Below are 50,824 nucleotides of genomic sequence, written 5' to 3' on the forward strand. Positions count from 1 at the left end.
CCAATAACTTCTTCCGTAACTGCCACTAAAAAATAAAGCAAAAGACTCGACAACAACGAAATGGGAGAAAACAAGACCCCTGCCACTTCCACAGCCCCCAACAATAAAGACAAGCCAAAACCAACTGCATACAAGAACACGACAAACAAAGCTCCGTTCAGCAGGCTTCTACCCCATCCCTTCAAAGACAAGCCCAAGCCCGAAAAAGGAAGCTTCCTGAAGCCCAGCACCATACAAGCGGCAATAAGCCCACTGGCCAACATCAAGACTTCATTCAACATCATTAAATAGACGCTCATCCCACCAGCTTGTGTCTTCAACTCAGGGAAAGCAATCGCAAAAGGTATGGCAAACAAAAACAGAAAAATCATAAAAAGTACAGTAAACAGTACTATATCAACGAATGCCAGCCAAATACGTTTTGTTTTACTCATAGCAACACACTCTTCCTTCACCGTTTCTTCCGTCTCCATTTGTATCTCATTTTGATTAATATCCGACAAAAATAATAATAAAAAGAAAAAACTTCATGTATTCCTGCCGGTTTCTTCTTATATTTGAAAAATCAATCTGGAATCGACAAACATGAAACTAAGAAAAATACTTTTAGCCGTTGCCGGACTGGCGTTAATGCTGAATGCCTCGGCACAAAAATCCAAAAGATACTACGTGGCCAAACCCGGCACCCTGGTGGAACTGATGACAGAAGCGGAAGCCAATGAAATCACCCAACTGACCCTGCAGGGCAAGCTGAATGCCGTAGATTTCAGGCATCTACGGGATGAATTCAAAAACCTGCAACTGCTGGACATTTCCAATGCCTCCATCAGCATGTATGCAGGCAAGAACGGGACTTATCCAAACCGTTTTTATGTATATCCTGCCAATTGCATTCCGGCATATGCCTTCTGCAAGCAAATGGACGACAGTACATTTGTAGGCAAGGAGACACTGACCAGGATTATCCTTTCCGACAAGACCAAGAACATCGAAGATGCTGCCTTTAAGGGATGTAAAAATCTCAAGATATGCCAGATACGGAAGAAAACGGCTCCCAATCTGTTGTCCGAAGCATTGGCCGATAGCGTTACAGCCATATTTGTTCCATTGGGATGCAGTGACTCCTATCGTACCAAAATGAAATGGGAGACCTTTGCATTCATTGAAGGAGAACCACTGACAGTCAATGTGCAGATTGGTAAAATGGGCAGCCTTGCCAGCGAACTGTTAAGAGCCGGATTTCAGCCCAAAGACGTTAACTTTCTGACCGTTGAAGGAAAAATGGACGAAGCCGACTTCACATTGATACGCGACTATATGCCCAATCTGGTTTCCATCGACATGACCAACAGTAATGCCACTGCAATTCCCGACTATACTTTCACCCAAAAGAAGTATCTGCTGAACGTACGGCTCCCGCAAGAGCTTAGAAGCATCGGACAGCGTGCATTCAGTGGCTGCGGCCGTTTGTGCGGCACGCTGGTGCTTCCTGCCAGTGTAACCGCCATTGAGTACGGAGCATTTATGGGATGCGACAACCTGCGCTATGTGCTTGCCACGGGGAATAAGATTACCACGCTAGGCGACAACCTTTTCGGAGAGAGTAAAGGTAAAATCATATACAAGGAGAAGCGGTAGTATTGTAATCCTTTTTCAACGTATCAACAAGAAAAAGCAATCCCCCTCCCAGAAGTAGTTCTGGGAGGGGGATTACGTTTTACTAAATCTTGTCCGACGATTTACTAAATCCTTCCCGGAGATTTAGTAAATCTCCATACGAGTTTTAGTAAAACATCCGAAGGCCTTCGGAAAGGATTCAAGAGTCTGTTCTGAAAATTTATCTTTTAAGCTCCGTACATACGTGCACGCAACTCCTTGATGTGGTCTGAAGTGATGTATTCGTCATACTCCATCATCTTGTCGATAATACCGTTCGGAGTCAATTCGATGATACGGTTGGCAACCGTCTGAATGAACTCGTGGTCGTGGGATGAGAAAAGGATATTGCCTTTATAGGTCTTTAGATTATTGTTGAATGCCTGGATAGACTCCAAGTCGAGGTGATTGGTAGGTGTATCCAGAATCAAGCAATTGGCATTGCGCAGCTGCATACGTGCAATCATGCAACGCATCTTCTCACCTCCCGACAATACGCTTGCTTTCTTCAGCACCTCCTCGCCGGAGAACAGCATACGTCCCAGAAAGCTCTTCATATAGACTTCATTGCCTTCACCGAACTGGCTCAACCAGTCCACCAGATTCAGGTCTGTATTAAAGAATGCAGTATTGTCCAGCGGCAGGTAAGCGGTGGTGATAGTCACACCCCAGTTGAAAGTACCTGCATCCGGTTTCATATTCTCGTTGATAATCTCGAACAGGGCGGTCATGGCACGCGGATCGTGCGAGAGGAATACAATCTTGTCTCCCTTCTCTACGTTGAAGTTGACGTCGCGGAACAGCACCGTACCATCTTCCAGCGTTTTCGTCAAACCGGAAACTTCCAGAATCTGATTACCCGGTTCGCGTTCGGGCGTAAAGATGATGCCCGGATACTTACGTGATGACGGCTTGATTTCTTCTACATTCAGTTTCTCCAACATCTTCTTGCGGCTGGTAGTCTGCTTGCTCTTTGCCACATTGGCACTGAATCGGCGGATAAACTCTTCCAGCTCTTTCTTCTTCTCCTCGGCCTTTGCCTTCTGGTTCTGCTGCTGACGGAGCGCCAGCTGGCTGGACTCATACCAGAAGCTATAGTTACCGGCAAAGAGGTTAATCTTTCCGTAGTCGATGTCCACCGTATGCGTACAAACGGAATCGAGGAAGTGACGGTCGTGGCTCACCACCAGCACCGTATGCTCAAAGTTTGACAAGTAATCTTCCAGCCAAGTCACGGTCTCCATATCCAAGTCATTGGTAGGCTCGTCCAGCAGCAAGTTATCAGGATTTCCATAGAGAGCCTGCGCCAGCATGACACGCACCTTTTCCTTGTTGTTCAACTCACCCATCAGCAGATAATGCTTGTCTTCCTTGATACCCAAGCCACTCAGCAAGGCGGCAGCATCGCTTTCGGCATTCCAGCCGTCCAGCTCGGCAAATTTCTCTTCCAATTCGGAAACCTTCAGTCCATCCTCGTCTGTGAAATCCTCTTTGGCATACAGCACTTCACGCTGCTTCATGATATCCCACAACACCGTGTGTCCCATCATCACCGTGTCCATCACCGTAAAAGCATCCCACTTAAAGTGGTCCTGGCTCAAAACGGAAAGACGCTCTCCCGGAGCCAGCATGATGGAGCCCGTCGTAGGGTCCAGCTCCCCGGAAATCGTTTTCAGGAAAGTAGATTTTCCGGCGCCGTTGGCACCGATGATACCATAACAGTTACCACTTGTAAACTTCAGGTTTACGTCATTGAACAACACTCTTTTACCAAACTGTACTGAGACATTAGAGACTGTAATCATCTTTATATTTACGATTTATTTATTTACAATTTACTATTTAATACCTATTAGTCTGCGAATTGCGAGTGCAAAGATAGTTATTTTTCCATGAATAGGCACAGAGAAGCGCTGTCAATCTGACATAAAAGTATTACCTTTGCAGCGTTTTCGGCAAAAATATCCGTTTTGGCAAAGTTTTTGCTGGAGCACCAATATCGTATTAACTTAAACCCTTAACAGCAATGAAAGCTAAATCATTTTACAAGAATAATAAGCATAACAATATGAATCCGAAAGAAAAAGAAAACAACCAGGAAGAGGAGCTGAAAACTCAAGCTACTCCTAACGAATGTGACGAAGAAACTGTCGGACAAGAAACTTCACAAGAAAACGAAGCTCCCCTGACAGAAGAAGAAAAGCTCGCCCAGGAACTGGAAAAGGCCAATGAACAGATTGAAGAGCAGAAGGACAAATACCTGCGCTTGTCTGCCGAGTTTGACAATTACCGCAAACGTACCATGAAGGAGAAAGCAGAACTCATCCTGAACGGTGGTGAAAAGAGTATCAGCAGTATCCTACCCATTGTGGATGACTTTGAACGCGCCCTCAAAAACATGGAAACAGCCACCGACGTAGCCGCCGTAAAAGAAGGCGTTGAACTTATCTACAACAAGTTCATGTCTGTATTGGGACAAAACGGCGTTAAGGTGATAGAAACAAAGGAACAACCGCTCGATACAGACTATCACGAAGCCATCGCCGTGATTCCGGCACCCAATGAAGCACTGAAAGGCAAAATTCTGGACTGTGTACAAACCGGTTACATCCTAAACGACAAAGTGATCCGTCATGCCAAAGTGGTAGTCGGAGAATAACATAAAACTGTATGGAAAAAAGAGATTACTACGAAGTATTGGAAGTCGAAAAGACAGCAACGGTAGAAGAAATAAAGAAAGCCTATCGCAAGAAAGCCATCCAATATCATCCGGACAAGAATCCGGGCGACAAAACAGCCGAAGAGAAATTCAAGGAAGCGGCAGAAGCATACGACGTACTAAGCAATCCGGACAAGCGTGCCCGCTACGATCAGTTCGGTCATGCCGGACTGGGTGGTGCCGCCGGTAATGGTGGTCCGTTCGGCGGCTTCAGTGGAGGCATGTCCATGGACGACATCTTCTCCATGTTCGGTGACATCTTTGGCGGACACAGTGGAGGTTTCGGCGGTTTTGGAGGTTTCGGCGGAGGCGGTGGAGCACAACAACAACGCCGTTACCGTGGTTCGGACCTGCGTGTCAAGGTGAAACTGAACCTCAAGGAAATCTCTACCGGCGTGGAAAAGAAATTCAAACTGAAGAAATACGTGCCTTGTACCCACTGTCATGGTACGGGAGCCGAAGGTGACGGTGGTTCAGAGACCTGCCCGACTTGTAACGGCAGCGGCACGGTAATCCGTAACCAGCAAACCATACTCGGCACCATGCAGACAAGAACCACCTGCCCGACGTGTGGCGGTGAGGGCAAAATCATCAAGAACAAGTGTAAGGAGTGTGCCGGTGAAGGCATTGTATACGGTGAAGAAGTAGTAACCGTAAAAATTCCGAAAGGCGTTGCAGAAGGTATGCAACTCTCTATGGGAGGAAAAGGAAACGCAGGCAAGCACAACGGCGTGCCGGGAGACCTGCTGATTCTTGTAGAGGAAGAACAAGACCCGAACCTGATACGCGATGAAAACGACTTGATTTACAATCTGCTCCTCAGCTTCCCGACAGCAGCCTTGGGTGGTGCGGTAGAAATTCCCACGATTGATGGAAAGGTGAAAGTAAAAATTGACTCAGGTACGCAACCGGGAAAAGTGCTCCGCCTGCGCGGCAAAGGTTTACCCAACGTGAACGGATACGGCACGGGAGATTTGCTGGTAAATGTCAGCGTATACGTACCCGAAACGCTGAACAAGGATGAGAAGAAGGCGCTGGAGGAGATGGAAGAATCGGATAACTTCAAGCCAAATACTTCGATTAAGGAGAAAATATTCAAGAAGTTCAAGAGTCTGTTCGACTGATAAAAAAATAGAGATAATAAAGAAGGCCTCCCAATATGCACTAAAATATCGGGAGGCTTTCCTATTATCTGATTACTGGATTAACAAATAATTCATCCATATACACCGGCGTATCTGCCTCAAAAGCAACTTTGAGATAGCGGGTATTGACATCTATACCTTCAAACAAGACTCCGTCAATCCAGGCATCATGCTTGGCATTCTGGAAGGAAGGAGTGTCTTTAATAGATAATAAACGATACGAGTCTCCATCTAGTGAAGCATATAAATAGACTTTCGAGGGCAGTCTAATACCTCCCGGCCTATAATTTAACATACGCAGTAAAACGTCATGGAGCTCCATTTCCTTTTGCAAATCAACCTGCAGCTCATGATATCCCTTATTAAAGATTATCCAACAACTGTCTCCGGTGTTTTCCTCAGCAATCAAGCCATCCAATAATGCCGATGGAGTCTTTTCGTCCCTTATCATCTCAGGTGTCGCACCATTAGCCAATTTATCAAGGAAAGAAGCTTCAAGCAATTTCCAATATCTCGTACCCCGCTTCCAATCCATATAGTTCTGAAAAGTACAATTGGACCAAATAGGTTGTCCTAACTGAAAAGATGACATCGGATTCTCAATGATGCCACAAAACATGAAAGAAACAATATTCTCCACTCCCGCTGCCGATGCTGCTGCTTGCTGAGAAAGTAAGCGTGAATAGGCAGCCGGAATCAAAGCAGAAGTGCGGTCGTTAAGCTCATCTTCCCACGTAAACGTTTCACAGTTCGCCCATAAGGCAATATTCAGTTTATCATGAATAGTCCGCAGCTTTTGCCAGTTTTCCTTCAAGCGGACCAAAGGAAACTTTTCCCTCACACATCCCACTTCATCTTGATAGGTTATGACATCTACCTTTAGCCTAGACAACCGCCTTTCATATTCCGGATCATCAAAATCAGAATTGACCATGCCATAAGGAGAAATCAGAATTTTCTTATTCGGAGTCAATCTACGCGCCTGCTCTGCCAAAGCATTGACCGCATTCACAGCATGCTCAGAAAGTATAGGACACAAGCAATCCTCAACCGGTAAATACCATCCATAAAGCGCTTTATGTGTCCTATATATGGACGCCAACTCCTTCATCATATCCAATTGCCTTTGCTGAATCACCGGATCGCGTAAATTATCATCCTGGTCTTTAGCCCAGCCAATACTCATAAAAACCTTCATGCCTAGTCGAGCTGCCGCATCCATAATGGCATCCACCGGGCTTTTTCTATTCTCAGAATACGCCCACGGCATTAGTTTTGAAGGATAATAGGCTTCCCCTTCATTAGCTACTGCCATAAAAACTAAATATTCCATCCCCATATCTGATAATTCCTTCACCTTCTGTTCCCACATTCCAGGGTCAGTATTGTCAAAATATTGCAGATTGGTATATTTATTACGTACATCCTGATAAGCTAGATTTATCCATGTACCGGTAATTGGCTTTACTTCGGAAACAATCTTGTCTTTACCTTCTTTTTTTTGTTCGTTCAAATAGTCCAAGTATCCGTTAAACAAATCAATTGTCTCTTTTTCACCTATACAGACAGACATTTCCGGATCATTAAATACACCAGGAAACTGATAACACAAAATAGTCTCAAAATTCTCAAATTGATTTAAGTCTTGAATGATTCCATCTATAGGCCGAGGATATAATGAATTATCCTGGTTGAATAAAAAAGCCTCCAAATCAAACCATAAATGAGCTTTCGCTTCATCACATACTTTTTGTAATAAATTTGCAGCTTCAAGTCCTTTTAAATCTTCTTTAGGCATTCTAGCAAATCCAAATGGACATAATATATCCAGATGCTTCAATAAGTCCGGATAAGTATCCATTCCATTAGGAATATCAAAACTATTGGTAGCCAGCATCATAGGTTTCCCTGGTGCAAAAGTATTACAGTAGGCCTTAAACTCTTTAAAGAAGGTTACAATATCCTCCTTCCTCTTCTTTCTCATCAACGGACTCTTTTCCCAATTATCTAGCCCTCCTCCACTCTCTTCCGAAATATAAAACCCATAAAAGGACTCGTGATGTCCATACTTTTCCCAAAGCTCTTTAGCCACTCGTTTATGCCATTCTAGAGATTCAGTAGTAAAATCAAACCAAGCAAACATGCCAATTCCTAGAAATACATTCATATTTCTCCTATCTGCCTCTGTCAATATAGCCTCAATAGGATCATCAGCCTTGATATCCATCCGTCCCGGATACAGATTTGAAGGATAAAAGGCTTTACCAGTATAATTTGTGACATTTACAGAATGTTTGCCTGCATATTCTTCATTGCGAAAAACCTCCTGAATAACGATAATATTCATATTCAACTTATCCATGGCTCTCACCATCTCGCCCCAATGGCTATCCGTCATTTCCTGAAGTTTTTTGTTCCAATATTTTCCCTCAGTCTCACTCCAGTGATAGATGCCAGTCCAAGCACCAGAAAGTCTCTGAGTAGAACGAATATCGGACTTACAAATTTCAATATCCTTAACTTTCCTATATAGCTTATTTTGACTTTTAACCTTAAAGATTACTCGATTTTGGCCTATCCTCTTTTCTGTATCTACAATAGAACAAACAGTCTTTGACTGACCGGGCAAAAGTTTGAAAGTAGAACGACATATCAGATGTTCATCATCTTCTTTATTCCAATACAATGAAACAATATACATTTGCTCTTGACTGCTCTTATTTACAACTCCTCCACGAATATCAAGATCAACTTGATTCGTTACAATAGCAGGAGGTATCAATGTCAGATGAATCTCATTATCTGCATATAAAGAAATAGGTATAAGCCAGAAAAAGAGCAAAAAACATATAGTTACGAAAATACACATTGCATTCTTATTATATAATAAACAAGGTTAGAATTTTATTTTTTCAATATACGACTCAATTTTCTTATCAATTTAAAGTTATAATCCCTATAACCAACATTCCATGGAGCAATTTCTTCCGTTTCTTCATACTTATTAAGTATCTCTGTTGCCTTTTTCTTTTCATTATTATAAACCAATATACACCACTGAGCTATTTCATTATGTACATGTTTAACTTTCCATTCATTCACAAGACTATCTGCCATGTCAACTTTTCCTAAGTTACGCAATGCCAGCACAACCAAAAGGTTATTTGAGTCAAAATAAGCTTCAGACATATTGCTACTTGCAATTTGAGAGAACAATTTATCTGCTTGCATACTTTGCCCTTGTTCTACATACGCAATAGCTGCCATATAGTCTTCCAAGCGAGTATCTATCAACTCCTCATCAGGCTTTCCTACCCCCAAGTTCTCCGGCCATTCTTGTGTTTTCTCTATCATTGTTAACATTTTGGCATACCTACCATCTTCCCATTCTTTCATAGCTTGATACAGACAAGCCCTGCGATAAATATCACGTCCAATATACGATCCCTCATAAGGAAGTACCTGTAACTTCTTCAGACAATTGAGACTAGCCATATACTGTCCACTCTCACAAAGAGCCATTGCATATTTTAATCCAATATAATAGTTATCTGGATATCTCTTATAAGCATTCCTTCCCACTTTTACAGCCTCTGCCCATTGCTCATGATCAACATAATAATTTAATAAATAGTACTGTGTTCTCCATGATTGATCAAGTTTTTGAGCCATGAGCAAATCGGGCAAACCAGACTTATCCTTTCGCAACTCAGCACGACTTAAATAAAAAGCAGCATAATCAGGAACATCTTTGCAACTATTCAATAAATTTAAAGCACAACATGTATTGCCAACACTCCATTGAATCAGCCCACGATAATAACTTATTTTCCAATTATCAGACAAACCTGCTGCCCATTCCAAAACTTTCAATGTATGGGCACGAAAAGGAAACACCATTTTAGGAGACTTCTTATTAGCCTCATCCAAAAATACCATTGCCCCCTTTTCATCCCCTTTCAAATGATATATATAGGCCTTCTGATACAAAGCTATTGGATAAGTATCTACAAATGATAGAAGTGTAATAGCTTCATCCAGACAGCCAATAGACTCATACCATACAGCCATTTCCATATAAGTCTCGAAAGAGAGCTCATTACAAATAAGAGAACTGAATTCTTCAGCAGTCGAGGCTTCCAATAAATACTCTTCAAATCGAACCCAATGTAGCAATGGCAACTGTTCTGTCATTTTTTCTATTTCACTCAACGCTTTTTCCGCATGATTACTTTTTCTGTAAAGGACAATCAGCAACTGCTTCGCATATAAGTTCATTTGATTATACTCCAAACTTTTTAATGCATATTGCTCAGCTTTTTCCCAATTTTCCTCTCTCATATAAAGTTCACCCAACTGCTCATAAGCAGCCGTACGAAAACCTGGAGAAAATGTTGCCACGGAAAAGCCATCTTTGGCATCTGCCAGATTTCCCATAGCACGACTACATAATCCATACAAATAGTTGGCCTCTCCATGATAAGTATCTAAACTCAACACTCGTTTTACCAATTCACAAGCATCAAGATACATCCCTTTCTTATAATACAATGAAGATAAGCTTACCAATGCCGGAATAAAATATACATCTTTCTCTAGAGCTGCTTTCAAATATTTTTCCGCATTTCCATACATTTTCTGATTTAGCCAGTCTTTACCCTGCATATAAAGCCCATATGTAGAATTCCAGTCAAAATCAGCTGGTAGTTCTTTCGGACGGTTCAGTTCATAATCATTTTTTATCTCTGAATAAACCAATTCCTTATTCCCTATTATAATTCTGAGCTTTCCTTCCGGAATATCAAAAGGCAAAGGTATATTAAAATACTCAGGAGTTAATATTTTAGCTTTTATAGGCATCTTCATCAATAATTGCCTGTCATTGTAAATTTCCATATCGGTACAAATATCTTTCAGAGCAGATAAATGAACTTCAATATTTTTTTCAGAGTGCTCTACATATATAGCGCCTAGCGGACTTGCTTGAGAAAGACCACCGATCTCGGCTATAGGAAACCAATATTCAGTCCATTGGTCTGTCATCTGTGCAGCAAACTCATTATGATTAAATGGTGTAAAACCGCTGGTCACACTTGGCTGATTATACATTCTACCAGATTGTAGTTCCGCATATTGCCCACTATCATCAGTCAATAGTTCTTCCCAGATGGCCCCTTCACGTGAAAAACTCCAAAGATAAAATTTCATCCCCAATTTCTCATCATAATTGGAGTAATGAGCTGAACCATGTTTTTCATTATGCCAATAAATCCCAAAATAATCATTATAATCACCTATTATATGTAAAGATTTAGAAGCACCAAAATTATTATTATCATACCACGAGACATCTCGCCCCTCCTCATCAATCGGATAAGGATGCAAATCTCCCGAATGTCCTATACTATAAGTACCTGGATAATAAAATCTTGTTCCAGTTTTAGTAGCATAACCAGCATTCATCCATTGGTAATAAGGTTGATCAATAGAAGACTGATTAAACCAAGTTGTGTGCGTTGTGAAATAAGCCTTGTCCTTAGGTAAACTAATTTCGACATTCCAGACTGTACGCGTAATCCACTCATAAGAAAATATATGACAACTAACACTACCATCCACATTCTTTTTTGTAAGATAATCTATAGGAGTACTACATGTAGGAGCATGACCAATAATACCAAAATTAAATTCTATACCTCCCGATGTCCAGGGTCCTCTCATTGCCACATCACGAAATTTCACGACTCCATTAGTGTAAACAAATTCTTTATTATTAACTTTGTCTATGGCTCCCCAAATTTTCCCTCCGATTTCTGGAGTTACAGTTAGTTTCACATAATCATTTTCCAAAACAACCATTTTCCACTGCTTCTCCTGCGCTTGCATAGAAAAACCATCAAAGCGGAAATAAGGATAATAAGAATTATTAGGTGTCGCAACTGGAGATGGGTCTGAAAAAGGATAAGTCTTTGCATCACAAGTCCTTTCATAAATTTGTGCATCACTTTGTGCACAAAGACTACCATTAAAACAACACGCAAGAAACATAACAGATAAAAAAGTATTTCTATACATAGCGATCAGTTTTTAAGATATAACTATTTTTTCATACAAGGAAATAAGATATTGGGGTTATGAAAATCTGGTTTAGGCTCATTTATACTCACAGATGAATACCAAATAACCGTATTAGGCGTTGTAAAATCTGCTCTGAAAACTCCCATATAAAACTCTTCTAAATCAATTCCCAATTCCAAAAGTTCTGAAACAGACAGTCTGCCTGCAACGATATACCCTTTTTCATCTTTTATGGAACATATTTCCAGACTCTTAAAATTCCATTCATAATCAAATTTTCTATAATAGCTAGCTGAATAATCCATAACATGCCCGCTAGGATCTATCTCCATACAATAATATTGTCCCATATCTTTTGAAGCCGAAAAAAAGATTTCCACACGATCCTCAGCTTCAACATCAGACTCTTGAACAAACTCACGACACATGATTGGAGTGGCATCTGCTACATTAAAACTAAAATAAAAATATTGTGAAGAAAAGAAACACCTAAATACCGTCTCATCCTCCAAATAATCCCAAGGAGCGAAAAATGGTTTTATAGCCTTAATGGTATACCATCCCTCCCAATTGATCAGAGTCTCTAGCGGAGGGTCTTCTTTCTTCGCGTCTATGGAATAAGGAATAATTGGAGAAGTACAACTATACAGGATCTGAACAAATAAAATTATTCCTAAAAATACAGAAAACTTTCTCATAGTTCTTTTTATGCTTCTTATTTATTGTAGAATTACAAGTAGCATACATTGCTACTCGTAATTCTATTCATTTATCTTATTCCGGTAAACGATAATTCTTCAGACCATCACCATACTCTTGTACAAAATTGACATTCTTATAGGTTTCATAGTATATAGCATCGACATAAACTGCATATGCAATAATATTACGAATACCATAATGTGCATATGTGTTGATATCCGAAAGAAATACATTTTTATTCCAAGGTAATTGTACCGCTGGCTTTTTCCAGTCACTAAATAAAGACACATCCATCCAATATTCCAAAACTTGTGCCGTTTCTTTAGGGAAGACTTTTAAATTAGCCTCTAATGCATCAATATATTCACCATGAGTAATTGTCATTCCATCCCGAATAGCATCACGTTCTCTCAAAGGCTTATCCCAACGACGATTAAAAGGAGCAAATTCCAAAAAAATATCATTCTCTGGTTTTACAATTTCCGGTGCAGGAATAGTACCTTGATAAGCAAGATGTGCCAACTTTGCTTGTGGATTAACTTCTTTCAAAGCCCTTATTATCTGATTCTCTATCAACAAAGCTTGATCACTATCATTGTATTTATCACATAATTTGCAATGGCATCTCTTTCCGCCATCATCTAACCAGTAATAATATTTATTATTACTAGAAGTACATTTTTGGGCGGCAACTTTTGCATTAGCCGCTATTATACTCAAAGCCTCTTCCGATGAAGGACAACAATTAAAATCTGCTGTACGTTGACCGTTCTCATCCATACGGAAATATGCTGGATGCTCCTTGAACAAGTCTCTTGGCAACAAAGTCGCCATCATATGTTCTTGGTATTCAATATCAATAGACTTTTCACGACATTTTGAGACGAACTCCTGGTATTCAGCAGAATATATGTCAGCACCAAAAACACTAAGAGTAGTAATACCTGCATTTTCTGAAAGTTTTAACCAATCCAGAACTTCTGGTTTCTTGACGTCATCCCATGAAAGAATAATCCCTCTTGTTTGAAAAAACACATCGCCTTGAGACTCAGAAGAAGCCTCCCCTTCTTTATCTACATTTGTTTCAGTCTTTGATGAACATGATACTTGACCTAATGCCATAATACCCATCACGAATACTACACTCATTTTAAATATAAAATTCTTTCTCATAATTATCTATTTCAAAATAAAGTCATTTTTATCTTATAATCTAATATTCAATCTCTGTTAATTCCATCCTGGATTCTGAACTAAGTTACGATTTTTATCTATTTCAGACTGAGGAATAGGAAATAAATAATGTTTAGCCTTATCAAATACACGGTTTTGAAATACTGGATAACTATATGTTCCATCTGCATTTACCGTTATCTTATGCACCTTTTTATTATCAACTATTTCTGCAATTTTCCAACGTCTAACATCCCAAAATCTGTGATTTTCAAATGCCAGTTCCACACGCCTTTCTTGTCTGATCTTATTCCTCATCTCATCTTTAGTCAGATTTGCCGGTAAATCAAGTAATTGAGCACGTCTACGAATCTTATTAACTGCATTATAGACTTCTGCTGTTGGGCCTTCTGCTTCATTCAGTGCTTCCGCATAATTAAGATAAAGCTCTGCCAATCGAATAATTGCAAATCTTCGATACGAATTCCCCGATCCAGTCGTCAAATTATGTTGCTCCCATAAATACTTTCTTGTAAAATAATTAACTCGTGGTACACCACCTATATTAATATTATCTAGTCCAGTTGGAGATACATCAACCGCTCTTCCCTGCCATTGAGCCCCATGATAGAGGATACTTACATAAAAACGTGGATCTCTACCTTCAAATGGATGTACTGGATCATATCCAGATTTCAGATTAATAATCTGGTTATCATTCTCATCATAACCTAATACTGGGATCTCGCCTGTTGCAGCCATCTCATAAGAATCTACCATTTCCTGCAAAGGGCCATCTACATACCATCCTCCATATCCTAAAGGAAAACCATACCAATTCCACCAAACACATTCACTTCCACCAGAGTTTTTGCACCAAATGACTTCCGGATTAACCGTTGCAGAAAAAATATCAGCGTAATTATCAGCCAAACGATAACCATTTTGTTCAGCATAATCAATAGCAGCTTTTGCAGTACTTGCAGCCGTTTGCCATTTTGTAATGTCATTTTCTGGATTCCAATACTGACTTGCATAATATAATGTCAGCCTTGAAGCCAAAGCTTTTGCTATCGTTTGAGTAAAACGTCCCAATTGGCTTTCATCATGATTCGCCGGTAACATACTAGCAGCCGTTTCAAGATCTTGAAGAATAAAATCCACTATTTCACTAGCAGAAGCTCGTGTCAAAGTCGTACCAGTAGTTTCTCCTAAATCAATAGGTTTATCAACTATAGGTACACCACCCCACATGGTAAACAGCTGAAAATAGTAAAATGCCCTCAGGCCATAAGCTTCTCCTAACAAACGTTGCTTTCTGTTACTTGTACCGCCGGTAGAAACTTCATCAGGAATCAAATCATAATTACTCATAAAAACATTAGCACGTCTGATACAAGCATAAAAATCAGTCCAAGAACGTTGCATAGGAAATTGAGCCGCATTCCAGTTCCCATTGTTAAAATCATAGGGGGTTTGCGTAACGCCAGCAGTCTGTTGATATCCGATTTCATCTGTACCGCCTCCTAACTTATAGCGTCCTCCCAAATCTTCTGTACAAGTTTGGAAGTCCGGTAAAAATGTATAAGCATTGTTTAAGTATTCTTCAGCAGTTTGTATTTTCTGAAAAACTTCCTCCTCAGTAATACGGTCACTAGGATCTCTATCAAGAAAATCATCACATGAAGCAAATGAAATTAAAATAGAAAATCCGCACATGCTTTTTATAATAAAATTAATAAGTTTCATAATTATACTTTATTTTAATTATAATAATTAGTAATTATAACTCTACGTGTATTCCGATATTAAATACACGCTGTAAAGGATATGCCAATGCAGCACCACCTGCAGACTCCGGATCGCGATCCTTCAACCACATCTTATCCCAAACCGCCAAATTTTGTCCATTCAAATAGATACGTGCTGTAGAAATCCGCAATGAACTCAAAAACTTTTTAGGCAATGTATATCCAATTTCTACATTTCTTAATTTTATATAATCAGTATTTTGTACAAAATGATCTGTTACAACAGTATTATTCGTTGTTGAATGTGCAGCAGGTATACGTGCATTCTTATTTTCAGCAGTCCATCTCTCCAAATTGATTTTGCTACTTGGATATGTATATAAATAAGCAGTTCCACCTGTCGATGCATTCATCAGCATACTAAAATCAAAATTCTTATAGGTCACTCCTAATGATAGTCCACTCATACTACGAGGCACATTATTCACTTTAATAGGTACTCTATCAAACGCATCAATAACTCCATCTTTATTTGTGTCTACATACTTAATATCTCCAGGAACTACTGTACCAAAACTTTGTGTTGGACTATTTCTGATATCCTCTTCATCTTGAAAAAGTCCCGCCGATTTATATCCAAGTACATAACCAATTTCATAACCTCTCAGATCTTGATAATCAAAAGCTGGTATCGGTTCATCATTCTCAAGAACTTTATTACGCGCATAAGTCATTTGCAAATTAGCGAAAATTGACAAATCTTTATTTATACGCTTATTAAAACGAAGCTCTGCCTCAATACCTTTATTCTCTACTTTACCAGAATTCCTAGGAGCAACATTAGTTATACCAACATAATCAGGAACATCTCCAGGAGTAGTCAAAATATTATTTCTTTTTTCCCAGAAGTAATCAAAAGTAAACTGCACAGCATTATCCTTAAATAAGGACAAATCAAAGCCTACGTTACCTTTCGCTGATTTCTCCCAAGTAACAAATTTATTACCAACTCTACTCTCATTATATCCAGCTACTGATTGTGGAGACACTCCAAATTGATAGGTTCCCATAGCAGTTCCACCAGGAGTAAATTCCGTAATATACAGCCAACGTTGTCCACCAATTTTATCATTACCCACAGTTCCATAAGATCCTCTTAATTTAATTAGTTGGATCCATGATGGTAAAGATATAAATTTTTCATCACTCAACACCCATCCTGCAGAAAATGAAGGAAAAAAACCATAACGCTTTTTAGGAGGGAAATTTTCTGAACCGTTATAACCAATATTGGCTTCTAAATAATAACGAGTATCAAAATTGTAAGCAATACGGCTACTGATTCCTTGATAAGCATATGGGAGTTCGGCATTTTGCGAACGTAAGGTTCTATTTCCTAAAAGTTGTGCGCTAATTTGATGTTTCTCCGCAAAAGTTCTATCATAATTAAGACGTACATCCAGATAAGTATAACGCTCCACCCAACGGCTGTCAGTAGTCGATAAGCGAGATTTTACACTATGTGGTTGATAAATAGCTTCACCAGTAGCATCCTTGCCTTTATACCAAAATGAATCAAATGATTGTAATCTTGTCGTATGCTGATAGTTATTGCTTTCAAAGCTAAAATAAACCTGAGCACTCAATCCTTTGGTTATAAAATCTAATTTATGTTTTGCCGACAATGTTCCTGACATCACATTTGTATGCCTGGTGTAATAACCACTCTGAGTAACAATGCCATAAGGGTTCTGCTGAAAAGGAATTTCAAGGGCGCTACCAGCTCCCAATGTTCCATCCGGATTAAATACCGGTTGAGAAGACGGAGAACGCGTTGTAATAACACTAAACACATTAGAAAAATCACTACCAGGTCCAACACGAGTTTCCAGTCGTCCGGCCAAATCAATACGTATATTCAGCATTGAAGTTGCGTCCAAATCAACATTGGAACGAAAATTATATCTATCAAACTTACTTTTTACACCATAATTCTTTTCAAAAATATCCTGATGTTTCAAAAGAGTCCCTTGATTTACATAGCTTCCGGAAATAAAATATCGCAGTTTTCCCAATGCACTTCCTGATATATTGATATTATATTGGCTCTGCATAGAGTTCTTCTTCAAAATTTCATCAAACCAGTTAACGTTAGGATATAAGTAAGGATCTGAACCATTTTTAATAATATCCAATACTTCCGGCGTATAGCGTTCAGTCTGTCCATCATTCATATCCATATCTCTATAATAAAGAGCTTGCTCATAAGAACTCATTGTTTCGGGCAGACGAATAGGTTGCTGAACCGCTTGTTGAACAGTAAAAGAAATAAGCGGTTTTTCACGATCAACTCCTCGTTTAGTAGTCACAACAATAACTCCATTAGCACCTTGTATACCATAAAGAGAGGATGAAGACGCATCCTTCAAAATTGTTACAGACTCAATTTCATTAGCATCTAACTGATTAAAATCTGTTTGAGAACGAGGTAAACCATCTATAACAACTAGCGGGTTTGATGTCCCATATGTACCGACACCACGGATAAATAGAGAAGACGCATCTTCGCCTGGCTGTCCAGAAGTCTGTACAGTAATCAATCCTGGCAATTTACCCGCCAAAGCATTACTAAGATTTGCAACAGGACTCTGTTTTAATTCTTTCGTTTGAATTGTAGATATAGCCCCTGTCACTGAGCGCCGAGTCTGTCTATTATTCATACCTACAACCACTACTTCATCTAGAAATTGCGAGGATTCTTCTAATATAATATCGAAAGAAGTTTGCTGTCCTATCTTTATTTTTTTCTCATCAAAACCAATAAATGAAATACTTATTTCTGCATTTTTCGAAACTGATAATGTGAACTTACCATCAATATCTGTAATAGTACCATTACCCTTTTTATTCAGTTCTACAATGTTGGCACCAATAATTGGTTCCCCTTTGTTATCCTTTACTACTCCAGTTATTTTAATACTTTCTTGCAGAGAGAAATATATACCTTCCGTTTCATTCGCATATGTTTCCCAAACAGAATACGCAAAAGCCTTTTCACCTATTATCCCCAATAATAGGAATATACACAAGGAGATATACTTCCTTGAAAAACAATGTCTAACGATTGTGTTTTTTTTCATGATCTTATAGAAATTAAGTTATACAAATTATATATTACTCTTTAATTGTTCTAAAATCTGCCAGCATTGATATAGCCCTCGTGGAACATGAAAACATCCCTTCCATTTGCCACCTTTCAAAGGCAATAGAACTTCACCTCTACGATTCAAATACCCAAACCACTCTGGATATTCAGTATCTTTGAAATGACTCCATGTATAGTCATGCACTCGCTCAAACCACTCCAAACAATTTTTATCACCCGTCAATTGATATCCCTTTAGCATTGATATCAATGTTTCAATATGAACCCACCATAATTTCTGATCCCATTCCAGTTGCTGTGGAGGACATTTATCACGATCCATGAAATAGACAATCCCACCATACTCCTTATCCCAACCATATTCAGCCATTGTTAAAGTAATATCTTTAGCTTTCTCTATTAATTCTGGACGATTCAATCGTTTACCTAAATCCATTATAAACCACATCGCTTCAATAGCATGTCCTGGAGTCACTTGCCGTCCTTCAAATGAATCAGAAAGTTCCCCACTAGCAAGTACATTTTCTACAATAATACCTCCCAACTCCGGGCGGTAAAAGACCTCCATTACTTCATGAATACAAGTATCAATTGTACTCATTAGAAATTTGTCATCCAGAAGATGCTCTATTTCTAAAGACAGATTACAAAGGATCATAGGCAAGGCAAATCCTTTTAAATTGCGGGTTCCTGGATAAAGTTTATTCCATTTACCTTTAGGATTATCCACCTTTGATAATACAATATCAAAAGTTCTTTTGGCAATATCTGCATACTCTTGATTACCTGTAGCTAAGCTAAGTTGCCCGAAGGCCATCGTAGCAAATGTATAAGAGAAGATATTATAGGGTTCCACCAAAGGAGCCCCCTTCCGGTCCAAAGAAAAATACCAGTTATAATTGCCATCATGACCATGCTTTTTCAAGAATTCACCACCTTGAACTGCACAATCCAGCCACTCTTTCTGCTTTTCCACTTTATTATAAAGCATGGAAAATAACCAAACTTCACGGCCTTGAAGCCAGACAAATTTATCCGTATCGAATACTTCACCTCTACGATTCAAACAAGTGTAATAACCACCCTGCTCAAAGTCTTGCGAGCGATGCAACCAGAAAGGAAGTACATTTTCAAAAAGTTCATTTTTGTACTGCGCTGCTAACTGTTTAAAGTCCATAATTCATATTTTTATAAGGTCGATTATTTTTTCATCCAATAGCGTTCTATTTCTTCCAAAGACTTACCGGTAGTCTCAGGAATCAATTTCCAGACAATCAGAAGATAAGGTATACACATCACAGCAAACAACAAGAATGTCCCAGCGGGGGTAAGATTCTGAAGCATCCATGGTGTCAGTTGTCCTACAAGATAAGTACCTACCCATAAGGAACATCCGGCTAGAGACATTGCCATCCCACGAATACGGATAGGATACATTTCCGAAAGCAGTACAAAAATGACTGCACAAATAGAAATAGCACAACAAAAAACATAAAACAAAAAGAAAAACAACAAGAAGTTATTTGGCAAATTGAGCGTTTCAGCAAAACTAAAATAAAATCCAATTAATAATAATGAAAGTATCATACCAGACACACCATAATACACAAGTTTCTTTCGTCCAACTTTATCTATAATGAAAACTGCAATAACTGTGGTCACAGCATTAACTACACCTACCAGCACTTGACTAAACAGAGCATCTCCACCTGACAGACCTGCTTCTTCAAAAATGGTAGGTCCATAATAAAGTACCGCATTTACTCCCATAAACTGTCCAAGGATAGCAATGGCCGCCCCTATTAATACTGCTTTGAGAATTCCTGGTTGCAACAAAAAACTCCAATCGGATTTAACTTCTGACCGAATGACGGATTTTATTTCTTGCAATTGCTCTGTAGTATCTTGTGGAACAAGATATATTTTCTGAAGAATACTCTTTGCTAAACCATCACGTCCTTTCAATATCAACCAACGTGGACTTTCTGGAATAAAGAAGAGTATAAAGAAAAAGAGTAATGATGGAATACAAGAAAAGCCCAACATGCCTCTCCATACCTCTGAAACAAAAATCAGGTTCAGCCAATCAACACTTAGCACAAGTCCACTCTGAGACAAATGGAGTAATTGTAAATTTGTCAAATATGCACCTAAAAAACCTATAGTAATAGCTAATTGATACAAAGCAACCAACCGTCCCCGATACTGAGCTATTGAAACTTCCGATATGTACAAAGGAGATACAACAGAAACAATTCCAATACCTATACCTCCCAACATACGTGCAAACACCAGTTGTTCCAAAGAGTCACTAAATGCACAGCCAATACCTGATACTGAAAAAAAGACCGCTGCTATCAACATTGTTACTTTCCTTCCCCACATATCGCTCAACTTACCAGCAAACAGTACACCTATAATAGAACCGATCAAGGCACAACCAACAAACCAACCAATCTGGATTTCATCCAATCCAAACTTCACAGTTACTTGAGATATAGTTCCTGAGATGACCGCAGCATCATACCCAAACAAAAAGCCTCCCAAAGCTGCCACGACAGACAAAAATATTAAATAAGAAAAATTTATATTTGACTTCATACCTATTATATATTATTTGATTCCAAAATATTCTTTATATCTGTCATATAAGTGTCCTGCCTGCAGATAAGCAGATTGTGGACTCATAAAATGAGAGAATTCAAAAGTAATAGCTTTATCATAACCTGCACGTTTAGCTGCTTCCAATTTCATACGAAGCTTATCAAACTTAATGGGCAAGAAACGGATAGGCATATCACGATCAAATGTCTCTGCATTAGTCCAGCACTGTATACCATATTTATCTGCTAATTTTTTATTTATAGTAAAGAACGTATCTAACTCATCATAATCTATATGTCCATCCTGAAAGGCACAAGCATCAATAACTTCATGGATACCATAAAAAATTTCGTTCCATTCTTTTTCATGTTCTTCCACAGATATCACATCCGCTTTTGTCAACTGCCCCCCATTTACCATAACAGCCTTTTTCCCATCAATCCAAGGAGATATAAAAGTAGGTAAGCCACCAGAGACATCTTTACACTGCTTACCCATAGTATAAAATGCATTAATAGCTCCCTTAGTTTTCCGGCTAATTTCACCACTTATATACCAACCACCAAAACTTTTATGATGTTTCCCATAACGCTTCCAAACCTCATCAATAACATATTTATTATCTTCCACCTCCCAACTTAACTCCCCCGTATCCCAATAACGCCCAGAATCATACAAACCAAAATAGAAGATCATATCATACTTATCAGCCAAATTCAAAAACATATCCACCAAATCTACAGAAGGCATATAGCAACCTTTCTTGAGCAGATATTCAGAAGGATAAGTAATAAACTTCCTATAACCTGAACGTATTAAAATAACAGTGTCAATCCCCATTCCCTTCATATATTGAAAATCTCGTTCCCATTCCCTTACCCCCCAATTCTGGTGAGGAATATCATGCGAAATCTCATCTAAAAACGTTCCAGTTATTTTCAACCCATTATTTAAGAGAGTATCAGACTTACTTTCCCAAGTATTTTCCAGTACTTGAGATAGCTCTATATTACTATTGGGAATAGCACTCAAAAATGAGGGGACTGTAAATAGTGAAGCTCCAGCTAATACTGACTTTTTTAGAAAATCTCTTCGATTATTTGCTCTCATTTGTTTTAGGTTTTTCTTAGTATTCTTTTATTTATCTGCTACAAATATAGATATATTTATTAAATATGCAATAATTAATAAAAGATTTTATTAATATAAATCCAATAATTAACTTATTTAATTAATATAAAATAAAATATTCTCTCAGAATGATAGAAATTATATCATTTCATAAGGAGATACAACAATTTACAAAATTATTTTAGTATATTTGGCAGAAATACATAAAAGTATCACTATGAACCAAGCGCTATTAAAAGAAATAGAAATGGGAAGCAAGAATGCTCTTCTCAAAAAGAGGATCATTACGCATTATATATACAATGGTAGTTCCACCATTACTGATTTATCCAAAGAGCTGGATTTAAGTGTGCCTACAGTAACCAAATTTATCAGCGAAATGTGCGATGATGGCTATATTAATGATTACGGAAAGTTAGAAACTAGTGGAGGACGTCATCCCAGCCTCTATGGACTCAATCCTGAATCAGGCTATTTTATAGGAGTAGACATCAAAAAGTTTGCCATTAATATTGGACTTATTAATTTCAAGGGTGATATGGTAGAACTGAAAATGAATATCCCATATAAGTTTGAAAATACCCAGGAAGCCTTGGAGAAACTATGTAAACTCATCAGTAATTTTACAAAGAAAGCAGGAATCAATCCAGAAAAGGTATTAAACATTTGTATCAATATATCAGGGCGAGTTAATCCTGAATCAGGTTACAGTTTCAGCATGTTTAACTTTTCCGAACTTCCGTTAGCAGAAGTATTAGCCAAGAAAATCGGATATTCCGTTTGTATAGATAATGACACTCGTGCCATGACTTATGGAGAATATATGCAAGGATGTGTCAAAGGAGAAAAGAATATCATCTTTGTAAATATAAGTTGGGGACTTGGCATTGGAATCATTATAGATGGAAAAGTTTATACCGGTAAATCTGGATTTTCTGGAGAATTCGGACATGTCAATGTATTCGACAATGAGATTCTATGCCACTGTGGCAAAAAAGGATGCTTGGAAACAGAAGCATCCGGTTCTGCTTTGCATCGTATTTTGTTGGAACGTATCAACAACGGAGAATGTTCCATATTATCCAGTCGTATAGCCACTAAAGAAGACCCACTCACACTGGACGAAATTATTGCAGCAGTAAACCAAGAAGATTTACTCTGTATTGAAATTGTGGAAGAAATTGGCCAAAAGTTAGGAAAACAAATTGCAGGATTAATCAATCTATTCAATCCTGAACTGGTAATTATAGGAGGAACACTGTCATTGACTGGGGATTACATTACACAGCCTATAAAAACCGCTGTGAGAAAATATTCTCTGAATCTAGTAAACAAAGATTCGGTTATTATAACTTCCAAACTAAAAGACAAGGCGGGTATTGTAGGGGCATGTATGCTTGCACGAAGCAGGATGTTTGAGAGCTAAAGTTCCAACATCCGCTTCATAAAAGCCTTTATTCCTTCTGCATCAGAAGTCTGAGGAGCCCACGAAGCCAAATCCTCTGAGGGTAGAGGCTGATATGGGCCTTTTTTAATTTCAAAAATAACGGTACCTGACTCCAAGGCAATAATACTATGCCATGTATTAGAAGGAATTTCCAGACCATATCTACCTTCCGAAGGATTGAGGCATACCTTATCTGTTACATTACCGGCATCATCATAAAAAAATGCCAGCAGACTTCCACGCAAAACCAGATAAGTTTCTTCCTTATCTGTATGACGGTGAGGAGGAAGATAAGTTCCCGGTTCCAAAGCATTCAGCAACCGATGAATAGGAGCATCCATAGACGCATGAAAATTATAATTCATACGTAAACGAGAATTCTCCTTAGCATGTGAGGTAACGGTATCCAGCAGTTCTTCTGTAATCAGCTTCATCATAACTTCAGCAATTGGGCAAACTTGGCAGGAAGTTCTGCTTTGCCCGCCTCAATAGACAAACTTTTTCCTTCATTATCTACTAATATAGCAGCCTTCTGCAAGGAAGCCAATGAGGCAACTTCCGACACATTACCGGCAACAAACAAACATCCGGAAAAAAGAGGAGTAATCACCTTCCGGGTATGCCCTTTCCATTTTACAAACACAGCCTGCATCGGGCAATATGTAGTATATCCCGCAGCATTCAAACGCTGCATCAACTTATGTTCAGACTTGGGTGCTGTGTACAATGCATGCCAGCACATCATATCATTATCCGTCATCATATTGTTTGCTTTTTCCATCCCTTTAATAAATCTTTTACAAATAATATCCATCCCACACTGCCGACACCTGCCAAGAACATGAAGCCGATCAAAATCATCAATTTATTGGGCTTTGCAGGCTTCAAAGGTACCGTAGCCGGCTGAACAACCGTATATACCGGTGTAATCTCCTGTACCTTAGCTCTTGCCATCTGCAATTGTTGAGACACTTGTGTATATACTTGATAGGCTAAATTCATTTCATTCTGTAAACGCTCTTGCTCTGCGCGATAACTCAGCAATATTATATTCTGGTTTGCATCTACAAAATTTGCGTATTTCTTCTGGGCAGACTCATAACTGGCCTTTGCTTCTCCATAAAGTTTTTCGGTAAATGCCAAATCATGACGAGCCTTATTAGTCCGATAATCTGTGATGTAGTTCTGCAGGCAATGCATCACGGTATCCGTCAGCGAAGCAGATATCAAAGGATCCTGCATAGTAACAGACAAGGTTGTCACACCTGTCTTTTTGTCTACGGAAACAGAGATACGTTTACTTAAAGCATCTGCAATGGCAGACTCATCTTTAGTAAGACGAAAAGGATCCAGCTTTGCATCCCCCTCTTCCGGTTCATCCTTAAACAAAGACAATGTCCATCCCAACACCTTAAAAGGAGCGGAGAAAATTGCACTCCACCAAGGAGAACGCTGTTCTTCTTTCAAATAAGCATATAAAGTCGTGTCTACTTTTGCTTTCTGATCCTTGACTTTAACATCGAACAGTTCAATCAGAAAAGGAGTAGAACTTACAATATCAGGATAAAGTTCGGGTGACAAAGCATCTTCACCAGAAGAAGTACCCAAATTGATACCCGCCATGGCTGCAAGGGCTCCCATACTTCCGCCACCAGATTTGCCACCACTCTCTGGAGCCAACGTCACACTTGTAGAGTACTCCTTAGGAATACTAAATGCAACAACCAGTCCAACAAGGGCAGCGATACCACACGCCTTAAAAACCAATTTGCGACTAGCCCATACTTTCTGGGCCAGTTCTATCAAATCTATTTCTTGTTCCTCTGGTTGTGGAGAAGTTATGTTTTGTATTCTTTCTTCGCTCATAATTCAAATTACTTAAAGAGATTAACCATAGTCGCAATCATCGCTGCAATAGAAGCTGTCGTACTTCCCATTCCCAGAATTTCAGCAGTAGTCATCTTCTTTTTCTGTTCTTTACTTGGAACAATTATTTCACAACCAGGTTCAATGGCTTTCTTGTTTCCTGCTCTTAAACGAGAAACTGTACCATTCATGTATATTACATAGACCTTGCGTTTCTTGGCGTCATTACCAAAGCCACCAGCCTGGTTGATGTAATATTTCAAGCTTTCACCCTTTTTATATAAAACTGTATTCGGATACATTACAGCACCGTTGATTTTCACTGTACTTACGTACTCCGGAACAAATAATACATCTCCCTCGCGAAGCACCATATCAGCATCTGAACCAGGATTTTTCAAGGCCTCTCCCAGATTTATACCTACAGAATAGGTATCGGACAAATCCAATCTTTTTACAGATATGGAATCTCCGCCTCCCGCTTGCGCCATACGCAGAGCATCTTCCTTACGGCGGAATTCTTCTTCGGTCATCCTACGTATAAGACGCGCTCCTTTTATATAAGCATCGGGAGTTACTCCACCAGCCTTAGCTATCAAGTCACTCAAACGTTCATTCTTTTTCGATAGTGCATAATTACCGCTAAAAAGGACTTCTCCGCCCACCATAACATTCTGTTGTTTAAAATAGGACGGACTCTTACGAACATAAATTTCATCAAAAGGCTCAAGATGGAAATCCTGGCTTCCTTCTCCCACCAATAAGCCATCTTTCAAATCAAAAGAGAAATTCTGGCCTACTGTAGTACTGAAAGATGTACTCTTCGGATCTTTCATGCGCCGTGCAACTTCAACCTTTGTTGTAGCCGCCGCCTCCAACAAGCCACCAGCCTGCAACACCAAATCCTCTACTGTCATTTTATCAGAATAAAGATATGTACCCGGATTGGCAACTTCACCATGAATGGTAAGTGTAGCTTCTTCCTTCAAGTCATGAATACTTGGAATATATAAAATGTCATTCTTCTGCAAAGGAATATCTGCAGCCGTCCCGTTCAGCAAACCTTTCACATCTACTTGTATAACCTCATGCGACAAGTCTTCAAGTTCACGATCGATTATAGCACGGTTTAAGAATGCATCTCCGCGAAGTCCTTCCGCTTTCTTAATCAGCTGCTTCACTGTATTCATCGTACCGTCCAACTGATACAAACCTTCACGATATACAGCACCGCGGATTTCCACACGATTCTCAAAACGCTGTAAAACGGAATCAACCGTTATCTTATCACCGTCATCTACGCGGAATACGGAATAATCCATCTCATCCACATTATAAATTTGATGCTCACGTCCACTTTTACGGATTATACGTAATGCTTTCTTATAAGCATCACCCGTAAAACCACCTGAATACTTCAATAATGTACCTACGGTTTCAGTGGGTTTCATTTCATAAAACATCGGACGTTTTACCTTACCTAATATCTGTACCAGTGACTGGTAAGGATCCACAAGAATTACATCACCATCCTGCAGACGGATGTCATCCTTCATTTTTCCTTTCATAAGTAAATCATAAACATCCAAATCCGCTATTGTATTTCCATTGCGAATCACTTTAATACTGCGCAAACTACCAATCGGGTTCACACCACCTGCACGATATAAAGCATGAAATACGGAAGCAAATGATGAGAGGGTATAAGTTCCGGGCACCACAACTTCACCCATAACGTTTACTTGAATAGAACGTATTTCTCCTAATGTCAGTTTAACTTGGGTAGACGGAACATTTCCGGTTACTCCAGAATATATTCTGGCAAATTCTTGTTTCAAATAATTATTGGCTTCCTTTACAGTTTTGCCACTCAGATAAACCGGTCCTAAATTATTCACAAGAATACTTCCTTCCGGAGAGATTGTTTGTCGAATCGTTGTTTCAGAAGCTCCCCACACATCAATAATCACCTCGTCACCAGGCCCCAGACGATAATTCTCGGGAGTAGCAACATTCACATTGGGTTCGAAAGTCAAATTATCGTTAGTAAAAATATTATGACCATAAATTTGCGAAGTCGGATCCTCTGTTTCCTTCTCTTGAGACAAGGAACGATTATCCATCATTTGTAAAGAATCCCCTGCAACATCCGTTTGTCTGGCAGAATAAGTTTCCGAAGTTGTACGCAGCCCTTTGACTACGCCACTCATTTCACCACGTTGACGAGAACGCTTCTCATCTTGGGTATTGCTCTGCGGACTTCCAGATTTAGAGTTTTCATACTTTTTCTGAATTCTTTCAACTTGTTCCTTTGTCACTCCCCGCCGCATTAATTCAGTAGTAATCTGCTTTTGATTTTTGCCCATCTGCTGAGCGCTTTTTACATACTGAACAACCTGATCATCTGACATCTGCTGAGCAAAAGCTACCCCTGACAAAGTAAATACCAAAAAGAATAGTGTTATTAATCTACGCATAAGATATTCTGATTAATCTTTTGAGTTCTTGTAATAAATATAAATCGGGCACAAAGGTAATATATTATTTTTATAATATACATTTATTCCACCTCTAAGTTTCAGAAAAAGCATTAAAAAACTGTCACTTTCACGTCTTTTCATCGGGTAGAAGAAAGCGGAAAAATTGGCACTATTTTTTTCATTAGTCCAATCAAAATAGCCTTTTTTTCAGTATAACTATGTTGCACCAAGGCCAGCACTTCTTCCCGCACATGTTCATAATCATCAACAGATGCCTTTTCACGCTTTATCTTTTCACCGATTACAGAATCCAAAAGTCCATCCCCAGGCCCTCCCACAATGTACACTTCTCCCCCATCCCCCATGACTCCCACTTCCAGGGTGAGCATACAAGCTTCAGACAAGGTAATCAAACAATGAGTATTCGTCGGATACACCTCACCCAAACGTACTATGAACATATCAGTTTCCCTTGTGTCGCGTTTCAACCTGCAATCAGATGATTGCACATATATTTCCGCCACACGCTTACTATATTCCATAGCATTCTCCGGATGACGTGCATTAGCAGCAGATATCATAACCATACGGGACACTCTATACTTTGCCGCCAGGTCCGCAATATTCACTGTCCCCGATATATTCGTTTGAATTGCCTCCGATACAAAATCATCCATCAGTTGTACATGCTTATACGCAGCAGAATGAAAAACAAGTTGAGGACGTGTTTCTTCAAATATAGCCTCCATACGCGTACGGTTAGCAACATCTGCAACCAATACACGGACCTCCAGATTCTTCCAATGATCAGACAATTCCAACTGTACATCATACAATGGGGATTCTGCCTGATCTACCAGAATCAACTGATAAGGATTCAGTGTAGCCAACTGGCGAACGATTTCCCTTCCTACAGCTCCCGCCGCTCCCGTAACCATTACTCTACGCCCCTCGATATGGGCCGTAATTTTACGCATGTCAACTTGCACCGGTTCTCTACGGAGCCAATCTTCTATTTGAATGTCCTTTATCAGTCCATCGTCCATACAATCGCTTAAGGGAGGAACGGTCATTACATGAATATCATGAGAGAACAGTTTATCCAGCATTCCGGAATTTTCCAAATCCGACACCTTGCTTGGAGAGATAATGATTGTATCCACTTTCTTTTTCTTTAGACGGTCAAACAGCTGCTCATCATTGGGATATACCCTGCATCCCATCGTATGTTTACCTATCATATCAGGTTCGTCCGAAATAAAGCCACGCAGGCGATAATGATTATTACGACTAACTCTCAAGGATTTTGCAACATTGACTCCAGTCCCATGGAATCCATAAATAAAAACATTCACGCAATGACGTGCATCAAAAGCAATAGCTTCATAAAGCATCTTCACAGCAATGCGCATACAAGCCATCAGAGAGAAGGTGAACATATATGCCATAAACAGAATGCTGTTCGGCAAAGTTTCTCCAAGCCCCGAAACAGACCAACAGTAATTCCCTAAAAACAGTACAGCATAGCTTATCGTAAGACTCCAAAACACACGATAAATATCCACAAAAGAGGAAAAACGGATAACACCCACATAAGTACGGAGAATATGAAAGAAACAGACATTACACAAGACAGCCAAAATGGTCAGCCATACATACAAAGAAATTTCATAAGATACGGACGAAAGCCTATATTGCAAAAAACATGCAGAAAGCATGGAAATCACAACGATAATTACATCTACCAACAACACCGTCCATTTGGACGCTATGCGTGAAGAAAGATATTTATAATAGATTCTTAAATTCATAATCAGTATCAGACTTATTTGCTATAGGACCTACGACAAAGATGCTTCTTTTCGTTTTATTATCCAATTTTTATGGCAATAAAGTTCAGGACATTCAAATAGAAAATTATCCCACTAAAATATTTCTAAAAAAAACAGAGATTCTTTTTGCCTTTTCAAATAAAGATGTACCTTTGCACCCCGTAAATAAAAGCTTATTGCCGCTATAGCTCAGTTGGTAGAGCAACGCATTCGTAACGCGTAGGTCGCCAGTTCAAGTCTGGCTAGCGGCTCGATATTCAAGCACTGATTATCTGGAATAATCAGTGCTTTTTCTTTTCAAGAATCGTTAGAATAAAAAAACGCTCTTCTACCAATATATTTGCATAAAACACAATGCCCTTCCAAACAATTTAATCCATAGCCGCATAATTATCCCAAAGCAAGTAAAGCAAGTTTAAAACAGCACCATCTGATTACAATGATAACTTGAAACATATAGGCACATTATTAAAAACATAATACACCTTATATTATACATAGTAATTCCCAATATTTGCGGCAACTTTTCAATAACCCGATTTTTCAATCTTAAATAAAGGATTGAGGTGATTGAAGAACACAAGCCAAAATCAAAAGGCTACCATAGATTCCTATAACATACTATAAAAAAATGAAAAGAATCAAGTTATTTACAGCGGCTTTGCTGCTGGCGGCTATATCCGCAGGAAACGATGTGTGGGCGCTTTCCGATTCAAGAAAGAAAGACACGCGTCCGGTAAAATCACCCCAATTCTTCAGTGGAAACGCCAACCCGCTGTTGGATTTCATTTTTGTGGCCGACCCGACATCGGTGGAATACAACGGAAGGCTCTATGTGTATGGAACCAATGACACCCAGCAACTGGACAGTGTGGGAAAAGACGGCAAAAACACATACCAATACATCCCATTCACTGGTCATGCTGTCCACCGATGACATGGTAAATTGGACTTATCACGGACTGATTGACGTAAAGGCCCTCTCGCCATGGGGTATAGCCTCATGGGCGCCATCCATCGTATCGCGGGTGGAATCGGACGGTAAGACGTATGCTGGTGAGCCAGTTCACCCAAGGATTAGGCCACTGCAGGGCTCCTTTCGACCCGGGTGCCGTGATAGATGACGAAGGTACAGGATGGTTGTCATTCGGTGGAGGCGGAAAGGGGGAAGTCGGCACCGACTACATGCCCGCATTGTCCGCTTGGGCAAAGACCTGATTAGTCTGGACAGCGAGATAGTAGAGACAAAAGCTCCCTATCGTACATGACTTCGCACACGCCGCTCGACACCGACAACTGGCAGTATGTGGACAACTATTTCAAGAATCCCGGAGACTATTCATATGATAAGCACTACGCATTCGACCATCACTACAGATTCTCTCTGAAAAAAGCATGCTCCGACTATGTAGTTTCCAATAAAAAATGTATCTTGCGGAGATTTATTAAATACGATATGAACATGAAACCCTATCTAATCCCCTTCTTTGCAACTGTTGCACTGACCGCAACCGCTCAACAAAAAAACGAGATTACCAGCGTCCTCGAAATACTGGATGTAACTAACGGTAACCGGACCGTCGTAAAAGAATTTCCCTACCGGATTGAAGCTCCCAATTGGACGCCCGACGGGCAATGGCTGCTATACAACAGCGACGGAAAGCTTTACCGCCTTTCCCCCACCTCGCCTGCCGAACCGGAACTGATAAACACCGGATTTGCCCAAAACTGCAACAACGACCACGTCCTCTCGGCCGACGGACAGCAGATAGCCATCAGCCACGGGACGAAAGAAGACTATAAATCGCGCATTTATACACTTCCCATCACGGGCGGCACTCCCCGTTTAATAACACCTATGGCTCCCAGCTACCTCCACGGCTGGAGCCCCGACGGCAAAGAGCTTGCCTATTGCGCCGAACGAAACGGCAACTATGACGTCTATACCATCCCAGCGGAAGGAGGTGAAGAAACCCGCCTGACCACTGCCGAAGGTCTGGATGACGGACCGGAATATTCCCCCTGCGGACAATACATCTGGTTCAATTCCGTACGCACCGGACTCATGCAAGTCTGGCGCATGAAGGCAGACGGCTCCGAACAGACCCAGATGACCTTTGACGAAACCCGTAACTCCTGGTTCCCCCACATCTCCCCTGACGGAAAATCCGTTGTATTCATCACCTACTACAAAGGTGACCTGGAACCGGGAGAGCACCTGGCAAACAAGAACGTAGAGCTGCGCCTAATGCCCGCAAACGGTGGAGAACCCAAGACATTGTTAAAGCTTTTCGGTGGACAAGGCACCATCAATGTCAACTCATGGGCACCGGACAGCAAACGCATAGCCTTCGTCAGCTATCGAATTAACTGATATGACTTGATGGTTTTCACTCCATTTTTTACTAACTTTGCCCGACTAAAGATGCAGTAAAACAAAATGGAAAAGAAGAAAATCATTATCGGAACATTCGTCGCACTGATTCTTATTGGAGCAGCTTGTGCAGGAACAGTATACTACTATCTGTTTGCCCCGCAATTCCATCCGAAAAAGACAGTCTATATCTATATAGACCGCGACGACACCGCCGACTCCATATATAATAAGGTGGAACAACAAGGCCATCCTCGAAGCTTCACCGGCTTCCGCTGGATGGCCCAATACAAGAAATATTCCGAAAATATACACACCGGACGCTACACCATCCGGCCGGGGGAAAACGTATATCACGTATTCAGCCGTCTGTACCGCGGATATCAAGAACCTACGAATCTCACCGTCGGCAGCGTACGCACACTGGACCGGCTGGCACGCAGCGTAGGCAAACAGCTCATGATAGACTCCGCCGAAATAGCCGGATTGATGAACGACTCCGCATTCCAACAAAAACTGGGATACAACAAAGAGACCCTGCCCTGCCTCTTCATCCCCGAAACCTACCAAGTCTATTGGGACATGAGTGCAGAAGAGTTCTTCGAAAGAATGCAAAAAGAGCACCAGAAGTTCTGGAACCAGGAACGCTTAGACAAAGCCACCGCCATCGGAATGACCCCGACGGAAGTCTGCACCCTTGCCTCCATCGTCGAGGAAGAGACAAACAACACTCCCGAAAAACCAATGGTGGCAGGGCTCTACATCAACCGCCTGCACACCGGCATGCCCCTGCAAGCCGACCCTACCATCAAATTTGCCTTGCAGGACTTCGGCTTGCGGAGAATTACGAATGCCCATCTGGCAGTAGAATCCCCCTACAATACCTATCTCAACACCGGACTACCTCCCGGTCCCATACGCATCCCCTCACCCATCGGGCTGGATGCTGTGCTGAACCATACGAAACACAACTACCTCTACATGTGTGCCAAAGAGGACTTCTCGGGCACCCATAACTTTGCATCCAATTATGCCGAGCACATGAAAAATGCAAGAAAATATTGGAATGCATTAAACGAAAGAAAGATTTTCAAGTAATCTGCTGATAAAATAAAAGCAAAATCCTATATTTGCGTCAAATATTAATCCATGACTAACACTTAAATATTCAGATATGAGCAAGCAACTCTTACTTGGCGATGAAGCCATTGCACAAGCTGCATTAGATGCCGGACTTTCGGGTGTATATGCCTATCCCGGCACTCCTTCTACGGAAATCACCGAATATATTCAGATGGCACCGATTACTGCCGAAAAGAATATCCATAACCGCTGGTGCTCTAACGAGAAAACTGCGATGGAAGCTGCCCTGGGCATGTCCTTTGCAGGTAAGCGTTCATTGGTGTGCATGAAGCACGTGGGTATGAACGTAGCTGCCGACTGTTTCATCAATTCCGCCATTACCGGAGTAAAAGGCGGTCTGATAGTCATTGCTGCCGACGACCCCAGCATGCACTCCTCACAAAACGAGCAAGACAGCCGCTTCTATGGCGACTTCTCCCTCATCCCGATGTACGAACCAAGCAACCAGCAGGAAGCATACGACATGGTGTACAACGGATTCAACTTCTCCGAACAGACCGGCGAACCCATCCTGATGCGCATGGTTACGCGCCTGGCACACTCCCGTTCCGGCGTAGAGCGCAAGGAGCAACAACCGCAGAATGAGATTTCCTTCAGCGAAGACCCGCGTCAGTTCATCCTCCTGCCGGGTAATGCACGCAAACGTTACAAAGCATTGCTGCAACGCCAGGACGAATTTATCAAAGCTTCTGAAAACTCCGCTTACAACAAATATACCGACGGCCCCAACAAAAAGCTGGGTATCGTGGCATGCGGCATCGGCTACAACTACCTGATGGAGAACTATCCCGAAGGTTGCGAATATCCGGTACTGAAAATCGGACAATACCCGTTGCCCAAGAAACAGCTGATGCAGCTGGTAGAAGCATGTGACGAGATTCTGGTACTGGAAGACGGACAACCGTTCGTAGAAAAACAGCTAAAAGGCTATCTGGGCATCGGCATCAAAGTAAAAGGCCGTTTGGACGGCACTCTTTCACGAGACGGAGAGCTGAACCCGGACAGCGTGGCACGTGCCGTAGGCAAGGAGAACAAGGCTGAATTCAGCGTTCCTTCTCTGGTAGAGATGCGCCCGCCCGCTTTGTGCGAGGGTTGCGGCCATCGCGACATGTACACGGTGCTGACCCAAGTATTGAAAGAAGAATATCCCACTTATAAGGTGTTCAGCGACATTGGTTGCTACACGCTGGGAGCCAATGCCCCATTCAACGCCATTAACTCTTGCGTGGATATGGGCGCCTCCATCACCATGGCGAAGGGTGCTTCGGATGCCGGCCTGCATCCTGCCGTAGCCGTCATCGGCGACTCCACCTTCACCCACTCGGGCATGACGGGACTGCTGGATTGCGTCAACGAAAACGCCGACGTCACCATCGTCATCTCCGACAACGAAACCACCGCCATGACCGGAGGACAAGATTCTGCCGGCACCGGACGTCTGGAAGCCATCTGCGCCGGCATCGGTGTAGCTCCCGAACACATCCGCGTCGTAGTGCCCTTGAAGAAAAACTACGAAGAGATGAAGCAAATCATCCGGGAAGAAATCGAGCACCACGGCGTATCCGTCATCATCCCCCGCAGAGAATGTATCCAAACATTAGCACGCAAAAAAAGAAACAAGTAAAGCCATGAAAAAAGACATCATACTTTCCGGCGTAGGAGGACAAGGTATCCTCTCCATCGCCACCGTAATCGGCAAAGCAGCCCTCAAGGACGGACTCTACATGAAGCAGGCAGAAGTACACGGCATGAGCCAGCGAGGCGGCGACGTGCAGTCCAACCTGCGCATCAGCGACCAACCCATCGCTTCGGACCTCATTCCCACAGGAAAATGCGACCTCATCATCTCCCTGGAACCGATGGAAGCACTGCGCTACCTCCCCTACCTCAGCCCCGAAGGTTGGCTGGTGACCAATGAAGCCCCCTTCATCAACATTCCCAACTATCCGGCAGAAGAAGACATCAAGGCCGAAATCAACAAGCTGCCGCATAAAATCATGCTGAACGTAAACGAAGTGGCAAAAGAAGTCGGCTCTCCCCGCGTAGCGAACATCGTACTGCTGGGCGCCACCATCCCCTTCCTCGGCATCGACTACGCAAAGGTGCAAGACAGCATCCGCGAAATCTTCCAACGCAAGGGCGACGCCATTGTAGAGCTGAACCTCAAAGCGTTGGCTGCCGGCAAAGAGATTGCTGAAAAACTGATGTAAACTATAATTGACTCTAAATTTCAACATACCATGAATAACAAATACTGGGAAGAAGAGATTGAAACGATGCCCCGTGAGCAGTTGCGCGAACTGCAACTGCAACGGTTAAAAAAGACTGTCAGCATTGCCGCCAACTCTCCTTATTATAAAAAGGTATTCCAAGAGCATGGCATCACTGCCGACAGCATCCGGTCTATAGAAGACATACGTAAGATACCGTTTACTACCAAGGCCGATATGCGCGCCAATTATCCTTTTGGATTAGTAGCAGGCGATATGCGTGAGGACGGAGTACGTATCCATTCTTCCAGTGGCACTACGGGCACGCCGACGGTCATCGTACACTCCCAACACGATTTGGACTCTTGGGCTAACTTAGTGGCACGCTGCCTCTATATGGTAGGTATCCGTAAGACGGATGTTTTCCAAAACAGCTCCGGTTACGGCATGTTCACCGGAGGACTGGGCTTTCAGTATGGAGCCGAACGTCTGGGTGCGCTGACTGTTCCTGCCGCTGCCGGAAACAGCAAGCGTCAGATAAAGTTCATCACCGACTTCAAGACCACTGCCCTGCATGCCATTCCCAGCTATGCCATCCGCTTGGCAGAGGTATTCCAGGAAGAAGGGATGGACCCCGCCGGCACAAGTCTGAAAACGCTTGTTATCGGTGCCGAACCCCACACAGACGAGCAACGCAGAAAGATTGAACGCATGCTTGGCGTCAAAGCCTATAACAGCTTTGGTATGACTGAAATGAACGGTCCCGGCGTAGCCTTCGAGTGCACCGAACAAGACGGCATGCACTTCTGGGAAGATTGCTACCTGGTCGAAATCATTAACCCGGAAACCGGCGAACCCGTACCGGAAGGTGAAATCGGCGAACTGGTACTGACAACGCTGGACAGAGAGATGATGCCCCTCATCCGCTACCGTACACGCGACCTTACCCGCATCCTGCCCGGCAAGTGCCCTTGCGGACGTACCCACATCCGTATAGACCGCATCAAAGGCCGTAGCGACGATATGTTCATCATCAAGGGAGTCAATATCTTCCCCATGCAGGTGGAAAAGGTGCTGGTACAATTCCCCGAATTGGGCAGCAATTACCTCATCACGCTCGAAACGGTCAATAACCAGGATGAGATGATTGTGGAAGTTGAACTTAGCGACCTCTCTACTGACAATTACATCGAGCTACAAAAGATTAGCAAAGCCATTACCCGCCAGCTGAAAGACGAGATTCTGGTAACTCCGAAGTTACGGTTGGTAAAGAAAGGTTCCTTGCCGCAGAGCGAAGGAAAAGCCGTCAGGGTAAAAGACTTACGGGACAACAAATAAACTTAAAAAAACTCTTTTCAAAACAGACCATCTGTTCACCCGATACAGATGGTCTGTCTTGTATAAACACATCATCTATCTTCCCTTGACACATCATCTGTTTCAGCATCACGTATCATCGTTTCACAATCACCCACATCCGCATAAAACGAAAGAGGAACGGTTATCCAAACAGATTACCGTTCCTCTTTTATAGAAAGCCGCACCGATGATGTGATGAAACTCCGTATGACATGATTTGAGTGCTCCTCCTCTTTGTAATCCACCGACTCAAGAGTTACCCCGAAGGGCGTGGCCCGCCATTGAGAAGCGAAGCTTGTCTCGGTATTTCATAAAAATTGATGAGTTTCCCGATCCAATCAATGCGGCTATTTTTTCTATAACAAAGGTAATGAGTTTCTATGAAAGAAACAAGTAAAAGCAGTAAATTGTTTCAAGTCCTTTTCAAGTTTTAACCCCTCCCCGGAGTATCAGAAAACAAAAAGTGCTGACTACCAAAAGAGTAATCAGCACCTCGTAATTTATCTGCTAACTGTTTTTATGCAGCCTTTGCTTTAGCAACGATAGCCTTGAAAGCTTCCGGATGGTTCATCGCTAAATCAGCCAACACTTTGCGGTTGATTTCGATACCAGCTTTGTGCAAAGCGCCCATCAGCTTAGAGTAAGACATACCTTCCAGACGAGCGGCAGCGTTGATACGCTGAATCCACAAAGCACGGAAGTTTCTCTTCTTGTTCTTACGGTCACGGAACGCATAGGTCAAACCTTTTTCCCAAGTATTCTTGGCAACGGTCCAAACGTTCTTTCTTGCACCAAAGTAACCTCTGGTCAATTTCAAAATTTTCTTTCTTCTTGCTTTAGAAGCAACATGATTTACTGATCTTGGCATAGTTTTACTTGTTTTTGAATGTTAGCGCCGTTACTTCACGCAGCGGACTTAAAGCTAATGCATTCGGTTAATAACTTTAATACTTTTGTACGCTTTTCAATTACTTCATTGCTAAGAGCTCTTTCACCTGGCTTACATCTGTTGTACTAACAAGTGTAGAGTAGCACAAGTTTCTTTTCTGCTTCTTAGTTTTCTTAGTCAGGATGTGACTATGAAAAGCGTGCTTTCTTTTGATTTTACCTGTTCCGGTAAGAGTAAATCTCTTTTTAGAACCGGAGTTAGTCTTCATCTTTGGCATCTTTTTTAAACTTTTTAATTATTAAATTATATGGCAACGCACTATACCTATGGCGTTACTCACTTCTTTATTCTTCTTCGGTTTCAGCCGACGCAGCCTTTGGCGCATCTTCTGCAGGCTTGGGAGCCGCGCTCTTCTTAGGTGCCGCCACTTTCTTCGGAGAGAGTTGGATTGTCATTCTCTTTCCTTCCAAAACCGGCATCTGGTCTACCTTCGCATAGTCTTCCAAATCATTGGCAAAACGGAGCAGCAACACTTCACCTTGCTCTTTGAACAAGATAGAACGGCCTTTAAAGAATACGTAGGCTTTCACCTTATCGCCATCTTCCAAAAAGCCTTTGGCATGCTTCAACTTGAAGTTATAATCATGGTCATCAGTCTGAGGTCCAAAACGTATTTCCTTCACGTTCACCTTCACCTGCTTTGCCTTTTGTTCTTTCTGACGCTTCTTTAACTGATAAAGAAATTTAGAATAATCAATAATACGACAAACAGGGGGTTGTGCATTTGGAGAAATCTCCACGAGATCCGCTTCATGTTCTTCAGCAAGTCTTAAAGCCTGCGCTATCGGATACACTTTTGGTTCTACTTCATCGCCCACTATGCGGACTTCTTTGGCCCGGATTTGTTCGTTAATCCGATGTTGCCCTTTTAAGCTGTCATTCTTCATTAAATAACGTTTACTTCCAGTTTGTTTCTTATTTACTATTCCCAAATTAATGTTTTTGTTAAGTAAAAGCGAACTTTAGAACATCTAATATATGCTATGCTTCTACAATTGGGCGCAAAGTTACCATTTATTTATCATATTCTGAACTTCTTCGTTCATTTTTTTGGCAAATTCTTCAAATTTCATGGTTCCTTTATCACCTTCTCCCTGCTTGCGGACAGCAACTTCCTTGTTTTCAGCCTCCTTTTCACCTACAACCAGCATGTACGGAATACGCTTCATCTCATTGTCACGAATCTTACGACCAATCTTTTCATTACGTTCATCCACAATGGCACGGATGTCATATCGCTTCAAATATTGTTTCACTTCATGCGCATAGTCGTTGAACTTCTCGCTGATAGGCAGGATGGCAACCTGGTCAGGAGTCAGCCACAACGGGAACTTACCGGCCGTATGCTCAATAAGCACAGCCACGAAGCGTTCCATGGAGCCGAACGGAGCACGGTGAACCATTACGGGACGGTGCTTCTGATTGTCAGCACCGGTATATTCCAGCTGGAAACGTTCCGGCAGGTTGTAGTCCACCTGGATGGTACCCAGCTGCCAACGGCGACCGATGGCATCCTTCACCATGAAGTCCAGTTTAGGACCATAGAAAGCGGCTTCTCCATATTCTATTTTTGCCTTCAGCCCCTTTTCTTCACAAGCTTCGATGATGGCGCGTTCTGCTTTTTCCCAGTTCTCGTCGCTACCGATGTATTTTTCGCGGTTCACCTTGTCACGCAAGGAAATCTGTGCCTCGAAGTTCTCGAAGTCCATAGATTCGAACACGATGGAGATAATGTCCATGACACGGAGGAACTCATCCTTCACCTGGTCCGGACGGCAGAAGATATGCGCATCATCCTGCGTAAAGCTACGTACACGTGTCAGACCGTGCAACTCGCCACTCTGCTCGTAACGGCAAACCGTACCGAACTCTGCCAAACGCAAAGGCAGGTCTTTGTAAGAACGGGGTGAGTTCTTGTAAATCATACAGTGGTGAGGGCAGTTCATCGGTTTCAAGAAGTACTCTTCCCCTTCTTCCGGCGTATGTATGGGCTGGAAGGAGTCCTTACCATATTTTGCATAATGGCCGGAAGTGATGTAAAGCAATTTGTTGCCGATGGGTGGACACATTACTTCCTGATAATCGTAACGGGCCTGGATGCGACGTAAGAAGTCCTGCAAGCGGATACGCAGTGCAGTACCTTTGGGCAGCCACATCGGGAGTCCCTTACCTACAGTGTCGGAGAACATGAACAAGTCCATCTCCTTACCGATTTTACGGTGATCGCGCTTCTTTGCCTCTTCCAGCAGAACAAGATACTCATCCAGCATCTTCTTCTTCGGGAAGGTGATACCATAGATACGGGTCATCATCTTACGGTCTTCTTGTCCACGCCAATAAGCACCGGCAACGGAAGTCAGCTTAATAGCCTTGATAGGAGCTGTGGTCATCAAGTGAGGGCCACGGCACAAGTCGGTAAATGCACCCTGCGTATAAGTTGTGATGTGGCCGTCTTCCAATTCGGAAATCAGCTCGCATTTATAAGTTTCTCCACGGTCACCAAACATCTTCAAAGCATCTGCCTTGGCAATGTCTTGTCTGACAACCGCTTCTTTCTTAGCCACCAGTTCAGCCATCTTTTTCTCAATGGCCGGCAGGTCAGCTTCCTTGATAGTCGTTTCACCCGGGTCCACATCATAGTAGAAACCGTTTTCGATAGCAGGACCTATACCGAACTGGATGCCCGGATAGAGTTCCTGCAAAGCTTCGGCCAGCAGGTGGGCACTGGTATGCCAAAAGGCATGCTTACCCTGCTCATCCTCCCATTTATAAAGAACCACTTCAGCGTCTTGCATGATAGGACGCCCCAAATCATAAATTTCTCCGTTCACGCCACAAGCCAGCACATCTTGTGCCAATCGAGAACTGATGCTTTCTGCAATCTGCAGTCCCGTTACTCCTTCGTTATATTCACGAACAGAGCCGTCTGGAAATGTTATCTTTATCATAGTTTATATGTATATTTCATTTTTCAGAACGCAAAAATAGCTAATTCTTTTTGATATTCTATTTTTTAACAAAAAAATGTTATTCACGTGTATCTGTAAACCTCTTTATGATATTATAGGCCGACACAATACCCAACTCTCCTGCTTTACTCAAATCGGCAATACCTTGTTTGTTATTCCCCAGGAAGATGTGCGTCAATCCACGGTTAAAGTATGCTTCAGCAAAATCGGGGCTCAGCTCAATCGCCTTGTCATAATCCGCCAAGGCGGCACGATAATCCTTCAGCAACGAAGACACATTGCCACGGTTATAATAGCCATAGACAAAATCAGGAGCCAATTGGATAACGTGGTCCAGGTCATTCTTCACAACTTCATAATCGATGGCCATCACTTCTGGCTTCTTCATTTCCGTTGTACCCGAAGTGGCGCCTTCACTCATTGTGGCTTCGGCCTTTTTATATTCCAGTTGCTTATAACGCACCAAAGCACGCATAAAGTATGCCGGAAAGAAAGTGTCGTCCAACAAGATACTCTTTGTAAAGTCATCTATGGAACTGGCAAAATCCTGAACCAGATAGAAGTCCAGACCTCTCATGAAACGTTTCTTGGCGTTCTTCTCGTCAGCCACCACATCAGACGTATGAGCGTCTATCAAAGCAAAGTGGAAGCGTACTTGTTCCTCCGTCAGCGGAGCTTCCATATTGGTGATGCGCAGTGGCTTCGGGAACAGTTTCGAATGGTTCAGTTCCTCAATATACTTATGATAATGTACGATACGCTTCACATCGCTCAGTTTCTCATAATAAGTCAAAGCATACATCGGCTCGAGCTTGATGGTCACATTCCGGTCTTGTACACGTCCGCGATAATCGCTCTTATAACGCTGGTCAACTTCCGAATCGTCCGCTATTACAATTTTCCGATAATTTTCCATATTCTTGTCGGATTTCTTACGGGTCTTCCCGCCATCTCCATTGGAGTTCCCCGAAGAATTATCCGCAACATCCTTACTGTCGCCACCTTCCTTTTTGTCACCGGAAGAAACACCGTTACGCTTGTCTATCTGCATCTTCATGATTTTGAACTCATCCTGCTCGGCTCCTTTACAGTCGCCAATCTTTTTACGGGCTTCGGCACGCTGATAATAGCCGGCCATAAAGTTAGGATATTCTGCAATCACTTTGGAATAGTCACTGATAGCTCCCCGGTAATCCCCCGTCTGCGCACGTAACAAACCACGATTGAAAATGGCCATCATATTATCCGGTTCCATCTTCAACACAAAATCAAAATCCTCTATCGCCCGGTTGTCATCGCCTACCTGGGCACGCAGCAGACCGCGGTTGTAGTGCCCGAGAAAATTATTCGGATCAATATCCAAAGCCAAATCATAGTCACTCATGGCGCCTCTCAAATTATTCTGATGGAAACGCGCCAAGGCACGGTTGATATAGTTACCGGCATTCTTTGCACTCAGATGGATAGACTGGTCCAAATCAGCTTCAGCCTCTTTATACTTTCCCTGCTGGAGACGTACAATGGCTCTTGCCCCCCATCCGTCCGGGTCATAACGGTCCATATCAATAGCTTTGTCAAAATCACGCAAAGCTTGTATCGTATCGTTCTGTTTCAGGGAGACTTCCCCGCGCATCAGATAGGCACGCGTATATTTGGGGGCAATTGTCAGAAGCGTACCCAAATCTTCCTTAGCCGCCTCATAATCTTCTTTCTGAATATGGCAAAGGGAAAGATTATGCCAAAGCACCACATTCTCCGGATCGTATTTGATAGCGGTTTTATAATCTTCAATCGCCTCGTCAAACTTGTTCTGACGGATACGTGCCAATCCTCTGATCTGGTAAGCACCTACCACAAAAGGATTTCTTTGAATCGCAGCATCACAATCACTCTCCGCTCCCTGATAGTCATCCAAATTGATTTTTGCCAGTCCACGGAAGAAATAAGGCTCATATAAATAAGGTTTCGCGTTGATTACCTGATTAAAATATTGGATAGAAAGCACGTAATCCTCAAAATACAATGCATTCCGAGCAATGGTCATCACCCGTTCCGTATTGATTTGCGCATACAACAATGTGGGTAACAGCAAAATAGCTGTCAGTATTTTTCTTATCATCTTGTTTTATAAATGCTTGTAAACGAAACAAAAGTAACGTTTTTCGTTTACTTGTCAGGATTAGCGGAACACTTTTTATATTTTTTGAGCCTTTTATACCATATTATATGGTTGACTTATTTCTTTACGGTTTTCACCTTATAAGTGCAGTGTGCCTTGCCCTTCAACATGGCATTCAGTTTTCCTTTAATCATCTGCTTGCGCAACGGAGACAAATGGTCGATGAACATCTTTCCTTCCAGATGGTCGAACTCGTGCTGCATCACGCGTGCCAGGTAGCCTTCGATAATCTCATCGTGCGGTTCCAGATTCTCGTCCAGGTACTGCACACGTATTTTGTTGCCACGCTTCACCGACTCATGAATACCGGGAAGGCTCAAGCACCCCTCGTCCATAGAAACCTCCTCACCGGACACCTCCAAAATATGGGCATTGATATACGCCTTGCGGAAATCTTTATATTCTGGCATATCTTCGGAAAGTACATCCAAATCGATTACCACCACGCGGATGGGAAGCCCAATCTGCGGTGCTGCAAGTCCTACGCCTTCGGCATGGTCCATCGTTTCAAACATATTCTCAATAAGCTCTTTCAAATTCGGATAGTCCGGGGCAATATCCTCTGCTACCTTTCTCAATACGGGCTGACCGTACACATAAATGGGTAAAATCATTTCCTTTACTACAAATTACTAATTACAAATTATTTTCTATACATTATAAAAAGGAGAAACGTTTGTTCTCCAAATAAGTTTGCAGAATAATAGTTGCACTGATTTCATCCACCAGTGCTTTATTTTGGCGGTCTTTCTTTTTCAATCCAGCCTCAAGCATCGTCCGATGAGCCAGAACAGAAGTAAAACGCTCGTCTACATATTCAACCGGCATGTCAGGCAGTTTCTTCTTCAGCGAACGGACAAAAGGTTCGATATTCTTCATGTTTTCCGAAGCCTCATTATTCATCTGCTTAGGAAGGCCTACCAAGATACGCTCTACCGGCTCCTTAGCCACATAATCAAGAAGAAACTGCAACAATTGGTGTGTAGGCACAGTTGTCAGTCCATTCGCAATCATCTGCAATGTATCACTCACGGCTATTCCCGTACGTTTCCGACCGTAGTCTATGGCTATTATTCTACTCATAATGGGTTACAAAATTACGATTAAAATTTGAATTCCTCCGTTAATCTTACATATATAATACAGAAAAAAGGGATGTCTGATAGTATCAAACATCCCTCCGCTGATTTTTTCATTAATTATTTCAAATGAATTTTGTATGTCAGCCCTCCCGTGAAATATTTCATCCTCTGCATTTCGACCTGCACATGCAGATGCTTGAACAGCAGATAAGTGGCTCCCAAAGCAAAGTCCTTGGAGTCGTACTCCGCTATCACCCTCAACTGCGGATGGAAGGAGGGATTGTAGGTGACACCCAGTGCAAAGCCATTCAGTTTGTACTCCTTGCGGTTGTTGTAAAGGTAGGAAAGATGGACACCGATCTCCTCCTTACCCACAACGGGTATATGCTTGGAGGCGGCAATATAGAAACGGCTGTAATAGCCGTTACCTTCCGTGGTGCCTACCTGGCCGCCGCCGGAAGAAGTGAACGGGTCGGACGTCCCCAGCACGACAGCCGGCATGTATTTCCAGAACTGCCCCTCCTTCAACACACGCAGACGGGCGGAAAAGTAGCGGTCCTGGTTCGTGAATCCGCTGTACCCGTATGGCTTCAATCCCAACGCCTCCGCCTTGAAGAGCGTACACGTGTAGGCCACTTCCAGAAAGGGGAAGATGGTGACGTTCAGGAAGTAGTTGTAGGTATGATAGTACCAGGTGGGCGGTGTGAGCTCCTTGTTCAGGAAGTTGCCGCCGACCATGAAAGTCTTGTCGCGCTGCATCTCCGCAGAGGGCGCATGCAACAGCCCGGTTGTACCATACGTCAACTGGGAAAAGGCCGAAAGGGAAAGGCTGCAAAACAGAACAATAAAGAATAGCTTAAACTTCATCATCACATATAAATTCAGTCGCTGATAAAAAATGGGTTGCTTTATAACATACATCGGACATAGTACCAAAAAAAGGCGTCTGAGTCCCAGACGCCTTCATTTTTAGAGTCTATTTGTCACTTGGAGTGTATTATTCCAGGATAACTACGCGGTTCAGGAAGTTCTTACCGAACATGTTTTCAGTACCACCGAATCCTACGAGTTCAAGCTGGTCCTTGTCAACACCCTGAGCAATCAAAGCGTCGTAAACAACCTGGGCACGCTTTTCGGACAGCTTCTGGTTCCAAGAAGCGCTACCGGTAGCCTTGTCTGCATAACCTGCAACTTTGTACTTCTTGTCCGGATTAGCCTTCAGAATCTTGGCAGCCAGTTCGATGTTAACCTTGCCATAGTCGTCCAGACGGGCGCTGCCAATCTTGAAGAAGATGGCACGCGGACCGGCAACTTCAACTTCCTTGGTCACTTCCTTAACTTCAGGTTTAGCGTTGGCCAGTGCATTCTTGCAGTTAGCCAGGTCAGCCTGAGCCTGAGCCAGTTCACTTCTATATCTGTTGATTTCCGCATTGACTGCGTCTTCGTCAATCTTAGAAACCGGAACGAACTTCTTACCGCCGAAGATGTAGCTAACACCTGCGGTCAGCATACCTGTACCTTCAGCCTTGCGATGGCTGCTGATATTACCGAAAATGGACGGAGCGATGGCACCGCGAGCTTCTACGTCAATGGTCCACTTAGTGTTGATATTGAACTTCAAGCCCAAACCGGCAGAAGCGCCGATACGTGCACGCATTTCAGCTTCACCGGCAGGAGCCATAGACTGCGAAGTACCGTCAGCACTAATTGTAACATCCACATTTTGAGATTTTGCTACAGAAATTTGAGGTCCCAAGAAACCGTAAACTTCGAAGAAACGGTTAGGATTAGCACCGGCAAACAATGTAGAAAGATTGATCATTGCATCAATGTTACCACCTACATAAGTCTTGTTGTGTTCCCAGTATGCATCATCCAAACACAAATGCTGAGTAATACCGTTTACCTGAGCACGTACCCCCCAAGTCGGAGTAATCAGCTTACCAACTGACACGCTGAAATGCGGAGCAATCTTATTGAAACCGTCATTGTTGATGGCGTGGATACCACCACCTACACTGACAAAAATATTATCGCTCCATTTCGGAGTGTAGTAGTTCGTTTTTTCCTGTGCATTCAGATTTGCTGCACAAGCGCCTGCCAATAGTAAGGAGGCTATCATTAATTTACTTTTCATTTTCTCTTGAGTTTAAGATAAATAACAACTAAAACTTCTATTAATCAAGTTCACCAACACCACCACCGGCATTGCCTTCACCATGACCATGACCATGACCGTGGCTATGACCGTGACCAGGAATATCTTGATTTTCAAGAACAAACAGTGTAGAAGTTGTATAATCATCTACTTCAATAGAAGCTAAAGGCTCTGTTTCAGCTTTTGTTACAGCCTTCTTCACTACTTTATATTCAGTTGTTACAACAGTATAAGTAATAGATGCAGTTGTTCTAGAGTTAGCATAAACTTTATACTTATTCTCCGGTGTTGTTACTGTCGTTTCCTCATATGTATTCTCAAGCGTGTTAAAGAAAGATTCAATAGCTGCGCGTTCAATAAGATCAGTTGTATTGATTTTCTTTGCACCTACTTTTGCACCTTCTTTTACTACATAAGGGAATGATGGAATGTCAAACCAATAAAGCTCGTAGTTATCCCAAGTCTTAACTTTAGGATCCGTTACTGGTTCAAGTTTTGTAGATTCTGCTACAATCTTAGTCTCAGCATCTTCTTCCTGAAGAATGATAGTCGGAGTCAGAGTAGCAAATTGCCCAGCTTGCAAAGCAGGAACCTTAACTGTAACAGTTGCACTCAAACCATTATAAGAAGCTGTAACATCAACACTCTTAGCAGCCAGAGTAGGATTACCAGTAAATGTCAACTCTGCAGGTGCGATAGTGGCTTGGCCAGTTACATCTGTAGTAACACCATCCTCTATAGCAAGCACAATCGGACTAATAACAGCTTGTGCATTAGTAGGAGTTACATTAACGTTGAACTCTTCCTTCTCACAAGAAGTTAAAGTTGTAGCTAAAGCTACTACGGCTAACGCAAATACTGCACTTATGCCGTTTAAGAATTTAATCTTTTTCATCTCAATTAATTAATTAAAAATTTAACAATTCTGACTTAATAAAATATGGGTTAAAACTATTTTCTTCCATTATATTGTCACTAACTTCCGCTTTATACTGTCTATAATAGTACCTTTCATTACCTGCATTATAAACAATGCCCATATTAGCAGAGGTATTCACACGAGGTATATATCCTTTCCTTTTATATTTATAAGGAGGTAATGCCACTTGAAATCGGAAGCCTCCATTCATCTTTGCATGTTCTGCTTTCATTGCATAGAAACCAATCGAACAATAGCGAAAATGGCGAATCATTTCAAATTTAACACCTTTCTCCTTCAATAAATACTGTTCTGCTTTCAGATTAAACTGAGTGTTAAATTGCGGCCAATAAAAGCTACCGCCCAAAGACCAAGTAACAAGTGCTGTCGAAGGATCATATACATAGCGAAATCCGCTCCAATATCCCATTCCTGTATACCCAATCCGAGCCATTAAGGAAAAGCGTTCATCCTTAAAAGGGCGATAAAATTCGGCGTCCACTCCATATTGGTCAGCACTAAAACATCCCACAGTCACTTTACCAAACACATTATACGGTAATCTAAAACGCTGTGAAATTGTAATATGTCCTGGATGAACTTTATCTTCAAACCTTCCATACCCATCATTATAAACCGGTATTTTCAACTGTGCCGTTAATTTCATACCTTTCCATAACGAAACTTCTATCGCAGGACTCAAATCAAACAAGACCTGGTAAATCTGTGTAATCACCAGATTCTTGAAAGCTAATTGAGGATATACCAATACATCAATCTTGAACAAAGAACTATTTTTCAACTTTATTTTCCGTGCATTTTTCCAAGTATCACCCAATTCATAGCTTACATTCCAGTCATCACGTTCTGCTTGGAGCACCGAATCCCCCTTTATGGGATGATAATAAAGAGAAATCTGAGGTACATTATTGTCCAGAACTATTATCCGGCATGACTTTTCTTCCGGTAAACCCATCTTTTGAATAACATCCACCGCTTTGCCTATGCCTACGCCTTGCAAACGATATGCAGAGTTCTGCAGAACATACACACGTTCATTGCCATCTTCTGTCCATCCAACATTTTCAAATCCCATTTCCACTAAAGCATCTACAGTACTTTCCCCCGTTTGGCAAATCCCTTTTAAAGGGAGCAAACAGTATAAAAAGAACGCTGCACACAGTGCTATTGTTTTAGTATTTAGGCACTTTCTTATGTTAGAGTTTTTATACCTCATCTTTTTCAACCATTTTTTGTGTTCGTATAACACAAAATATGCTGCAAAAATAGACACATTTTTAATAATACCAAAGATTTTTATATGAAAAAATGAAATAATGTTGTTTTTTCTTCAAAAGCCCCCAACAAATACTCAGAATGTTTATATGAAATATATTAGCTATCTTAAAATCCTTAATATAGCTATGCATAATTACTATACAGAATGTTGTTTTTTGTGCCAAATAGTCATTTTTCAGATGTTTTTGCTAATTCACTTTTCTCTGAAAAAGGATAAATAGAAGAAATATCTGCAAGAATTAAAGAGAATGACAAATTGCACTTCGCATTTAACCAACCCCTATGATATATTAGGAATTAAATCAATAGCTTTCTTTTTACTTTCATCTACAAGCTTTGCATAAATTTGTGTTGTTTGTATATTGGTATGTCCCAATAGTTTGGAGACCGTATATAAATCTACTCCCAGTGTCAGCATCATTGTTGCATGTGTGTGGCGCGCTGTATGAAATGTTACATGCTTTGATATCCCAGCTTGTTCAACCCATTTGTGTAAAATTACATTACTTCTCCCCAGTGAGACCAATCCGGCAAACACCTTTTCCGTTTCTGGTGCATTTCCTCTGTCTGGCAGATGTTTTATGGCTTCCGAACAGAGTGGAAGCGATATGGCTTCTTTCGTCTTCTTCTGAATAATACTCAATAGTGCATTGCCATTTTCATCATAGCGTATATCTTCCCATCTCAATGCAATAATATCACAATGCCTCAATCCACAAAAACAGCTGAATAAAAATGCTTTCCTTAATAAGGTATTATAAAAAGGAGTATGAACCAATCTGGTCAATTCCTTTATAGTAAGATAATCCCTTTCTGTTCGATTACGTTTTGGTTTGTCCTCGTTCTTTATCTTATTCATCGGATTAACAGTTATATAATCTTCAGAGACGGCCCTATTCAAGCAGTAGCGCAGCGTTTTCAAATAATAGAATTGGGTGTTAACATGCAATGTCTTTTCCTTCTTACAATGTTCTTGTTTTGTTTTCTTCAAGTAATCTATAAAACCCAACAAATAAGTCTTGTCCACCTTCCTTAGCAATATTCCATTCGGAGTATATCTTTCCAAATGGCATACAACGGCATGTATGGCACTTTTCCGTACTCTATTGTTCACACTTTGTTCTGCTATTAATTTCATATAGCCAGTCAGCTTCATATTGGACAATCTGTTATGATTAAATCCGTAAGTTTGATTATATATTTCCAAAATCTTCTGAGCCTTTATCGCATTTGCCAAATTTAGCGTCTCGACATTTCTTTTTTTATCAGCTTGATTATGTTCAGGGATAATATACAACTTTAAGAATTCGTATTGCCGCCTTCCATTCATATAAATATCCAGATATATGGATTGGCATCCATTAACCAATTTTTTTGTTCTCACCTTTATTGGCTCTTTTAAATTCAATTGCTTTTTCATATTCTTTAAATAAAAACATACAGTTTATTATTAGTAGTAACAAAGCAGTAACAAAAATCAATCCTACAAATTGCTTTCATGTTCTATCACTCTTGTCTTTTTTTATAATTACCTTATTAACTATCAAATATTTACAGTATAGGGCACAGCGTTACTGAAAGAACAAATATAATAATAAGCCAGTAACAATTAAACTATCAAGAGTGTGGCTATTGCTATGGCGGCGGAAACTTTCTCTGGAAATTTATTTTCCATCACTTTGCTTCCACACTTCCACCCACCTTCTGCATTCCCCTATCCATCGGCATTTGCCCTGCGGTGGAAGCAAGCCGAAAAGGTGGAAGCAAATTTTGCTTCCACCTGCCTGAAACGCCGAGGTTTTGCAGTAACCACCTGTTTACTAGCATAATATTACGTAAGAGCTACATAAATCAATCAGTTCGTTTTTCCTGCATTTTCGAGCTTGCTCTTCTACGAAATCGGTGGATATCGAGTTGGGCGGTAGGACGCATCATTCCGCAGGGACTATGAAAGGTACCGGTAGAGTGAGCCATTCAAGCGGATGATTTCTAACTCATGGCTATGAATAATGCCGTCTAATGTCCTTTAAGTTGTTGTACAATACATTTGCGCCCTATCCACAATAGATGCAGGCTACGTACTTCATCCGAAAAGTCTTGGGGTTAGTGACGCCTAACAGTCATGAACAACCCTGCTTACGGCCATAAAGCAATCGCTTGACGACCATTAGCAGAGTTGTTCATGGCCGTTAGGCATCATTAATCCCCTATGCAACAGCAGACAAACAAAGAGAGAGAAGCCAAGGATTGTCTGTGTTTTAGATAGAAAGCCCATTTATTAGCAGGTGTACCGGAAGAAAAGTCATGCCGCATAATAGTTCTGGATAATAATGTACCCCAGATTTCTCTTTATTATCATCCCATAAAGGGAGATTCGGTGCTCCAAGCAGAACGTGATGACTGGAATGTAAGCTATGAATTGGGTGATACTTG

The 50,824-nt window shown here is 41.4% G+C and carries 40 protein-coding genes and 1 tRNA gene (1 of these 41 running past the window's edge); 13 read left to right on the forward strand and 28 right to left on the reverse strand.

Annotation, left to right across the window (positions count from 1 at the left end; all coding sequences use genetic code 11):
* Positions 1-473 carry the 5' portion of a type II CAAX endopeptidase family protein gene (locus DWX62_RS09715; RefSeq protein ID WP_120172785.1) on the reverse strand. 424 nt of this gene lie to the left of the window's left edge, so the window shows 473 of its 897 coding nt (coding positions 1-473); its start codon is at positions 471-473; its stop codon lies beyond the left edge, outside the window.
* Between the two features lie 112 nt (positions 474-585).
* On the opposite strand from DWX62_RS09715, the gene DWX62_RS09720 reads away from it, so the two are divergent.
* Entirely contained in the window at positions 586-1,638 is a 1,053-nt protein-coding gene (locus tag DWX62_RS09720; protein ID WP_120172786.1) for a leucine-rich repeat domain-containing protein, read from the forward strand.
* A 206-nt stretch (positions 1,639-1,844) separates the two neighbouring features.
* Here the strand turns inward: DWX62_RS09720 and DWX62_RS09725 are convergent, their stop codons facing one another.
* Entirely contained in the window at positions 1,845-3,461 is a 1,617-nt protein-coding gene (locus DWX62_RS09725; RefSeq protein ID WP_120172787.1) for an ATP-binding cassette domain-containing protein, read from the reverse strand.
* Between the two features lie 221 nt (positions 3,462-3,682).
* Here DWX62_RS09725 and DWX62_RS09730 point away from each other — a divergent pair, with 221 nt between their 5' ends.
* Positions 3,683-4,315 (forward strand): nucleotide exchange factor GrpE, encoded by a 633-nt coding sequence (locus DWX62_RS09730; RefSeq protein WP_005827933.1) that lies wholly within the window; start codon positions 3,683-3,685, stop codon positions 4,313-4,315.
* Between the two features lie 11 nt (positions 4,316-4,326).
* Complete coding sequence (gene dnaJ, locus DWX62_RS09735) at positions 4,327-5,499, forward strand: molecular chaperone DnaJ (RefSeq protein ID WP_035448062.1); 1,173 nt, start codon at positions 4,327-4,329, stop codon at positions 5,497-5,499.
* A 64-nt stretch (positions 5,500-5,563) separates the two neighbouring features.
* Here dnaJ and DWX62_RS22530 read toward each other — a convergent pair whose 3' ends face one another.
* The 9 genes from DWX62_RS22530 to DWX62_RS09780 form a co-directional block, all read right to left on the reverse strand.
* Positions 5,564-8,389 carry a DUF4434 domain-containing protein gene (locus DWX62_RS22530; protein WP_057258977.1) on the reverse strand — a complete coding sequence of 942 codons (2,826 nt, stop codon included), beginning with the start codon at positions 8,387-8,389 and terminating at the stop codon, positions 5,564-5,566.
* A 35-nt stretch (positions 8,390-8,424) separates the two neighbouring features.
* Positions 8,425-11,595: a DUF5107 domain-containing protein gene (locus DWX62_RS09745; protein ID WP_120172788.1), complete on the reverse strand. Its 3,171-nt coding sequence runs from the start codon at positions 11,593-11,595 to the stop codon at positions 8,425-8,427.
* 23 nt (positions 11,596-11,618) lie between these two features.
* Positions 11,619-12,296 (reverse strand): hypothetical protein, encoded by a 678-nt coding sequence (locus tag DWX62_RS09750; protein ID WP_117887809.1) that lies wholly within the window; start codon positions 12,294-12,296, stop codon positions 11,619-11,621.
* Between the two features lie 76 nt (positions 12,297-12,372).
* Positions 12,373-13,473, reverse strand: coding sequence for a DUF4838 domain-containing protein (locus DWX62_RS09755; RefSeq protein WP_005827926.1), 1,101 nt, complete (start codon positions 13,471-13,473; stop codon positions 12,373-12,375).
* A gap of 57 nt (positions 13,474-13,530) precedes the next feature.
* Positions 13,531-15,222 carry a RagB/SusD family nutrient uptake outer membrane protein gene (locus DWX62_RS09760; protein ID WP_005827924.1) on the reverse strand — a complete coding sequence of 564 codons (1,692 nt, stop codon included), beginning with the start codon at positions 15,220-15,222 and terminating at the stop codon, positions 13,531-13,533.
* 34 nt (positions 15,223-15,256) lie between these two features.
* Entirely contained in the window at positions 15,257-18,364 is a 3,108-nt protein-coding gene (locus tag DWX62_RS09765; RefSeq protein WP_005827922.1) for a TonB-dependent receptor, read from the reverse strand.
* Between the two features lie 27 nt (positions 18,365-18,391).
* Positions 18,392-19,567, reverse strand: a complete 1,176-nt coding sequence (locus DWX62_RS09770) for an AGE family epimerase/isomerase (protein WP_005827920.1) — start codon at positions 19,565-19,567, stop codon at positions 18,392-18,394.
* Between the two features lie 23 nt (positions 19,568-19,590).
* Positions 19,591-20,991 carry a sugar porter family MFS transporter gene (locus tag DWX62_RS09775; RefSeq protein ID WP_005827917.1) on the reverse strand — a complete coding sequence of 467 codons (1,401 nt, stop codon included), beginning with the start codon at positions 20,989-20,991 and terminating at the stop codon, positions 19,591-19,593.
* Between the two features lie 12 nt (positions 20,992-21,003).
* Positions 21,004-22,104, reverse strand: a complete 1,101-nt coding sequence (locus DWX62_RS09780; protein WP_087332654.1) for a DUF4434 domain-containing protein — start codon at positions 22,102-22,104, stop codon at positions 21,004-21,006.
* Positions 22,105-22,342: 238 nt separating this feature from the next.
* Here DWX62_RS09780 and DWX62_RS09785 point away from each other — a divergent pair, with 238 nt between their 5' ends.
* Positions 22,343-23,551, forward strand: a complete 1,209-nt coding sequence (locus DWX62_RS09785) for an ROK family transcriptional regulator (protein WP_087332655.1) — start codon at positions 22,343-22,345, stop codon at positions 23,549-23,551.
* Here the strand turns inward: DWX62_RS09785 and DWX62_RS09790 are convergent.
* The 5 genes from DWX62_RS09790 to DWX62_RS09810 all read right to left on the reverse strand — a co-directional run bounded on the left by DWX62_RS09790 (position 23,548) and on the right by DWX62_RS09810 (position 29,729).
* Positions 23,548-24,006 carry a WbuC family cupin fold metalloprotein gene (locus tag DWX62_RS09790; RefSeq protein ID WP_243636261.1) on the reverse strand — a complete coding sequence of 153 codons (459 nt, stop codon included), beginning with the start codon at positions 24,004-24,006 and terminating at the stop codon, positions 23,548-23,550. The genes DWX62_RS09785 and DWX62_RS09790 overlap by 4 nt on opposite strands.
* Entirely contained in the window at positions 24,006-24,353 is a 348-nt protein-coding gene (locus DWX62_RS09795; RefSeq protein ID WP_087332657.1) for a UpxY family transcription antiterminator, read from the reverse strand. The genes DWX62_RS09790 and DWX62_RS09795 overlap by 1 nt, the downstream gene beginning before the upstream one ends.
* Entirely contained in the window at positions 24,332-25,438 is a 1,107-nt protein-coding gene (locus DWX62_RS09800; protein ID WP_005827908.1) for a Wzz/FepE/Etk N-terminal domain-containing protein, read from the reverse strand. The genes DWX62_RS09795 and DWX62_RS09800 overlap by 22 nt, the downstream gene beginning before the upstream one ends.
* An 8-nt stretch (positions 25,439-25,446) precedes the next feature.
* Positions 25,447-27,915 carry an SLBB domain-containing protein gene (locus DWX62_RS09805; RefSeq protein WP_005827906.1) on the reverse strand — a complete coding sequence of 823 codons (2,469 nt, stop codon included), beginning with the start codon at positions 27,913-27,915 and terminating at the stop codon, positions 25,447-25,449.
* A 140-nt stretch (positions 27,916-28,055) separates the two neighbouring features.
* Complete coding sequence (locus DWX62_RS09810; RefSeq protein ID WP_117681626.1) at positions 28,056-29,729, reverse strand: SDR family NAD(P)-dependent oxidoreductase; 1,674 nt, start codon at positions 29,727-29,729, stop codon at positions 28,056-28,058.
* Positions 29,730-29,928: 199 nt separating this feature from the next.
* Between DWX62_RS09810 and DWX62_RS09815 the strand changes: the two genes are divergently transcribed.
* The 8 genes from DWX62_RS09815 to DWX62_RS09845 all read left to right on the forward strand — a co-directional run bounded on the left by DWX62_RS09815 (position 29,929) and on the right by DWX62_RS09845 (position 36,815).
* Positions 29,929-30,001, forward strand: a tRNA-Thr gene (locus DWX62_RS09815).
* Between the two features lie 380 nt (positions 30,002-30,381).
* On the forward strand, positions 30,382-30,687 hold the full coding sequence (locus DWX62_RS09820) for a hypothetical protein (protein WP_120172790.1): 306 nt from the start codon (positions 30,382-30,384) through the stop codon (positions 30,685-30,687).
* A 113-nt stretch (positions 30,688-30,800) separates the two neighbouring features.
* Positions 30,801-30,968 (forward strand): hypothetical protein, encoded by a 168-nt coding sequence (locus DWX62_RS21925; RefSeq protein WP_022402117.1) that lies wholly within the window; start codon positions 30,801-30,803, stop codon positions 30,966-30,968.
* 244 nt (positions 30,969-31,212) lie between these two features.
* On the forward strand, positions 31,213-32,124 hold the full coding sequence (locus tag DWX62_RS09825) for a TolB family protein (protein ID WP_005836075.1): 912 nt from the start codon (positions 31,213-31,215) through the stop codon (positions 32,122-32,124).
* Positions 32,125-32,190: 66 nt separating this feature from the next.
* Positions 32,191-33,222, forward strand: coding sequence for an endolytic transglycosylase MltG (gene mltG / locus DWX62_RS09830; protein WP_005827888.1), 1,032 nt, complete (start codon positions 32,191-32,193; stop codon positions 33,220-33,222).
* A 76-nt stretch (positions 33,223-33,298) separates the two neighbouring features.
* A complete protein-coding gene (locus DWX62_RS09835) occupies positions 33,299-34,891 on the forward strand; it encodes a thiamine pyrophosphate-dependent enzyme (protein ID WP_005836071.1) in 1,593 nt (530 codons plus the stop codon).
* 4 nt (positions 34,892-34,895) lie between these two features.
* The gene (locus DWX62_RS09840) at positions 34,896-35,477 is read left to right on the forward strand and encodes an indolepyruvate oxidoreductase subunit beta (RefSeq protein ID WP_009036846.1); all 582 of its coding nucleotides are present in this window, start codon (positions 34,896-34,898) and stop codon (positions 35,475-35,477) included.
* A gap of 30 nt (positions 35,478-35,507) precedes the next feature.
* Positions 35,508-36,815: a phenylacetate--CoA ligase gene (locus tag DWX62_RS09845; RefSeq protein ID WP_005827882.1), complete on the forward strand. Its 1,308-nt coding sequence runs from the start codon at positions 35,508-35,510 to the stop codon at positions 36,813-36,815.
* Between the two features lie 538 nt (positions 36,816-37,353).
* Here the strand turns inward: DWX62_RS09845 and rplT are convergent.
* From rplT to DWX62_RS09910, 12 genes are all read right to left on the reverse strand, one after another.
* Positions 37,354-37,704 carry a 50S ribosomal protein L20 gene (rplT, locus tag DWX62_RS09850; protein WP_004289896.1) on the reverse strand — a complete coding sequence of 117 codons (351 nt, stop codon included), beginning with the start codon at positions 37,702-37,704 and terminating at the stop codon, positions 37,354-37,356.
* A gap of 100 nt (positions 37,705-37,804) precedes the next feature.
* On the reverse strand, positions 37,805-38,002 hold the full coding sequence (gene rpmI / locus DWX62_RS09855) for a 50S ribosomal protein L35 (protein ID WP_005827880.1): 198 nt from the start codon (positions 38,000-38,002) through the stop codon (positions 37,805-37,807).
* A gap of 67 nt (positions 38,003-38,069) precedes the next feature.
* A complete protein-coding gene (gene infC / locus DWX62_RS09860) occupies positions 38,070-38,672 on the reverse strand; it encodes a translation initiation factor IF-3 (protein WP_005827878.1) in 603 nt (200 codons plus the stop codon).
* A 120-nt stretch (positions 38,673-38,792) separates the two neighbouring features.
* Positions 38,793-40,733 carry a threonine--tRNA ligase gene (gene thrS / locus DWX62_RS09865; RefSeq protein WP_005836068.1) on the reverse strand — a complete coding sequence of 647 codons (1,941 nt, stop codon included), beginning with the start codon at positions 40,731-40,733 and terminating at the stop codon, positions 38,793-38,795.
* Between the two features lie 79 nt (positions 40,734-40,812).
* Positions 40,813-42,873 (reverse strand): tetratricopeptide repeat protein, encoded by a 2,061-nt coding sequence (locus tag DWX62_RS09870; protein WP_022402115.1) that lies wholly within the window; start codon positions 42,871-42,873, stop codon positions 40,813-40,815.
* Between the two features lie 116 nt (positions 42,874-42,989).
* Positions 42,990-43,547, reverse strand: a complete 558-nt coding sequence (def, locus tag DWX62_RS09875) for a peptide deformylase (protein WP_022402114.1) — start codon at positions 43,545-43,547, stop codon at positions 42,990-42,992.
* A gap of 43 nt (positions 43,548-43,590) precedes the next feature.
* A complete protein-coding gene (gene ruvX / locus DWX62_RS09880) occupies positions 43,591-44,016 on the reverse strand; it encodes a Holliday junction resolvase RuvX (RefSeq protein WP_005827870.1) in 426 nt (141 codons plus the stop codon).
* A gap of 116 nt (positions 44,017-44,132) precedes the next feature.
* Entirely contained in the window at positions 44,133-44,885 is a 753-nt protein-coding gene (locus tag DWX62_RS09885; RefSeq protein ID WP_034523133.1) for a YjbH domain-containing protein, read from the reverse strand.
* 127 nt (positions 44,886-45,012) lie between these two features.
* Positions 45,013-46,152, reverse strand: a complete 1,140-nt coding sequence (locus tag DWX62_RS09890; protein ID WP_117688817.1) for an OmpA family protein — start codon at positions 46,150-46,152, stop codon at positions 45,013-45,015.
* 40 nt (positions 46,153-46,192) lie between these two features.
* Positions 46,193-47,068 (reverse strand): DUF3869 domain-containing protein, encoded by an 876-nt coding sequence (locus DWX62_RS09895; RefSeq protein WP_005827864.1) that lies wholly within the window; start codon positions 47,066-47,068, stop codon positions 46,193-46,195.
* A gap of 13 nt (positions 47,069-47,081) precedes the next feature.
* Complete coding sequence (locus tag DWX62_RS09900) at positions 47,082-48,329, reverse strand: hypothetical protein (RefSeq protein WP_005836064.1); 1,248 nt, start codon at positions 48,327-48,329, stop codon at positions 47,082-47,084.
* A gap of 342 nt (positions 48,330-48,671) precedes the next feature.
* The gene (locus DWX62_RS09910; RefSeq protein WP_005827858.1) at positions 48,672-49,811 is read right to left on the reverse strand and encodes a site-specific integrase; all 1,140 of its coding nucleotides are present in this window, start codon (positions 49,809-49,811) and stop codon (positions 48,672-48,674) included.
* A gap of 205 nt (positions 49,812-50,016) precedes the next feature.
* Between DWX62_RS09910 and DWX62_RS09915 the strand changes: the two genes are divergently transcribed.
* Positions 50,017-50,220 carry a hypothetical protein gene (locus DWX62_RS09915; protein WP_225982718.1) on the forward strand — a complete coding sequence of 68 codons (204 nt, stop codon included), beginning with the start codon at positions 50,017-50,019 and terminating at the stop codon, positions 50,218-50,220.
* Positions 50,221-50,824 lie beyond the last annotated feature (604 nt).

It is taken from the genome of Bacteroides sp. AF20-13LB, assembly GCF_003603065.1.
Taxonomy (GTDB): Bacteria; Bacteroidota; Bacteroidia; order Bacteroidales; family Bacteroidaceae; genus Bacteroides; species Bacteroides uniformis.

What these genes read in the sequence shown, in the direction of transcription:
- DWX62_RS09720 (WP_120172786.1), top strand. Translation starts at nt 586, where the DNA reads ATGAAACTAAGAAAAATACTTTTAGCCGTTGCCGGACTGGCGTTAATG.
- DWX62_RS09725 (WP_120172787.1), bottom strand. Translation starts at nt 3,461, where the DNA reads ATGATTACAGTCTCTAATGTCTCAGTACAGTTTGGTAAAAGAGTGTTG.
- DWX62_RS09730 (WP_005827933.1), top strand. Translation starts at nt 3,683, where the DNA reads ATGAAAGCTAAATCATTTTACAAGAATAATAAGCATAACAATATGAAT.
- dnaJ (WP_035448062.1), top strand. Translation starts at nt 4,327, where the DNA reads ATGGAAAAAAGAGATTACTACGAAGTATTGGAAGTCGAAAAGACAGCA.
- DWX62_RS22530 (WP_057258977.1), bottom strand. Translation starts at nt 8,389, where the DNA reads ATGTGTATTTTCGTAACTATATGTTTTTTGCTCTTTTTCTGGCTTATA.
- DWX62_RS09745 (WP_120172788.1), bottom strand. Translation starts at nt 11,595, where the DNA reads ATGTATAGAAATACTTTTTTATCTGTTATGTTTCTTGCGTGTTGTTTT.
- DWX62_RS09750 (WP_117887809.1), bottom strand. Translation starts at nt 12,296, where the DNA reads ATGAGAAAGTTTTCTGTATTTTTAGGAATAATTTTATTTGTTCAGATC.
- DWX62_RS09755 (WP_005827926.1), bottom strand. Translation starts at nt 13,473, where the DNA reads ATGAGAAAGAATTTTATATTTAAAATGAGTGTAGTATTCGTGATGGGT.
- DWX62_RS09760 (WP_005827924.1), bottom strand. Translation starts at nt 15,222, where the DNA reads ATGAAACTTATTAATTTTATTATAAAAAGCATGTGCGGATTTTCTATT.
- DWX62_RS09765 (WP_005827922.1), bottom strand. Translation starts at nt 18,364, where the DNA reads ATGAAAAAAAACACAATCGTTAGACATTGTTTTTCAAGGAAGTATATC.
- DWX62_RS09770 (WP_005827920.1), bottom strand. Translation starts at nt 19,567, where the DNA reads ATGGACTTTAAACAGTTAGCAGCGCAGTACAAAAATGAACTTTTTGAA.
- DWX62_RS09775 (WP_005827917.1), bottom strand. Translation starts at nt 20,991, where the DNA reads ATGAAGTCAAATATAAATTTTTCTTATTTAATATTTTTGTCTGTCGTG.
- DWX62_RS09780 (WP_087332654.1), bottom strand. Translation starts at nt 22,104, where the DNA reads ATGAGAGCAAATAATCGAAGAGATTTTCTAAAAAAGTCAGTATTAGCT.
- DWX62_RS09785 (WP_087332655.1), top strand. Translation starts at nt 22,343, where the DNA reads ATGAACCAAGCGCTATTAAAAGAAATAGAAATGGGAAGCAAGAATGCT.
- DWX62_RS09790 (WP_243636261.1), bottom strand. Translation starts at nt 24,006, where the DNA reads ATGAAGCTGATTACAGAAGAACTGCTGGATACCGTTACCTCACATGCT.
- DWX62_RS09795 (WP_087332657.1), bottom strand. Translation starts at nt 24,353, where the DNA reads ATGGAAAAAGCAAACAATATGATGACGGATAATGATATGATGTGCTGG.
- DWX62_RS09800 (WP_005827908.1), bottom strand. Translation starts at nt 25,438, where the DNA reads ATGAGCGAAGAAAGAATACAAAACATAACTTCTCCACAACCAGAGGAA.
- DWX62_RS09805 (WP_005827906.1), bottom strand. Translation starts at nt 27,915, where the DNA reads ATGCGTAGATTAATAACACTATTCTTTTTGGTATTTACTTTGTCAGGG.
- DWX62_RS09810 (WP_117681626.1), bottom strand. Translation starts at nt 29,729, where the DNA reads ATGAATTTAAGAATCTATTATAAATATCTTTCTTCACGCATAGCGTCC.
- DWX62_RS09820 (WP_120172790.1), top strand. Translation starts at nt 30,382, where the DNA reads ATGAAAAGAATCAAGTTATTTACAGCGGCTTTGCTGCTGGCGGCTATA.
- DWX62_RS21925 (WP_022402117.1), top strand. Translation starts at nt 30,801, where the DNA reads ATGCTGGTGAGCCAGTTCACCCAAGGATTAGGCCACTGCAGGGCTCCT.
- DWX62_RS09825 (WP_005836075.1), top strand. Translation starts at nt 31,213, where the DNA reads ATGAAACCCTATCTAATCCCCTTCTTTGCAACTGTTGCACTGACCGCA.
- mltG (WP_005827888.1), top strand. Translation starts at nt 32,191, where the DNA reads ATGGAAAAGAAGAAAATCATTATCGGAACATTCGTCGCACTGATTCTT.
- DWX62_RS09835 (WP_005836071.1), top strand. Translation starts at nt 33,299, where the DNA reads ATGAGCAAGCAACTCTTACTTGGCGATGAAGCCATTGCACAAGCTGCA.
- DWX62_RS09840 (WP_009036846.1), top strand. Translation starts at nt 34,896, where the DNA reads ATGAAAAAAGACATCATACTTTCCGGCGTAGGAGGACAAGGTATCCTC.
- DWX62_RS09845 (WP_005827882.1), top strand. Translation starts at nt 35,508, where the DNA reads ATGAATAACAAATACTGGGAAGAAGAGATTGAAACGATGCCCCGTGAG.
- rplT (WP_004289896.1), bottom strand. Translation starts at nt 37,704, where the DNA reads ATGCCAAGATCAGTAAATCATGTTGCTTCTAAAGCAAGAAGAAAGAAA.
- rpmI (WP_005827880.1), bottom strand. Translation starts at nt 38,002, where the DNA reads ATGCCAAAGATGAAGACTAACTCCGGTTCTAAAAAGAGATTTACTCTT.
- infC (WP_005827878.1), bottom strand. Translation starts at nt 38,672, where the DNA reads ATGAAGAATGACAGCTTAAAAGGGCAACATCGGATTAACGAACAAATC.
- thrS (WP_005836068.1), bottom strand. Translation starts at nt 40,733, where the DNA reads ATGATAAAGATAACATTTCCAGACGGCTCTGTTCGTGAATATAACGAA.
- DWX62_RS09870 (WP_022402115.1), bottom strand. Translation starts at nt 42,873, where the DNA reads ATGATAAGAAAAATACTGACAGCTATTTTGCTGTTACCCACATTGTTG.
- def (WP_022402114.1), bottom strand. Translation starts at nt 43,547, where the DNA reads ATGATTTTACCCATTTATGTGTACGGTCAGCCCGTATTGAGAAAGGTA.
- ruvX (WP_005827870.1), bottom strand. Translation starts at nt 44,016, where the DNA reads ATGAGTAGAATAATAGCCATAGACTACGGTCGGAAACGTACGGGAATA.
- DWX62_RS09885 (WP_034523133.1), bottom strand. Translation starts at nt 44,885, where the DNA reads ATGATGAAGTTTAAGCTATTCTTTATTGTTCTGTTTTGCAGCCTTTCC.
- DWX62_RS09890 (WP_117688817.1), bottom strand. Translation starts at nt 46,152, where the DNA reads ATGAAAAGTAAATTAATGATAGCCTCCTTACTATTGGCAGGCGCTTGT.
- DWX62_RS09895 (WP_005827864.1), bottom strand. Translation starts at nt 47,068, where the DNA reads ATGAAAAAGATTAAATTCTTAAACGGCATAAGTGCAGTATTTGCGTTA.
- DWX62_RS09900 (WP_005836064.1), bottom strand. Translation starts at nt 48,329, where the DNA reads ATGAGGTATAAAAACTCTAACATAAGAAAGTGCCTAAATACTAAAACA.
- DWX62_RS09910 (WP_005827858.1), bottom strand. Translation starts at nt 49,811, where the DNA reads ATGAAAAAGCAATTGAATTTAAAAGAGCCAATAAAGGTGAGAACAAAA.